50 protein-coding genes, 2 tRNA genes and 3 rRNA genes (1 of these 55 running past the window's edge) are annotated in these 57,671 nt (G+C 59.7%); 32 read left to right on the forward strand and 23 right to left on the reverse strand.

The genetic code is table 11. The features are described from left to right. From rrf to BB029_RS00085, 7 genes are all read right to left on the reverse strand, one after another. Positions 1-88: ribosomal RNA gene (rrf, locus tag BB029_RS00055) — 5S ribosomal RNA — on the reverse strand; the annotation flags it as partial. A gap of 152 nt (positions 89-240) precedes the next feature. Continuing rightward, a 23S ribosomal RNA gene (locus tag BB029_RS00060) occupies positions 241-3,132 on the reverse strand. A gap of 249 nt (positions 3,133-3,381) precedes the next feature. Then, positions 3,382-3,457: transfer RNA gene (locus tag BB029_RS00065), tRNA-Ala, on the reverse strand. A gap of 30 nt (positions 3,458-3,487) precedes the next feature. Then, positions 3,488-3,564, reverse strand: a tRNA-Ile gene (locus tag BB029_RS00070). A gap of 83 nt (positions 3,565-3,647) precedes the next feature. Continuing rightward, positions 3,648-5,184, reverse strand: a 16S ribosomal RNA gene (locus tag BB029_RS00075). Positions 5,185-5,807: 623 nt separating this feature from the next. Further along, on the reverse strand, positions 5,808-7,028 hold the full coding sequence (locus BB029_RS00080) for a CaiB/BaiF CoA-transferase family protein (RefSeq protein ID WP_065937842.1): 1,221 nt from the start codon (positions 7,026-7,028) through the stop codon (positions 5,808-5,810). Positions 7,029-7,040: 12 nt separating this feature from the next. Beyond that, the gene (locus tag BB029_RS00085; protein ID WP_065937843.1) at positions 7,041-8,222 is read right to left on the reverse strand and encodes an acyl-CoA dehydrogenase; all 1,182 of its coding nucleotides are present in this window, start codon (positions 8,220-8,222) and stop codon (positions 7,041-7,043) included. A 157-nt stretch (positions 8,223-8,379) separates the two neighbouring features. Here BB029_RS00085 and BB029_RS00090 point away from each other — a divergent pair, with 157 nt between their 5' ends. The 20 genes from BB029_RS00090 to BB029_RS00185 all read left to right on the forward strand — a co-directional run bounded on the left by BB029_RS00090 (position 8,380) and on the right by BB029_RS00185 (position 28,875). Continuing rightward, entirely contained in the window at positions 8,380-9,279 is a 900-nt protein-coding gene (locus BB029_RS00090) for a LysR family transcriptional regulator (RefSeq protein ID WP_065937844.1), read from the forward strand. Positions 9,280-9,731: 452 nt separating this feature from the next. Further along, positions 9,732-10,853, forward strand: coding sequence for a Re/Si-specific NAD(P)(+) transhydrogenase subunit alpha (locus BB029_RS00095; RefSeq protein WP_065937845.1), 1,122 nt, complete (start codon positions 9,732-9,734; stop codon positions 10,851-10,853). 15 nt (positions 10,854-10,868) lie between these two features. Further along, a complete protein-coding gene (locus BB029_RS00100; protein ID WP_003220416.1) occupies positions 10,869-11,189 on the forward strand; it encodes an NAD(P) transhydrogenase subunit alpha in 321 nt (106 codons plus the stop codon). After that, complete coding sequence (locus BB029_RS00105) at positions 11,189-12,625, forward strand: NAD(P)(+) transhydrogenase (Re/Si-specific) subunit beta (protein WP_065937846.1); 1,437 nt, start codon at positions 11,189-11,191, stop codon at positions 12,623-12,625. Before BB029_RS00100 ends, BB029_RS00105 begins: the two co-directional genes overlap by 1 nt. A gap of 179 nt (positions 12,626-12,804) precedes the next feature. After that, a complete protein-coding gene (locus BB029_RS00110) occupies positions 12,805-14,298 on the forward strand; it encodes an acetyl-CoA hydrolase/transferase family protein (protein ID WP_065937847.1) in 1,494 nt (497 codons plus the stop codon). A 318-nt stretch (positions 14,299-14,616) separates the two neighbouring features. Next, positions 14,617-14,832: a DUF1127 domain-containing protein gene (locus tag BB029_RS00115; protein WP_003187413.1), complete on the forward strand. Its 216-nt coding sequence runs from the start codon at positions 14,617-14,619 to the stop codon at positions 14,830-14,832. A 260-nt stretch (positions 14,833-15,092) separates the two neighbouring features. Then, on the forward strand, positions 15,093-15,278 hold the full coding sequence (locus BB029_RS00120; protein WP_027608005.1) for a DUF1127 domain-containing protein: 186 nt from the start codon (positions 15,093-15,095) through the stop codon (positions 15,276-15,278). 136 nt (positions 15,279-15,414) lie between these two features. After that, positions 15,415-15,735 (forward strand): DUF2388 domain-containing protein, encoded by a 321-nt coding sequence (locus BB029_RS00125; RefSeq protein ID WP_065937848.1) that lies wholly within the window; start codon positions 15,415-15,417, stop codon positions 15,733-15,735. 105 nt (positions 15,736-15,840) lie between these two features. Further along, positions 15,841-16,149, forward strand: a complete 309-nt coding sequence (locus tag BB029_RS00130; protein WP_027608007.1) for a DUF2388 domain-containing protein — start codon at positions 15,841-15,843, stop codon at positions 16,147-16,149. Between the two features lie 26 nt (positions 16,150-16,175). Then, positions 16,176-16,496, forward strand: a complete 321-nt coding sequence (locus BB029_RS00135; protein ID WP_027608008.1) for a DUF2388 domain-containing protein — start codon at positions 16,176-16,178, stop codon at positions 16,494-16,496. Beyond that, positions 16,493-18,454: a DUF4105 domain-containing protein gene (locus tag BB029_RS00140; RefSeq protein WP_065937849.1), complete on the forward strand. Its 1,962-nt coding sequence runs from the start codon at positions 16,493-16,495 to the stop codon at positions 18,452-18,454. Before BB029_RS00135 ends, BB029_RS00140 begins: the two co-directional genes overlap by 4 nt. A 312-nt stretch (positions 18,455-18,766) precedes the next feature. Next, positions 18,767-20,074, forward strand: coding sequence for a CitMHS family transporter (locus tag BB029_RS00145; RefSeq protein ID WP_003170826.1), 1,308 nt, complete (start codon positions 18,767-18,769; stop codon positions 20,072-20,074). Positions 20,075-20,142: 68 nt separating this feature from the next. Beyond that, a complete protein-coding gene (locus tag BB029_RS00150; RefSeq protein WP_027608010.1) occupies positions 20,143-20,910 on the forward strand; it encodes a TerC family protein in 768 nt (255 codons plus the stop codon). A gap of 212 nt (positions 20,911-21,122) precedes the next feature. Further along, a complete protein-coding gene (locus BB029_RS00155) occupies positions 21,123-22,781 on the forward strand; it encodes a Na/Pi cotransporter family protein (RefSeq protein ID WP_065937850.1) in 1,659 nt (552 codons plus the stop codon). A gap of 57 nt (positions 22,782-22,838) precedes the next feature. Then, entirely contained in the window at positions 22,839-24,221 is a 1,383-nt protein-coding gene (locus BB029_RS00160) for a pitrilysin family protein (protein WP_065937851.1), read from the forward strand. Between the two features lie 72 nt (positions 24,222-24,293). Next, on the forward strand, positions 24,294-25,325 hold the full coding sequence (locus BB029_RS00165) for a DUF5924 family protein (RefSeq protein WP_065937852.1): 1,032 nt from the start codon (positions 24,294-24,296) through the stop codon (positions 25,323-25,325). A gap of 53 nt (positions 25,326-25,378) precedes the next feature. Further along, entirely contained in the window at positions 25,379-26,527 is a 1,149-nt protein-coding gene (locus BB029_RS00170; protein WP_065937853.1) for an ABC transporter permease, read from the forward strand. Beyond that, positions 26,524-27,327 (forward strand): ABC transporter ATP-binding protein, encoded by an 804-nt coding sequence (locus BB029_RS00175; RefSeq protein ID WP_065937854.1) that lies wholly within the window; start codon positions 26,524-26,526, stop codon positions 27,325-27,327. The genes BB029_RS00170 and BB029_RS00175 overlap by 4 nt, the downstream gene beginning before the upstream one ends. 1 nt (position 27,328) lies before the next feature. Next, complete coding sequence (locus BB029_RS00180; RefSeq protein WP_027608016.1) at positions 27,329-28,267, forward strand: MlaD family protein; 939 nt, start codon at positions 27,329-27,331, stop codon at positions 28,265-28,267. After that, positions 28,264-28,875, forward strand: coding sequence for an ABC-type transport auxiliary lipoprotein family protein (locus BB029_RS00185; protein WP_065937855.1), 612 nt, complete (start codon positions 28,264-28,266; stop codon positions 28,873-28,875). Before BB029_RS00180 ends, BB029_RS00185 begins: the two co-directional genes overlap by 4 nt. A gap of 89 nt (positions 28,876-28,964) precedes the next feature. Here BB029_RS00185 and BB029_RS00190 read toward each other — a convergent pair whose 3' ends face one another. The 5 genes from BB029_RS00190 to BB029_RS00210 all read right to left on the reverse strand — a co-directional run bounded on the left by BB029_RS00190 (position 28,965) and on the right by BB029_RS00210 (position 33,353). Continuing rightward, positions 28,965-30,194 (reverse strand): nucleoside recognition domain-containing protein, encoded by a 1,230-nt coding sequence (locus BB029_RS00190; RefSeq protein ID WP_027608018.1) that lies wholly within the window; start codon positions 30,192-30,194, stop codon positions 28,965-28,967. Positions 30,195-30,292: 98 nt separating this feature from the next. Then, on the reverse strand, positions 30,293-31,624 hold the full coding sequence (gltP, locus tag BB029_RS00195; RefSeq protein ID WP_065937856.1) for a glutamate/aspartate:proton symporter GltP: 1,332 nt from the start codon (positions 31,622-31,624) through the stop codon (positions 30,293-30,295). Positions 31,625-32,351: 727 nt separating this feature from the next. Then, positions 32,352-32,819: an inhibitor of vertebrate lysozyme family protein gene (locus tag BB029_RS00200; protein ID WP_027608020.1), complete on the reverse strand. Its 468-nt coding sequence runs from the start codon at positions 32,817-32,819 to the stop codon at positions 32,352-32,354. A 2-nt stretch (positions 32,820-32,821) separates the two neighbouring features. Next, positions 32,822-32,986 (reverse strand): DUF1328 domain-containing protein, encoded by a 165-nt coding sequence (locus BB029_RS00205; RefSeq protein ID WP_003170804.1) that lies wholly within the window; start codon positions 32,984-32,986, stop codon positions 32,822-32,824. Positions 32,987-33,068: 82 nt separating this feature from the next. Next, entirely contained in the window at positions 33,069-33,353 is a 285-nt protein-coding gene (locus BB029_RS00210; RefSeq protein ID WP_065938050.1) for a hypothetical protein, read from the reverse strand. 378 nt (positions 33,354-33,731) lie between these two features. On the opposite strand from BB029_RS00210, the gene algB reads away from it, so the two are divergent. Beyond that, positions 33,732-35,078 (forward strand): sigma-54-dependent response regulator transcription factor AlgB, encoded by a 1,347-nt coding sequence (algB, locus tag BB029_RS00215; protein WP_065937857.1) that lies wholly within the window; start codon positions 33,732-33,734, stop codon positions 35,076-35,078. Between the two features lie 10 nt (positions 35,079-35,088). Next, positions 35,089-36,876, forward strand: coding sequence for a KinB sensor domain-containing domain (locus BB029_RS00220; RefSeq protein WP_065937858.1), 1,788 nt, complete (start codon positions 35,089-35,091; stop codon positions 36,874-36,876). Between the two features lie 7 nt (positions 36,877-36,883). On the opposite strand, the gene BB029_RS00225 is transcribed toward BB029_RS00220, so the two are convergent. The 6 genes from BB029_RS00225 to BB029_RS00250 form a co-directional block, all read right to left on the reverse strand. Then, on the reverse strand, positions 36,884-37,660 hold the full coding sequence (locus tag BB029_RS00225; protein WP_027608024.1) for an N-acetylmuramoyl-L-alanine amidase: 777 nt from the start codon (positions 37,658-37,660) through the stop codon (positions 36,884-36,886). An 87-nt stretch (positions 37,661-37,747) separates the two neighbouring features. Beyond that, positions 37,748-39,814, reverse strand: a complete 2,067-nt coding sequence (locus BB029_RS00230) for a GGDEF domain-containing protein (RefSeq protein WP_065937859.1) — start codon at positions 39,812-39,814, stop codon at positions 37,748-37,750. Beyond that, the gene (locus BB029_RS00235) at positions 39,811-40,689 is read right to left on the reverse strand and encodes an endonuclease/exonuclease/phosphatase family protein (RefSeq protein WP_065937860.1); all 879 of its coding nucleotides are present in this window, start codon (positions 40,687-40,689) and stop codon (positions 39,811-39,813) included. The genes BB029_RS00230 and BB029_RS00235 overlap by 4 nt, the downstream gene beginning before the upstream one ends. Before the next feature lie 10 nt (positions 40,690-40,699). Continuing rightward, the gene (gene dsbA, locus BB029_RS00240) at positions 40,700-41,335 is read right to left on the reverse strand and encodes a thiol:disulfide interchange protein DsbA (protein WP_065937861.1); all 636 of its coding nucleotides are present in this window, start codon (positions 41,333-41,335) and stop codon (positions 40,700-40,702) included. 168 nt (positions 41,336-41,503) lie between these two features. Next, positions 41,504-42,130 (reverse strand): cytochrome c4, encoded by a 627-nt coding sequence (locus tag BB029_RS00245; RefSeq protein WP_065937862.1) that lies wholly within the window; start codon positions 42,128-42,130, stop codon positions 41,504-41,506. A 33-nt stretch (positions 42,131-42,163) separates the two neighbouring features. Continuing rightward, positions 42,164-42,466: a cytochrome c5 family protein gene (locus BB029_RS00250; RefSeq protein WP_027608029.1), complete on the reverse strand. Its 303-nt coding sequence runs from the start codon at positions 42,464-42,466 to the stop codon at positions 42,164-42,166. A gap of 192 nt (positions 42,467-42,658) precedes the next feature. Here BB029_RS00250 and yihA point away from each other — a divergent pair, with 192 nt between their 5' ends. Beyond that, positions 42,659-43,300 carry a ribosome biogenesis GTP-binding protein YihA/YsxC gene (gene yihA / locus BB029_RS00255; protein ID WP_027608030.1) on the forward strand — a complete coding sequence of 214 codons (642 nt, stop codon included), beginning with the start codon at positions 42,659-42,661 and terminating at the stop codon, positions 43,298-43,300. 269 nt (positions 43,301-43,569) lie between these two features. On the opposite strand, the gene polA is transcribed toward yihA, so the two are convergent. Continuing rightward, entirely contained in the window at positions 43,570-46,353 is a 2,784-nt protein-coding gene (gene polA / locus BB029_RS00260) for a DNA polymerase I (protein ID WP_065937863.1), read from the reverse strand. A gap of 74 nt (positions 46,354-46,427) precedes the next feature. On the opposite strand from polA, the gene BB029_RS00265 reads away from it, so the two are divergent. Both BB029_RS00265 and BB029_RS00270 read left to right on the forward strand, forming a co-directional pair. Continuing rightward, the gene (locus tag BB029_RS00265; RefSeq protein WP_060756492.1) at positions 46,428-46,718 is read left to right on the forward strand and encodes a DUF2782 domain-containing protein; all 291 of its coding nucleotides are present in this window, start codon (positions 46,428-46,430) and stop codon (positions 46,716-46,718) included. A 56-nt stretch (positions 46,719-46,774) separates the two neighbouring features. Then, complete coding sequence (locus BB029_RS00270; protein ID WP_065937864.1) at positions 46,775-47,728, forward strand: homoserine kinase; 954 nt, start codon at positions 46,775-46,777, stop codon at positions 47,726-47,728. Positions 47,729-47,857: 129 nt separating this feature from the next. Here BB029_RS00270 and BB029_RS00275 read toward each other — a convergent pair whose 3' ends face one another. Continuing rightward, positions 47,858-48,787: a zinc ABC transporter substrate-binding protein gene (locus BB029_RS00275; RefSeq protein WP_065937865.1), complete on the reverse strand. Its 930-nt coding sequence runs from the start codon at positions 48,785-48,787 to the stop codon at positions 47,858-47,860. Between the two features lie 58 nt (positions 48,788-48,845). Between BB029_RS00275 and zur the strand changes: the two genes are divergently transcribed. Genes zur through BB029_RS00295 form a run of 4 tightly spaced genes read left to right on the forward strand, consistent with a single transcriptional unit; the run spans position 48,846 to position 51,651 of the window. Beyond that, on the forward strand, positions 48,846-49,328 hold the full coding sequence (gene zur, locus BB029_RS00280) for a zinc uptake transcriptional repressor Zur (protein ID WP_026136513.1): 483 nt from the start codon (positions 48,846-48,848) through the stop codon (positions 49,326-49,328). Further along, entirely contained in the window at positions 49,328-50,113 is a 786-nt protein-coding gene (znuC, locus tag BB029_RS00285) for a zinc ABC transporter ATP-binding protein ZnuC (RefSeq protein WP_065926855.1), read from the forward strand. Before zur ends, znuC begins: the two co-directional genes overlap by 1 nt. After that, positions 50,106-50,894 carry a zinc ABC transporter permease subunit ZnuB gene (gene znuB, locus BB029_RS00290; protein ID WP_065937866.1) on the forward strand — a complete coding sequence of 263 codons (789 nt, stop codon included), beginning with the start codon at positions 50,106-50,108 and terminating at the stop codon, positions 50,892-50,894. The genes znuC and znuB overlap by 8 nt, the downstream gene beginning before the upstream one ends. Positions 50,895-50,931: 37 nt before the next feature. Beyond that, on the forward strand, positions 50,932-51,651 hold the full coding sequence (locus BB029_RS00295; protein ID WP_065937867.1) for a PA5502 family lipoprotein: 720 nt from the start codon (positions 50,932-50,934) through the stop codon (positions 51,649-51,651). 81 nt (positions 51,652-51,732) lie between these two features. Here the strand turns inward: BB029_RS00295 and katE are convergent, their stop codons facing one another. Beyond that, positions 51,733-53,874, reverse strand: coding sequence for a catalase HPII (gene katE / locus BB029_RS00300; protein WP_065937868.1), 2,142 nt, complete (start codon positions 53,872-53,874; stop codon positions 51,733-51,735). Between the two features lie 265 nt (positions 53,875-54,139). Between katE and BB029_RS00305 the strand changes: the two genes are divergently transcribed. The 3 genes from BB029_RS00305 to BB029_RS00315 are packed head-to-tail and all read left to right on the forward strand — an operon-like array spanning position 54,140 to position 56,646. Next, positions 54,140-55,147: a methionine ABC transporter ATP-binding protein gene (locus BB029_RS00305; protein WP_027608039.1), complete on the forward strand. Its 1,008-nt coding sequence runs from the start codon at positions 54,140-54,142 to the stop codon at positions 55,145-55,147. Continuing rightward, positions 55,147-55,821, forward strand: a complete 675-nt coding sequence (locus tag BB029_RS00310; RefSeq protein WP_065926851.1) for a methionine ABC transporter permease — start codon at positions 55,147-55,149, stop codon at positions 55,819-55,821. Before BB029_RS00305 ends, BB029_RS00310 begins: the two co-directional genes overlap by 1 nt. Positions 55,822-55,872: 51 nt before the next feature. Continuing rightward, positions 55,873-56,646 carry a MetQ/NlpA family ABC transporter substrate-binding protein gene (locus tag BB029_RS00315; protein WP_065937869.1) on the forward strand — a complete coding sequence of 258 codons (774 nt, stop codon included), beginning with the start codon at positions 55,873-55,875 and terminating at the stop codon, positions 56,644-56,646. Positions 56,647-56,789: 143 nt separating this feature from the next. Here the strand turns inward: BB029_RS00315 and BB029_RS00320 are convergent, their stop codons facing one another. Next, on the reverse strand, positions 56,790-57,425 hold the full coding sequence (locus tag BB029_RS00320; protein ID WP_065937870.1) for an SCO family protein: 636 nt from the start codon (positions 57,423-57,425) through the stop codon (positions 56,790-56,792). Further along, positions 57,422-57,671: the final stretch of a heme o synthase gene (gene cyoE, locus BB029_RS00325; protein ID WP_027608043.1), read on the reverse strand. The gene runs 650 nt beyond the window's last position; 250 of the gene's 900 nt are visible here — the last part of the coding sequence; its start codon lies beyond the right edge, outside the window; it ends in the stop codon at positions 57,422-57,424. The genes BB029_RS00320 and cyoE overlap by 4 nt, the downstream gene beginning before the upstream one ends.

Genomic DNA, 57,671 nt, shown 5'->3' on the forward strand with positions numbered 1-57,671 from the left:
GAAACCCCACACTACCATCGGCGATGCATCGTTTCACTGCTGAGTTCGGGATGGGATCAGGTGGTTCCAATGCTCTATGGTCGTCAAGAAATTCGGGTACTGAGTCGTGGCCAGCGGGCCTCGCTTCAGCAAATTGGGTATGTGACAGCTGTCGGTGTTTTGTGAAATCTCGAACTTTCGGTTCATTGCGTCTTCACACACCGCAATCTGGCCTTTCGACGCAAATTGCTTGGGTGTTATATGGTCAAGCCTCACGGGCAATTAGTATTGGTTAGCTCAACGCCTCACAGCGCTTACACACCCAACCTATCAACGTCGTAGTCTTCGACGGCCCTTCAGGGGACTCAAGGTCCCAGTGAGATCTCATCTTGAGGCTAGTTTCCCGCTTAGATGCTTTCAGCGGTTATCTATTCCGAACATAGCTACCCGGCAATGCCACTGGCGTGACAACCGGAACACCAGAGGTTCGTCCACTCCGGTCCTCTCGTACTAGGAGCAGCCCCTCTCAAATCTCAAACGTCCACGGCAGATAGGGACCGAACTGTCTCACGACGTTCTAAACCCAGCTCGCGTACCACTTTAAATGGCGAACAGCCATACCCTTGGGACCGGCTTCAGCCCCAGGATGTGATGAGCCGACATCGAGGTGCCAAACACCGCCGTCGATATGAACTCTTGGGCGGTATCAGCCTGTTATCCCCGGAGTACCTTTTATCCGTTGAGCGATGGCCCTTCCATACAGAACCACCGGATCACTAAGACCTACTTTCGTACCTGCTCGACGTGTCTGTCTCGCAGTCAAGCGCGCTTTTGCCTTTATACTCTACGACCGATTTCCGACCGGTCTGAGCGCACCTTCGTACTCCTCCGTTACTCTTTAGGAGGAGACCGCCCCAGTCAAACTACCCACCATACACTGTCCTCGATCCGGATAACGGACCTGAGTTAGAACCTCAAAGTTGCCAGGGTGGTATTTCAAGGTTGGCTCCACGCAGACTGGCGTCCACGCTTCAAAGCCTCCCACCTATCCTACACAAGCAAATTCAAAGTCCAGTGCAAAGCTATAGTAAAGGTTCACGGGGTCTTTCCGTCTAGCCGCGGATACACTGCATCTTCACAGCGATTTCAATTTCACTGAGTCTCGGGTGGAGACAGCGCCGCCATCGTTACGCCATTCGTGCAGGTCGGAACTTACCCGACAAGGAATTTCGCTACCTTAGGACCGTTATAGTTACGGCCGCCGTTTACCGGGGCTTCGATCAAGAGCTTCGCGTTAGCTAACCCCATCAATTAACCTTCCGGCACCGGGCAGGCGTCACACCCTATACGTCCACTTTCGTGTTTGCAGAGTGCTGTGTTTTTAATAAACAGTCGCAGCGGCCTGGTATCTTCGACCGGCATGGGCTTACGGAGCAAGTCCTTCACCCTCACCGGCGCACCTTCTCCCGAAGTTACGGTGCCATTTTGCCTAGTTCCTTCACCCGAGTTCTCTCAAGCGCCTTGGTATTCTCTACCCAACCACCTGTGTCGGTTTGGGGTACGGTTCCTGGTTACCTGAAGCTTAGAAGCTTTTCTTGGAAGCATGGCATCAACCACTTCGTTAACTAAAAGTTAACTCGTCATCAGCTCTCGGCCTTAGAATCCCGGATTTACCTAAGATTCCAGCCTACCACCTTAAACTTGGACAACCAACGCCAAGCTGGCCTAGCCTTCTCCGTCCCTCCATCGCAATAACCAGAAGTACAGGAATATTAACCTGTTTTCCATCGACTACGCTTTTCAGCCTCGCCTTAGGGACCGACTAACCCTGCGTCGATTAACGTTGCGCAGGAAACCTTGGTCTTTCGGCGTGGGTGTTTTTCACACCCATTATCGTTACTCATGTCAGCATTCGCACTTCTGATACCTCCAGCAAGCTTCTCAACTCACCTTCACAGGCTTACAGAACGCTCCTCTACCGCATCACTTACGTGATACCCGTAGCTTCGGTGTATGGTTTGAGCCCCGTTACATCTTCCGCGCAGGCCGACTCGACTAGTGAGCTATTACGCTTTCTTTAAAGGGTGGCTGCTTCTAAGCCAACCTCCTAGCTGTCTAAGCCTTCCCACATCGTTTCCCACTTAACCATAACTTTGGGACCTTAGCTGACGGTCTGGGTTGTTTCCCTTTTCACGACGGACGTTAGCACCCGCCGTGTGTCTCCCATGCTCGGCACTTGTAGGTATTCGGAGTTTGCATCGGTTTGGTAAGTCGGGATGACCCCCTAGCCGAAACAGTGCTCTACCCCCTACAGTGATACATGAGGCGCTACCTAAATAGCTTTCGAGGAGAACCAGCTATCTCCGAGCTTGATTAGCCTTTCACTCCGATCCACAGGTCATCCGCTAACTTTTCAACGGTAGTCGGTTCGGTCCTCCAGTTAGTGTTACCCAACCTTCAACCTGCCCATGGATAGATCGCCCGGTTTCGGGTCTATTCCCAGCGACTAGACGCCCTATTAAGACTCGCTTTCGCTACGCCTCCCCTATTCGGTTAAGCTCGCCACTGAAAATAAGTCGCTGACCCATTATACAAAAGGTACGCAGTCACCCAACAAAGTGGGCTCCCACTGCTTGTACGCATACGGTTTCAGGATCTATTTCACTCCCCTCTCCGGGGTTCTTTTCGCCTTTCCCTCACGGTACTAGTTCACTATCGGTCAGTCAGTAGTATTTAGCCTTGGAGGATGGTCCCCCCATATTCAGACAAAGTTTCTCGTGCTCCGTCCTACTCGATTTCATGACTAAGAGATTTTCGCGTACAGGGCTATCACCCACTATGGCCGCACTTTCCAGAGCGTTCCGCTAATCTCAAAGCCACTTAAGGGCTAGTCCCCGTTCGCTCGCCACTACTAAGGGAATCTCGGTTGATTTCTTTTCCTCAGGGTACTTAGATGTTTCAGTTCCCCTGGTTCGCCTCTTGCACCTATGTATTCAGTACAAGATAACCATCTTATGATGGCTGGGTTCCCCCATTCAGACATCTCCGGATCAAAGTCTGTTTGCCGACTCCCCGAAGCTTTTCGCAGGCTACCACGTCTTTCATCGCCTCTGACTGCCAAGGCATCCACCGTATGCGCTTCTTCACTTGACCATATAACCCCAAGCAATCTGGTTATACTGTGAAGACGACATTCGCCGAAAATTCGATCATACTCAATTAAGAGCCACTCACAAATTTTACCTTAGCCTGATCCGTTACCAGTGAAAGTAACGTTCAGTCTATCTTTCTATCACATACCCAAATTTTTAAAGAACGATCTAATCAAAGACTAGAAATCAACATTCACCATCATACTGATGGAATGCTCATTTCTAAGCTTTCATAACGCAGAAGCAGTAGTGGTGGAGCCAAACGGGATCGAACCGTTGACCTCCTGCGTGCAAGGCAGGCGCTCTCCCAGCTGAGCTATGGCCCCGTATTTCTACAGGCGTTTCCCACACAAAATTGGTGGGTCTGGGCAGATTCGAACTGCCGACCTCACCCTTATCAGGGGTGCGCTCTAACCAACTGAGCTACAGACCCAATTTCGGGCTGCTTCTTTATCGTCTTCTTCAATGAATCAAGCAATTCGTGTGGGAACTTATGGAGCAGCTGATGTCGTCGATTAAGGAGGTGATCCAGCCGCAGGTTCCCCTACGGCTACCTTGTTACGACTTCACCCCAGTCATGAATCACACCGTGGTAACCGTCCTCCCGAAGGTTAGACTAGCTACTTCTGGTGCAACCCACTCCCATGGTGTGACGGGCGGTGTGTACAAGGCCCGGGAACGTATTCACCGCGACATTCTGATTCGCGATTACTAGCGATTCCGACTTCACGCAGTCGAGTTGCAGACTGCGATCCGGACTACGATCGGTTTTCTGGGATTAGCTCCACCTCGCGGCTTGGCAACCCTCTGTACCGACCATTGTAGCACGTGTGTAGCCCAGGCCGTAAGGGCCATGATGACTTGACGTCATCCCCACCTTCCTCCGGTTTGTCACCGGCAGTCTCCTTAGAGTGCCCACCATGACGTGCTGGTAACTAAGGACAAGGGTTGCGCTCGTTACGGGACTTAACCCAACATCTCACGACACGAGCTGACGACAGCCATGCAGCACCTGTCTCAATGTTCCCGAAGGCACCAATCCATCTCTGGAAAGTTCATTGGATGTCAAGGCCTGGTAAGGTTCTTCGCGTTGCTTCGAATTAAACCACATGCTCCACCGCTTGTGCGGGCCCCCGTCAATTCATTTGAGTTTTAACCTTGCGGCCGTACTCCCCAGGCGGTCAACTTAATGCGTTAGCTGCGCCACTAAGAGCTCAAGGCTCCCAACGGCTAGTTGACATCGTTTACGGCGTGGACTACCAGGGTATCTAATCCTGTTTGCTCCCCACGCTTTCGCACCTCAGTGTCAGTATCAGTCCAGGTGGTCGCCTTCGCCACTGGTGTTCCTTCCTATATCTACGCATTTCACCGCTACACAGGAAATTCCACCACCCTCTACCATACTCTAGTCAGTCAGTTTTGAATGCAGTTCCCAGGTTGAGCCCGGGGATTTCACATCCAACTTAACAAACCACCTACGCGCGCTTTACGCCCAGTAATTCCGATTAACGCTTGCACCCTCTGTATTACCGCGGCTGCTGGCACAGAGTTAGCCGGTGCTTATTCTGTCGGTAACGTCAAAACCATCACGTATTAGGTAATGGCCCTTCCTCCCAACTTAAAGTGCTTTACAATCCGAAGACCTTCTTCACACACGCGGCATGGCTGGATCAGGCTTTCGCCCATTGTCCAATATTCCCCACTGCTGCCTCCCGTAGGAGTCTGGACCGTGTCTCAGTTCCAGTGTGACTGATCATCCTCTCAGACCAGTTACGGATCGTCGCCTTGGTGAGCCATTACCCCACCAACTAGCTAATCCGACCTAGGCTCATCTGATAGCGCAAGGCCCGAAGGTCCCCTGCTTTCTCCCGTAGGACGTATGCGGTATTAGCGTCCGTTTCCGAACGTTATCCCCCACTACCAGGCAGATTCCTAGGCATTACTCACCCGTCCGCCGCTCTCAAGAGAAGCAAGCTTCTCTCTACCGCTCGACTTGCATGTGTTAGGCCTGCCGCCAGCGTTCAATCTGAGCCATGATCAAACTCTTCAGTTCAAACATCTTTGGGTTTTTAAGAAACCCTAAACTTGGCTCAGCAATCGTTGGTTATTCTTTGATTTCTCGCGGAGTAACTTGTGATGCTGATAATCTTGTTGACTATCAGTCTGACTCCACAAGCACCCACACGAATTGCTTGATTCAGTTGTTAAAGAGCGGTTGGTTAAGAGCTTTCGTCTCAACCGAGGCGCGCATTCTACAGCAGCCTCATTTGCTGTCAAGTGATTATTTTCAGAAGCTTTCGAAGATTTCTTCAACAACTTCAACCACTTGCGCTTGCGATCTCTCGTTAGCGGGAGGCGAATTCTACAGCGTTACACGCTGCTGTCAACACCTCTTTTTTCTCCGCTTTCGACCGAGAAGATCGAATCGTTAATAGCGTCAAACAAAACGACTCTACCAACTCCTTCTGGGCTTCGATGAGCTGAAGCAAACCGCTGCCTTATCCTGCATAACTCATTGTTTACCAAGGAGTTTTACGTTTCGACTGCGCCGGAAGTGGGGCGAATTATAGACGTCCAGAATCTGCCGTCAACCATTAATTTGGTTTTCCTATCAATCTACTGAAGTTGATTAAAAAACCACCAAAACATGCTCCTCTATATATAGAAGAGCTCCCCCTAGATGACTCCCGCTTCTTTTAAAGCCTTCACATTCGCCAAGCCCAACCCCAACACATCCTGCAGCACCTTGGCCGTATGCTGCCCCAATAGAGGAGGCGCAGTACGGTATTCCACAGGCGTCTTGGATAACCGAATCGGACTGGCCACCAGTGGCACCACCCCTGACAACGCATGTGGCAGCTGTATCGCCAACCCTCGTGCCTTCACCTGAGGATCGGCAAACACCTGGGCCAGGTCATTGATCGGCCCGCAAGGCACACCAACCCGCTCCAGTTGTGACACCCACTCAGCCGTCGTCTTGAAGACCGTAACCTGGCGAATCAATGGAATCAGCTCAGCGCGGTTGGCTACCCGAAGCTTATTAGTAGAGAACCGTGGGTCATCCGCCCACTGCGGCTGCCCAGCCACTTCGGCGAACTTGCGAAATTGCCCGTCATTACCCACGGTCAATATGAAATCGCCATCCGCCGTAGGGAAATCCTGATAAGGCACGATATTCGGATGAGCATTACCCAGCCGTTTTGGCGCCGCTCCCGTGGCCAGGTAGTTCATCGCCTGATTAGCCAGGCAGGCCACCTGCACATCAAGCAACGCCATATCGATATGCTGCCCACCACCGTCATGATCCCGATGCGCCAGCGCAGCCAGGATCGCCACCGTCGAGTAGAGCCCAGTGAGAATGTCAGTCAACGCCACCCCCACCTTCACCGGCCCGGCCCCCTCATCACCTTCCGGCCGGCCGGTAAGACTCATCAGCCCACCCAACCCCTGGATCATGAAGTCATACCCCGCGCGAGCGGCATATGGCCCCGTCTGCCCGAAGCCAGTAATCGAGCAGTAGATCAACTCCGGATTCACCGTCTTGAGCGACTCGTAGTCCAACCCATACGCCGCTAGTCCACCCACCTTGAAGTTTTCGATCAAGATGTCGGACTTGGCCGCCAGATCTCTCACAAGTTGCTGCCCCTCCGGCCGCGTAAAATCGATAGTCACCGACTCTTTGTTGCGATTAGCCGACAAGTAGTACGCCGCTTCACTCGTGTTCTCGCCATCCACGTCCTTAAGGAAGGGCGGCCCCCAGGCGCGCGTATCGTCCCCGCTACCAGGTCGCTCAACCTTGATCACCTCAGCCCCAAGGTCCGCAAGGATCTGCCCGGACCAGGGGCCTGCCAACACTCGCGATAAATCCAATACCCGCAGATGCGAAAGCGCGCCCATGCAGTTCTCCTATTAATAGAACGCCTGAAGACCGGTTTGCGCGCGCCCCAGAATCAGGGCATGCACGTCATGGGTGCCCTCATAAGTGTTAACCACCTCCAGGTTCACCAGATGACGCGCCACCCCGAACTCATCGGAGATGCCATTGCCCCCCAACATGTCCCGCGCCATACGCGCGATGTCCAAGGACTTGCCGCACGAGTTGCGCTTCATGATCGATGTGATTTCAACCGCAGCCGTTCCCTCATCCTTCATACGCCCCAGACGCAGGCAGCCTTGCAGCGCCAGGGTGATCTCGGTCTGCATATCGGCCAGCTTCTTCTGGATCAATTGAGTTGCCGCCAATGGCCGGCCGAACTGCTGACGATCCAAGGTGTACTGGCGAGCGGTGTGCCAGCAAAACTCCGCGGCCCCCAAAGCCCCCCAGGAAATGCCATAACGCGCCGAGTTAAGGCAGGTGAAAGGACCCTTCAAGCCGCGCACATCCGGGAAAATGTTCTCTTCCGGCACAAACACGTTATCCATCACGATCTCACCGGTGATGGAGGCGCGCAGGCCGACCTTGCCGTGAATCGCTGGCGCACTCAGGCCCTTCCAGCCTTTCTCCAGGACAAACCCACGAATATCCCCAGCGTCGTCCTTGGCCCACACCACAAACACGTCCGCAATCGGGCTATTGGTGATCCACATTTTTGCGCCGCTCAGGCTATAGCCGCCATCCACTTTGCGTGCACGAGTAACCATCGCGCCGGGGTCGGAACCGTGATCAGGCTCGGTCAAACCAAAGCAGCCAATCCATTCGCCCGAGGCCAATTTCGGCAAATACTTCTGCTTTTGCGCTTCGGTGCCGAACTCATTGATAGGCACCATCACCAGTGAAGACTGCACACTCATCATCGAGCGATAACCGGAGTCGACGCGCTCAACCTCACGCGCAATCAGGCCGTAGCTGACGTAGTTCAAACCACTGCCCCCGTACTGCTCAGGAATCATTGCCCCCAGCAAACCGGTCTCACCCATTTCACGGAAAATCGCCGGATCGGTCTTTTCATGGCGAAAAGCTTCAAGCACACGCGGCGCCAGCTTGTCCTGGGCGAATTGCTCAGCACTGTCGCGCACCATGCGCTCTTCTTCGGTGAGCTGTTGATCCAGCAGCAGTGGATCGATCCAGTTGAAGCTTGCCTTGCCAGCCATGAATGAGTCCTCGCAAAGAAAATCAGAAGTCGTGCATGGAGCCTAGGCCGGGCAGGCAGGGAGAGCAAACGAGGTTTTTGCATAGGCTTGTGATAATTTCTCACTTCGTAACGCCTATAAGCGGCGCAGCTGCACTTTTTGTGTGAGGACAAGGTATATGCGCAGAAAAATCCCCAGCACCACCGCCCTCGTCAGTTTTGAAGCGGCAGCCCGCCACGAGAGCTTTACCAAGGCGGCGCATGAGCTTTCCATCACCCAAGGCGCCATTTGCCGACAGATCGCCAGCCTGGAGGAGTTTTTAAGTGTCGAGCTGTTTCGGCGCTCACGGCGCGGGGTAAAGCTGACGGAGGCGGGACTTTCATACAGCCGTCGCGTGGCCACCCAGCTGGACGCCGTGGAGCGCGACACCCTGTCCGTCATGGGACAGCAAGGCGCAAACACCATTGAACTGGCCGTGGTACCCACTTTTGGTACGCAATGGTTGATCCCTCGCCTCAAGGACTTTCAACGAGAGCATCCGGAGGTGACGGTAAACCTGACTAACCGCACGCGCCCCTTCCTCTTTGCCGATACAGAATTTGACGCAGCAATCTACTTCGGCGACGCAGATTGGTCCGGCACCGAATCCCACAGGCTAATGGGAGAAAATCCTGTCCCCGTGTGCAGCCCGCGACTATTGGGCGAACTTGAGCGATTCACCCCCCAGGAGATTGCAGAACTGCCATTGCTTCAACAGACCACCCGCCCTTACGCCTGGCGCCAATGGTTCAACGCCCAGCAACTGAACGTACCCCGCGACATGACAGGCCCACGTTACGAGCTATTCTCGATGTTGTCTCAAGCCGCCATGCATGACATGGGTATTGCACTGATCCCGCCATTCCTTATCCAGCGAGAACTGGACGAGCAGCGACTGGTGATCGCAAGCCCGCAGGCACTGACCAGTTCGAAGGCTTATTACCTGATGATTCCTGACAGAAAAGTCGAATCAGCTTCACTGCACGCGTTCAGAGACTGGTTGATAGACCAATCGCAGCGCTACAGCCCCAGCACTTAAAGGACAAGCCTCACATGCTGACTTTGTAGTCAGCTAAATTTAAAGCCTACAGATGTACGTATATGTCGCATTTAAGCAGACTGTACCTGTCAGCCTGAAACAAGGCTTAAAGCCATGATTTTCGTGGCTTGTAGCGACTCCTATCAGCCAATGCCCGACTATTCACATCAACGATGGAAAAAAACACACGAACCAGCTGAAGCCCTTTAAGCACCTGTATTTAAAGAGGTTATTTCAGACCGTTGCGACAATCAGTCACAGGGTGACTTGTAGTTAATTTTTCGTCACCCGTCATAATCCCTTGAAGGCCGTAAAGTTCGCCTGCAAAATGCCGCGCCCCGCTGTCATTTCAGCGGGATCGTGCTGATCGGCCGCCCCAGCTGCGCCACTCGCGGTGCACTGGCCTTTTTACAAAAAGATCAAAAGCAAAAAGATCATGCAGGAGATTTGACGTGCACATTGGTGTTCCTCTCGAAACCCAGACCGGTGAAACGCGGGTGGCTGCCACCCCGGAAACCATCAAGAAGCTGATCGGCCAGGGCCATAAGGTCACTGTTCAAAGCGGCGCCGGCCTCAAGGCCAGCATCGTCGACAGTGCCTATGAAGCAGCAGGCGCGACCATTGGCAGTGCCGGCGATGCGTTTGGCGCCGAGCTGATTCTCAAGGTGGTCGCCCCCAGCGACAGCGAACTGGCGCTGATCAAAAGCGGCACTGTGTTGGTGGGCATGCTCAATCCGTTCAGCAACGAAACCATTGCCAAGCTGGCCGAGCAGGGCATCACTGCCTTTGCGCTGGAAGCTGCGCCACGTACCTCGCGGGCCCAGAGCCTCGACGTGCTGTCTTCCCAGGCCAACATCGCCGGCTATAAAGCCGTGTTGCTGGCCGCCCATCACTACCCGCGTTTCATGCCGATGCTGATGACCGCCGCCGGTACGGTCAAAGCCGCGCGCGTGCTGATCCTCGGCGCCGGCGTCGCGGGCCTGCAGGCGATCGCCACGGCGAAACGCCTGGGCGCCGTGATCGAAGCTTCCGACGTGCGCCCTGCGGTAAAAGAGCAGATCGAATCCCTTGGCGCCAAGTTCGTCGATGTCCCCTACGAAACCGACGAAGAACGTGAATGCGCCGTCGGTGTTGGCGGCTACGCACGCCCGATGCCCAGCAGTTGGATGCAACGCCAGGCCCAAGCCGTGCACGAGCGCGCCAAGCAGGCAGACATTGTCATCACCACCGCCCTGATCCCCGGCCGCAAGGCGCCGACGCTGCTCAGCGCCGACACCGTCGCGCAGATGAAGCCCGGCTCGGTGGTGATCGACCTCGCCGCCGCCCAGGGTGGCAACTGCCCGCTGACCGTCGCCGACCAGGTGGTGGTGGAGAACGGCGTGATCATCTGCGGCCCAACCAACCTGGCCGGTGCCGTCGCCGCCGACGCCTCAGCTTTATATGCGCGCAACCTGCTGGACTTCCTGAAGCTGGTCTTCAACAAGGAAGGGCAGTTTGAAATCAACCTCGAAGACGACATCGTCGCCGCGTGCCTCATGTGCCGCGACGGCCAAGTCATCCGCAAAAACGCCTAAGCAGGGATTCAGACGATGGAAGAGCTTATCTCCCCCGGTATCTACAACCTGATCATCTTTGTGCTGGCGATTTATGTCGGTTACCACGTGGTCTGGAACGTGACGCCCGCGCTGCACACGCCGCTGATGGCAGTGACCAACGCGATTTCCGCGATCGTGATCGTAGGCGCCATGCTGGCTGCCGCCCTCACCGTGACCCCGCTGGGCAAGACCATGGGCACCCTGGCTGTGGCCCTCGCAGCCGTAAACGTGTTCGGCGGTTTCCTGGTAACTCGCAGGATGCTGGAGATGTTCAAGAAGAAAGCCCCGAAAGCAAAAGAAGAGGCGCCGAAGTAATGAGCATGAATCTGGTGACGACGCTGTACCTGATCGCGTCGATCTGCTTTATCCAGGCCCTCAAAGGCCTGTCGCATCCCACTACGTCGCGACGCGGCAACCTGTTCGGCATGCTCGGCATGGCGCTGGCGGTACTCACGACCGTAGGCCTCATCTATAAGCTCGGCGCTGAGCTGGCCACCGCCGGTATCGGCTACGTGATCGTCGGCCTGCTGGTCGGCGGCACCGCCGGCTCGGTCATGGCCAAGCGCGTAGAAATGACCAAGATGCCCGAACTGGTCGCCTTCATGCACAGCATGATCGGCCTGGCCGCGGTGTTTATCGCGATTGCCGCCGTGGTCGAGCCGCAGTCCCTGGGCATCGTCAAACACCTGGGCGATGCGATCCCGGCGGGCAACCGCCTGGAGCTGTTCCTCGGCGCGGCCATCGGTGCGATTACCTTCTCCGGTTCGGTGATCGCGTTCGGCAAGCTGTCGGGCAAGTACAAGTTCCGCCTGTTCCAAGGCGCACCGGTACAGTTTGGCGGCCAGCACAAGATCAACCTGGTGCTCGGCCTTGCAACACTCGGCCTGGGGCTGGCGTTCATGTTCACCGGCAACCTCACCGCCTTTGCGCTGATGCTGGCATTGGCGTTCGTGCTCGGCGTGCTGATCATCATCCCAATCGGCGGCGCCGATATGCCGGTTGTTGTGTCGATGCTCAACAGCTACTCCGGCTGGGCCGCGGCGGGCATCGGCTTCTCGCTGAACAACTCGATGCTGATCATTGCCGGTTCGCTGGTGGGTTCAAGCGGTGCGATCCTGTCGTACATCATGTGCAAGGCGATGAACCGCTCCTTCTTTAATGTACTGCTCGGCGGTTTCGGCAATGCGCCGGATGCCGGTGCCGCAGCCGGCTCTAAAGAAGCACGCCCGGTAAAATCCGGCTCGGCCGACGACGCCACGTTCCTGCTGACCAACGCCGACACCGTGATCATCGTTCCAGGCTATGGCCTGGCAGTGGCACGGGCACAGCATGCCCTGAAGGAACTGACCGAGAAGCTGACCCACCGTGGCGTGACCGTGAAATACGCGATCCACCCGGTGGCCGGCCGTATGCCTGGGCATATGAACGTCCTGCTGGCCGAGGCGGAAGTGCCTTACGACCAGGTGTTCGAGATGGAGGATATCAACTCCGAATTCGGCCAGGCTGACGTGGTGCTGGTGCTGGGCGCGAACGACGTGGTCAACCCGGCCGCCAAGAACGACCCCAACTCGCCGATTGCCGGCATGCCGATCCTGGAAGCGTTCAAGGCCAAGACCATCATCGTCAACAAGCGCTCGATGGCCAGTGGTTATGCCGGGCTGGATAACGAACTGTTCTACCTGGACAAGACCATGATGGTCTTCGGTGATGCCAAGAAGGTCATCGAAGACATGGTCAAGGCCGTCGAGTAACACTGCGCCAGAGCAATACCCGAAACCCTGGCCTCCAGTAGGCTGGGGTTTTTTATTACCCCATGAAACCCGACCAAAGGCTCTAAATCGCTGCCCCGCATTCGACCATGGTAGCGGGCCGAAATTTTTTGAAATCACTACACTGCCCACCTTGCTTCCGTAGCCTGAGATAACAATTCATGTACCGTGATCGTATCCGCTTGCCTTCGTTGTTGAACAAGGTCATGAGCGCGGCAGACGCCGCCGCACTGATCGAGGACGGCATGACCGTCGGCATGAGCGGCTTCACCCGTGCCGGTGAAGCCAAGGCCGTGCCCCACGCCCTGGCCGAACGCGCCAAGACGTCCCCGCTGAAAATCACCCTGATGACCGGCGCCAGCCTGGGTAACGACCTGGATAAGCAGTTGACCGAAGCCGGCGTGCTGTCCCGCCGCATGCCGTTCCAGGTCGATAGCACGTTGCGCAAGGCGATCAACGCCGGCGAAGTGATGTTTATCGATCAGCACCTGTCGGAAACCGTCGAGCAACTGCGCAACAACCAGCTCAAGCTGCCGGACATAGCCGTCATCGAGGCCGTTGCGATCACCGAACAAGGCCATATCGTGCCCACCACGTCTGTGGGTAACTCCGCCAGCTTCGCGATTTTCGCCAAGCAAGTGATCGTCGAGATCAACCTGGCACACAACCCGAATCTGGAAGGGCTGCACGACATCTATATCCCGACCTACCGGCCAACCCGTACGCCGATCCCGCTGGTAAAGGTCGACGACCGCATCGGCAGCACCGCGATCCCGATCCCGCCGGAGAAGATCGTCGCCATCGTGATCACCAATCAGGCCGACTCAGCCTCCACCGTGACACCACCCGACAGCGACACCCAGGGCATCGCCAACCACCTGATCAACTTCCTCAAGCAGGAAGTGGACGCCGGGCGCATGACCAACAAGCTTGGTCCGCTGCAGGCCGGGATCGGCAACATTGCCAACGCAGTGATGTGCGGCCTGATCGATTCGCCGTTCGAAGACCTGACCATGTATTCGGAAGTGTTGCAGGACTCGACGTTCGACCTGATCGACGCCGGCAAACTGAGCTTTGCCTCAGGCAGCTCGATCACCCTGTCGGAGCGGCGCAATGCCGACGTGTTCGGCAACTTGGAGCACTACAAAGACAAGCTGGTGCTGCGCCCGCAGGAAATTTCCAATCACCCTGAAGTAGTGCGGCGCCTGGGCATTATCGGCATCAACACGGCGCTGGAGTTCGACATTTACGGCAACGTCAACTCCACCCACATCTGCGGCACGCGGATGATGAACGGCATCGGCGGTTCCGGCGACTTTGCGCGCAACGCGCACCTGGCGATCTTCGTCACCAAGTCGATTGCCAAGGGCGGCGCGATTTCCAGCGTGGTGCCGATGGTCAGCCATGTGGACCACACCGAGCACGACGTCGACATCCTGGTCACCGAAGTAGGCCTCGCGGACCTGCGGGGCCTGGCGCCACGGGAGCGGGCCCGGGTGATCATCGACAACTGTGTGCATCCGGCATACCGCGATGCGCTGAACACTTACTTCAACACAGCCTGCGCCATCGGTGGCCACACCCCACACATCCTGCGCGAAGCACTGAGTTGGCACATTAACCTGGAAGAAACCGGGCATATGCTCAAGGCTTGATTGATACAGATTCGAGCTGACGCAAACACAGTTTCGTCAGCTCGATGCCACACCCCTCGCTTCTTGAAAAAACTGTACTGCTGTACCGGTCATTTCCTACCGAAAATTCCCACACTCACCTCACAAAATGCTTATTTCGCACTGTTTCAGTGCAGACAGGTACAGTTGCCCCATTTCCGTACAGTACAGCACCTATAAACAGTTAACTGGCCCCTCACAATACAGGTGAACTGTATCTAGAGAGTCTTGCGCCGGAGGAGGATCATTGGCATCAGTTAAACCACTACCTAATCCCGCCACAAGCGGAAGGATGTCATCATGGAACGTACACTCAGTTCCGAACTGTTCTTCGAAGAAAAAGCTGTAAACACCCAGGCTTCCCTGCCTTTGCGCGTTCTCGCCAACCTGATGTTGTGGCAGCGCCGCATCTCCAGCCGCCATCAACTGGCTCGTCTGGATTCGCGTCTGCTGGCTGATGCCGGTATCAGCGAAGCTCAACGCTATGAAGAGCTGAGCAAGCCGTTCTGGCGTTAATTGACGCCCGCTGGCCCTGACCTACCGGGTCCACTGCCAGCACTGATTTGTCAAAACAAAGCCCGCCCCGGGAGACCGGAGGCGGGCTTTGTTGTTTTCCGGGAGAGCCTTCTTTCCGTCCAAACAGAAGCCATTCATCCAAACCAGTACAGTTCAAAAAATATAACAGTTAAGCAGTACAATTAAACATTGGTGTATCTGTAACGGTCAGAGCCACTCGCCCACCATGGCGTTCCAGGACCTCACGAAAGGCGCTCACCATGGACACCCAACCCTCTCTCTATAAACGGCTGTTACACAGGACAGCTTCCACGCTGGCCAAGTGGCTCCGCCACGCCTACGAACGCCGCCAACTGGCGCAGCTCGATCTTCGAGAACTCTCCGATGTCGGCATCAGCCCGGGAGACCGAATGGCCGAGTTGTCCAAGCCGTTCTGGCGAGACTAGGCAGTCAAGAAGCTTTCCGAACGGATAAACAGCGGCTTAATATCCATGCACAACGTGGCGAACCGTTTAGGACAGGCGTCTGATTCCCAATGGCCGCCCTGCGCCACCTTATTCGTTCACCTACAGGAGTCACCCCATGTCCCGTATTCGCCTGCTGAGTGCTGCTGCCCTGCTGGCCCTGGCCACCAACGCCAGCGCATCCAGCTTCATCGTGACCACCGACTCCATTGTCGGCGCACTGAAGGCTACTTCCGACGCCACCTCCGATGCCACTTCGTCACTGCGGGATAACAAGGTCGTGCGCGCCGCCCGTGACGACGCAGCCAGCTTCGTCGCAAGCGAAGGCGCCATTCGTGGTGTGAAGCTGGAAAGCGCCCTGGCCCAGATCCGCCAACAGGTGCCGCAACTGAACACCGCGACTGACGCACAGCTGGCCCAAGCCATCCTGGCTATTTGAATGAGTTGACACAAAGGGAGCGTCCGTCGCTCCCCGATGCCGCCGCACTGGCTCTCGCCCGGGCATTACGCTAGCCTTGGCGCTCGCTTTCAGTTGTCGAGTCCCATGGCTTTTTCATACCGCCTGCTAATAGTCCCTGTGTGTTTGTGTGCCAGCTGGTCGCCATTGGCTTCGGCCTTCGACCTGACCATCCAAGGTACCGTCGCGAGTGCGTACGCCACCAGCAAGGTGACCTCCGCGCCTTTCGACAGGAAAGTAGTCGTGGCGGCCCAGGATGATGCCGCTGCGTTTATCGCCACTGACGGCCAATGGCGGGGCGCACGGCTCGAATCCGCGCTGGATTACCTGCGCCGTACCCAACCAAAACTTAACGCCAGCGACCTTGAACTGGCGCAGGCAATTCTCGTCCAATAATCATCTTTGTATTTCGGAGTCATTCCATGCGTAGCCCGCTGATCGCCGCCACCCTTGGCCTGCTGTTGTTGGCCGACGTTGCCCAGGCACATACCCTGGTGGCCACCAGTAACATCATTGTTCGCGCCTCTGGCCGCACCATTGATTTCACTTCGGACACCACCACCTCCATCCGCGACTCCAAAGTCGTGCGCGAAGCCCACGATGACGCGGCCAGTTTCGTCGCCACCAACGGCGAGATCCGCGGCGCACAGTTGGAAGCCGCCTTCGACACCCTGCGCACCCGCCTGCCGGAAGCGCGCGATGCCAGCGACCAGACCCTCGCCGAAGCTATCCTCGCTCTGTGAGGCGCCTTGTCGCCTGGCTCCTGGCCGGGACTGTGCTGCTGTGTGCCAGTACAGCCCAGGCCAGCCTGCAACTGCGGCTCAAGACAGATGGCTTGAGCCCGGCCGAACAGCAGGCCAGCCAGGCATTGCTCGATGAGGCGATGCGCTCGCTGCCACCGCGCTTCGTCGAGCAGTTGGACCGGCGCATCGATGTCGGCTGGACCGACAAGATGCCCGAAAATGCCTATGGCCAGGCTTCGTTGGTGGCCGAGCTGGACCTCAACCGCAACCTGCTCGACAGCCTGACCGACGGCAGCGCCGCCACGCAGAAAACCAATCGCCCCCACGGCACCGTGCGACGGGAAATGCTCGCGACCGTGCTGCATGAACTGACCCACATCTATGACCGTGCGCGCCTGTGGCCCAAGGACGAACGCGCGCTGATCCAGCGTTGCAGCCGCCAGAACAACATCACCGGCCTGATCGGCCTGCCCGATCAATGCCGTGGCCAGAATGACCGGCGCTTCACCCTCAGCGATGACCCGCGCCTGCTGGACCTGGCGGGTTGGCCGCAATATGTCGGCCGTCGCGGTGAGCGCGAACAACACAACCGTCAGGTCGCGCGCAGCCCGGATATCTACGAAACCACCAGCCCGCTGGAATTCGTAGCCGTCAATATGGAGTACTTCCTCCTCGACCCAAGCTATGCCTGCCGGCGCCCCGCGCTGTTCCGCTATTACAAGGAACACTTCGGCTGGGCCCCTCCGGAACAAGACACCTGCGCCAAGACCTACGCGTTCCTCAACGCCGGCAACGATTTCGCCAAGACACCCCTGGGCCACGTCGACCCCGAGCGGGTCTACGAAATCGACTACCTGCTGGCCGAAGCCAACCAGAACCTGGTCAGCCGCTGGGGCCACAGTATGTTGCGCCTGGTGATCTGCGCGCCGGGCCGCCCCCGTGGGCCGGACTGCCGGCTCGACCTGGACCAGCACCTGGTGCTGTCCTATCGCGCCTTCGTCGGCGATGTACAGCTGTCCAGCTGGGACGGCCTGGTGGGCAAGTACCCGTCACGGCTGTTCGTGTTGCCGCTGGCCCAAGTGATTGACGAATACACCAAGACCGAACTGCGCGGCCTGGCGTCCGTGCCGCTGAAACTGTCGCGCCAGGAGATCAACGACACCGTCGAGCACGCCGCTGAAATGCATTGGAGCTATGACGGCAACTATTACTTCCTGTCCAACAATTGCGCGGTCGAAAGCCTGAAACTGCTGCGCAGCGGCAGCGCCAACCCGCAGCTGACCGGCCTGGACAACATCACGCCGAATGGCCTGCTGGAAGTGCTGCAAGCCCGCGGCCTGGCGGATACCAGCGTACTCAACGACAAACGCGAGGCCATGCGCCTGGGGTATCACTTCGACTCCTTCCGCGAACGCTACCAGGCCATGTTCGACGTGCTGCGCAAACACCTGCCGATCAAACAGACCCAGGTTGAAGACTGGCTGTCCCTCAGCGCCGAAGAGCGCCGCCAGTGGTTTGACCAGGCCGACCTGCGCACCAGCGCCGCACTGCTGCTGCTGGAACAGGCGAGCTTTCGCAAACAGCTGATGCTGGCCCAGGACGAAGTCAAGCAACGCTACCTCGGTGCACGCGAGCTGAAAAACGGCGGCATGGAGAAAGCTAACGCCACACTGCAGCAGATCCTCGCCAACAGTGGCTTCCTCAGCCGTCCGGCAGAACTGCTGGGCAGCGGTGGCTATGGCCTGCCGCAACCATCGGAAGCCAAGCGCCTGGAATCGGAAAGCGCCGAGCGCCAGAAGCAGCTGCAATCGCTCACCGGCGAGCTGGATAAAGAGGTGAGGGCGCTGCTGGATCCGTCCCGCGCGGCCGAAATTGCCGCGTGTGAAGCCAACCTCAAGCAGGTGGGTGAACACCTGCGCAAACTGCACAAAGCAGCGGGCGGCCTCGAGCTGCCCTGAAGTACACGGAATAAACACATTCCAATGTGGGAGCAAGTCCCCTCCCACATTTGAATTGTGTACACCTGAAGACCGTACATCTTCCCACCACCAACTGTTTTACCAACGAAAGCTGGCTGAAAGCTAACGCGTCTAGGATCGCCCCCAACTGCCGGCAACAGACCGGCTGTACACAACAACAATGGTGATCCCCGATGTCCGTCCGTACCCGCCTGTTCGCCCCAACTCCACCCGTACGCCTCGTGCCCTTCGTTCTGCGCTGACCCCACCCGGTTCGCCAATCCCTAGCCGCGCTACGCCTGGAGTACTCCTATGCTGACTTTCCTTGGCTTTGCCATGGTCATCACGTTCATGTTCCTGATCATGACCAAGCGCCTGTCCGCGCTGATCGCCCTGATCATCGTGCCTATCCTGTTCGCGCTGTTCGGCGGTTTCGCACCGAAGATCGGCCCGATGATGCTCGAAGGCATCACCAAGCTCGCGCCCACCGGCGTGATGCTGATGTTCGCCATCCTCTATTTTGCCCTGATGATCGACTCCGGCCTGTTCGACCCGGCCGTGCGCAAGATCCTCAAGATGGTCAAGGGCGACCCGCTGAAGGTGTCGGTCGGCACCGCCGTGCTGGCCCTGGTGGTGTCCCTCGACGGTGACGGCGCCACCACCTACATGATCTGCGTGGCCGCCATGCTGCCGCTGTACCAGCGCATCGGTATGAGCCCGCGGATCATGGCCGGCCTGATCATCCTCGCCGGTGGCGTGATGAACATGACCCCCTGGGGCGGCCCGACCGCCCGCGCCGCCAGTGCGCTGCACGTGGACCCCTCGGATATTTTCGTCCCGATGATCCCGGCGATGGCCGCCGGTGTGGTGGCGATCCTGGTGATTGCCTACATGTACGGCAAGCGCGAACGGGCGCGCCTGGGTGAACTGCACCTGCAAGGCGACGAGATCGACCACAGCGAGATCAGCGTGTCGCAATACCCGGATGCCCGCCGTCCGAAGCTGATCTGGTTCAACGGTGCCCTGACCCTGGCCCTGATGTGCACCCTGATCGCCGGCCTGTTGCCGCTGCCGGTGCTGTTCATGGTGGCATTCAGTATCGCGATGATCGTCAACTACCCGTGCCTGCAACAGCAGAAAGACCGCGTCGCCGCCCACGCCGGCAGCGTATTGGCGGTGGTAGGGTTGATCTTCGCCGCAGGGATCTTCACCGGCATCCTGTCGGGCACCGGCATGGTCGATGCCATGTCCAAGAGCCTGCTGGCCGTCATTCCGGAAGCCATGGGCCCTTACCTGGCGGTGATCACCGCACTGGTGAGCATGCCGTTCACCTTCTTCATGTCCAACGATGCGTTCTACTACGGCGTACTGCCAGTACTCGCCGAAGCCGCCAGCCACTACGGCATCACCGCGGTGGAAATGGCTCGCGCCTCGATCGTTGGCCAGCCCGTGCACTTGCTCAGCCCGCTGGTACCGTCGACCTACCTGTTGGTGGCCCTGGCCGGTATCGAATTTGGCGATCACCAACGCTTCACCTTGAAGTGGGCAGTACTGGTATGCCTGTGCATAATGTTCGCCGCATTGCTGATGGGGATTTTTCCGCTGTTCAGCACTCTATAATCGTACCGACTCACTCACCGCGCGGCGCTGCAGCTTGCGCGGTTTAACACTTGCTCAAAGGAATACACATGGAATGGCTGACCAATCCGGAAATCTGGATTGCCTTCTTCACCCTGACGGCCCTTGAGATCGTCCTGGGCATCGATAACATCATCATGATTTCGATCCTGGTCAGCCGCATGCCCAAGCATATGCAGGCACGCACCCGGATCTTCGGCCTGGCATTGGCCATGGTCACGCGAATCCTGTTGCTGCTGTCGATCACCTGGGTCATGCGCCTGACCGACGATCTGTTCGTGGTCTTCGGCCAAGGCATTTCCGGCCGCGACCTGATCCTGTTCTTCGGTGGCCTGTTCCTGCTGTGGAAAAGCTCCCAGGAGATGTACCACGCCCTGGAAGGTGAAGACGAAACCCACGACGAACCCAAGGGCGCCGGTGGCAAGTTCATCTACACCATCATCCAGATCGCGATCATCGACATCGTGTTCTCCCTGGACTCGGTGATCACCGCCGTGGGCATGGTCTCCCATGTGCCGGTCATGGTTGCCGCGATCATTGTTGCCGTATTGGTGATGATGCTGGCCGCCGGCACCATCAGCGACTTCATCGACAAGCACCCGTCGCTGAAGATGCTGGCGCTGTCGTTCCTGCTGGTGGTGGGTACCGTGCTGATCGCCGAATCCTTCGACGTGCACGTGCCAAAAGGCTACGTCTACTTCGCCATGGCATTCTCGCTGGCGGTGGAAGCGGTGAACATCAAGATGCGCACCGCCATCGCGAAAAAGAAGAAACAGCAGGACCCTGTGAAACTGCGCAAGGACATTCCGGGTCAATAAACCCGAGCCAGACAAAAAAGGGGCTTTTATAAGCCCCTTTTTTTCATGCATAAAAAGCTGATTTCATGACAGTTTTGTTTCAATCCCCACTTTAGCTATGCGATGCTGGCGCCGAGCCCATTCGCCAACTACAGCTTAACTACAAGACGTAGAACGGCACGCGGCAATTCTCATTTGCGCCAAATGGCGCACACCCACACGGGGGGCCGAGCATGCTGACCTTGCTCAATCTGCTTTCCGCCGTGACCCTGCTTATCTGGGGCACGCACATCGTCCGTACCGGCATCCTGCGGGTCTACGGTTCCAACCTGCGTCAAGTCATCGGGCAGAACATGTCCAAGCGCTGGCTGGCATTTGTCGCCGGCATCCTGGTGACCGCCATGGTGCAGAGCAGCAACGCCACGGCGATGCTGGTGACCTCCTTTGTCGGCCAGGGCCTGATGGGGCTGGTACCCGCCCTGGCGACCATGCTCGGCGCCGACGTCGGCACCGCGCTGATGGCGCGGGTGCTGACCTTCGACCTGTCCTGGCTGTCGCCGCTGCTGATCTTTCTCGGGGTGATTTTCTTCCTGTCGCGCAAACAGACGCGGGCCGGGCAGTTGGGCCGGGTCGGGATCGGCCTCGGCCTGATCATCCTCGCGCTGCAATTGATCGTCGAAGCCGCCGGGCCGATTACCCACGCCCAGGGCGTGAAAGTGCTGTTCGCCTCGCTGACCGGCGATATTTTGCTCGATGCCCTGGTCGGCGCCCTGTTCGCGATGATTTCCTACTCCAGCCTCGCCGCTGTCCTGCTGACCGCCACCCTGGCCGGCGCCGGGGTGATCGGCTTGCACGTGGCCATCGGTCTGGTGATCGGCGCCAACATCGGCAGCGGCGTGCTGGCCTTTCTCAGCACCAGCATGCAGAACGCCGCCGGTCGCCAGGTCGCCTTGGGCAGCCTGCTGTACAAACTGATCGGCCTGCTGCTGATTATCCCGGTGCTCGACCCGCTGGTGCTGTGGATGGACGGGCTGGACTACAGCGCCCAAGGCATGGTCATCACCTTCCACCTGCTCTACAACGTCAGCCGTTGCCTGATCCTGCTGCCCACTATCGGCCCAATGGCCAAGCTGTGCGCCTGGTTACTGCCGGAGCGGGACGAGGTCAACGGCAAGGCCCAACCGCGCCACCTGGACCCCACGGCCCTGACCACACCGAGCCTGGCCCTGGCCAACGCCGCGCGCGAAACCCTGCGCCTGGGTGATCTGATCGACAACATGCTCACCGCCATGCAGGAAGTGCTGCGCGGCAAACAGACAGCCATTACCCAGGAAATACGCAGCCTCAGCGACGACGTCGAGGCACTCTACAGCGCGATCAAACTCTACCTGGCGCAAATGCCCCGCGAAGACCTCAGCGAGCAAGACAGTCGGCGCTGGGCCGAAATCATCGAGCTGTCGATCAACCTGAAACTGGCCGGCGACCTGATCGAACGCATGCTGCGTAAAGTCCAGCAGCAGAAAACCTCCCAACGCCGCCAGTTTTCCGAAGTGGGCCTGGAAGAACTCACAGGCCTGCACAGCCAATTGATCGCCAACCTGCGCCTGGGCTTGTCGGTGTTCCTCAGTGCCGACCCGGAAAGCGCGCGCCAACTGCTGCGCGAAAAACGCCGCTTTCGCGCCCAGGAACGCCGCCTGGCCCACGCCCACGTCAGTCGCCTGCAACGCAAGATCGTGCAGAGCCTGGAGACCAGTTCCCTGCACCTGGAGCTGATTGCCGACATGAAACGCTTGAACTCGTTGTTTTGCAGCAGTGCTTATGTAGTCTTGGAAACGTCCGACACCGGCGCACTCTCCGCCGAAGATATTGCCGACATCACACATTCACCCTGAACGTACGATGGCCCGTGAAGTCAGTTAAAGCTGACCTCACTCGCCAGGAAGCTTGTTATGCGTCGCCTGTTGTTCGCTTGCCTGCTCATGGGTTCTGCCCACGTCTTTGCCTTTGACCGCTTGCAGGTTGAGGGCTACACCTTGCCCAACGGCCTGCAATTGCTGCTTAAACCGGGCACCGAGCGCGGCCATGTGGCGATTCGCCTGGTGGTCGGCGTCGGCCTGGACGACTTCAGTTGCGAAGACAAGGAACTGCCGCACCTCCTTGAGCACTTGCTGTTCAGCGGTATCGACGGCGGCGGCGAAGGCGAGTTGGAAGACCGCATGCAAGCCCTGGGTGGCGAGTGGAACGCCTACACCAGCAACGCCGATACGACCTTTGTGATCGAGGCACCCGCGCAAAACCAGCGCAAGGTGCTCGACCTGCTGCTGGCGATCATCACCCGCACCCAGTTGACCGACGCCAATATCAACGCGGCCAAACAGGTAGTCGAGCGCGAAGACGGCGGTCATTACTCCCACCTGCAACGCCTGCTCGACCGCCAGGACCTGGGTCACACCGCCAGCAATCAACTGGCCATCGAGCTGGGGCTCAAATGCGCCGAGCGTGCCGAGGTCGATCACCTGACCCGCGACCAGCTGGAGACGCTGCGCAAAAATTGGTACGCCCCCAACAACATGACCCTGATCATCGTCGGCGACCTCGACAAACTGCTGCCGGCCTACCTGGAGCGCACCTACGGTCAACTCGACCCGATCGAACCCAGCGAGCACCCGGCGCTGCCGCAGATCCAGCACGCCGCCGCCAGCCACCGCGACCTGATCCACGGCTGGGTGGGTGACAGTGCCAAACTGCACTGGCTGTTCCCCGAGCCGGTGCTGGACGACCAGCATGATGAAACCTACGACCTGCTCAAGGATTACCTGGACTGGGCGCTGTACCGCCAACTGCGCCTCAAGCATGGGTTGTCCTACGGCCCCTGGAGCGAGCGCGAGGTGTTGGGTGGCGTTGGCTTCTTCAGCCTGAATGCCGACCTCGAGCGGGACAACCTCCCCGAAGCCGAGCAGGTGCTGCAAGACCTCAAGGCGCAACTGCTCAAGGACGGCCTGGACCCAACGGTATTCGCGCGCCTCAAACAGGCCGCCATCGCCCGCCAGGCCTGGGCCGTGCAGGGCAACAGCGCGCTGGCCGACTATTATTGGAGCGCCTCGGGCGATTACGACAACGGCCACTTCAGCGACCCGGTCAAACGCATCAAGGCCGTGAGCCTGGAGCAGACCAGCCAGGCCATGCGCGAGTTGCTCAAGCAACCGGGTTACTGGCGCATCGAGAAACCACTGCTGAGCTACGACATGCTCAACTGGATCGGCGCCGGCGTCCTCGCGCTGATCGCCATTGCGTTGATCGGCGTGCGCCGTTATCGCAAACGGATCGCGTAATGAGGCACCGAACCCTGGCCTAAGACGTTATTCTGTCTGGGATTTTTTCCTACAAAGACTGCGAACCGCCGAATGCAAAACCTGACCCGCTTAATCACCCGCGTCCTCGAACTGATGAAGCGCTACCCAGGGGTGATTGCACTCGGCGGTTTTATCTCGGGTGTCTGCAGCTTCATCCTGGTAGATCGCCAGCAGGGCATGGCCAGTTGGATCGCGGTGATCATGCTGGTGAGCTGGCTGTGGCTGATGCTGGAAAACAGCTTTACCCAGCTGTTCACCAAAGTCTTCAAGCGCGAAATACCCGAACCCCTGCTGCGCTACGCGACCCAGATGATCCACCAGGAAAGTCTGTTCTTCGTGCTGCCGTTCTTTTTCGTCACCACCGCCTGGAACAGCGGCCAATCGGTGTTCACCGGCCTGCTCGGCGCGGCCGCGCTGGTTTCGATCATCGACCCGCTGTACTACAAATGGCTGGCGCCCAAGCGCTCGTTGTTCCTCGCGTTGCACACCCTGACCCTGTTCGCCGCGCTGCTCACTGCGCTGCCGATCATCCTGCACCTGACCACCGCCGAAAGTTACAAGCTCGCCCTCGGCGTCGCCATGGCCTTGTCGATTCCAAGCCTGGCGGTGAGCCTGCCGCTGCGCAGCCTCAAGGGCTGGGCGATGCTGCTGGGGGTAACGGCCATCATTGGCTGCGCGGGCTGGTTCCTGCGCAGTTGGGTGCCGCCGGCCACGTTGTGGATGACAGAAGTGGCGATCAGTACCCAACTGCAAGACCGCACGCCGGGTGACGACCTCAAGGAAGTCAGCGCCGCCCAACTGCGCAGCGGCGGGCTCTATGCCTACACCGCAATCAACGCGCCGCGCGGCCTGGATGAGCGGATCTACCACGTGTGGAAACTCAACGGCAAAGAGGTGGACCGCATCGCGTTGGATATCCACGGCGGGCGCAAGGAAGGCTATCGCGCCTGGACCCACAAGCAGAACTTCCCGCCCGATGCGGTCGGCCGCTGGCAGGTGAGGGTGCTGACCGAAGACGGGCAGGTCATCGGTGTGCTGCGCTTCAAAGTGACTGACGCAGCACAAACGGACAACCCAAAGTAGGCAGGATCGTGCTATTACGTAGGAATTGTGGATAGCAAACAAGCTCGGAGCTTATGACCAGTAGCACCACGGCCGGCACAGCCCACCTCGATACGTCCACCGCTCCCCCGTTACTGCGGATTACAGGGGACTGGACGCTTGCCCACTACGCAAACCTGAAGAAGCTTTCAGACAAGCTCGACGGCCAATACGACGCCGGCGCGCGCATCGACCTCAATGGTCTCGGTGCCCTGGATACCGCCGGCGCCTCGCTGCTGGTGGAGCTGCTGGGGCCTGCCCGGATCGAGCAAACCGCCGAGCAGACCGACTGTAGCCTGTCCGCCGCCGACCGCGCGCTGCTCAAGACCGTCTACCGCTCCCTCAACGATTTTTGCGTGCCGGACAAAGCGCCGGAAGAAGCCACTGGCATTCAGGTGCTGGCGCGTATCGGCGCGGCCGTGGACAAGGTCTGGCAAGACAGCAAGCAACTGCTGGGCTTTATCGGCTTGATTCTCGAAACCTTCGCCCGAGGCATTTTCCGGCCCAAGCGCTGGCGCCTGACGCCGATGGTCGCCCATCTTGAGCAGGTCGGCCTCGACGCCGCGCCCATCGTCGCGTTGCTGACCTTTCTGGTCGGTGCCGTCGTGGCGTTCCTCGGCGCTACAGTGCTCAAGAGCTTTGGCGCAACGATCTTTACCGTGGACCTGGTGGCGTTCTCTTTCCTACGGGAATTCGGCGTATTGCTCACCGCCATCCTGATTGCCGGTCGCACCGCCAGCGCCTTTACCGCGCAAATCGGCTCGATGAAGGCCAATGAAGAAATCGACGCCATCCGCACCCTGGGCCTGGACCCGATGGAGTTGCTGGTATTGCCGCGCGTGCTGGCGTTGCTGGTGGCACTGCCGATGCTGACGTTCATGGCGATGCTGGCGGGGATCGTCGGCGGTGGCGTGGTGTGCGCCGTGGCCCTGGACATCTCGCCGGCGATGTTCCTTTCGCTGCTGCAATCGGACATTGGCGTGCAGCACTTCCTGGTGGGCATGGTAAAAGCCCCGTTCTTCGCCTTCCTGATCGCCGCCATCGGCTGCCTGGAAGGCTTCAAGGTCAGCGGCAGCGCCGAATCGGTCGGCGCCCACACCACCTCCAGCGTGGTGCAATCGATCTTTGTGGTGATCGTGCTGGATGCGGTGGCCGCGTTGTTCTTCATGGAGATGGGCTGGTGAGTCGTCTGCACCGTGCGCCCACCGAGGCGGTGATTGAAGTGCGTGGCCTGTGCAATCGCTTTGGCAGCCAGCGCGTGCACGAGCATCTCGACCTGGATCTGTACAAGGGCGAAATCCTTGCGGTGGTCGGCGGCTCCGGCAGCGGTAAATCGGTGCTGCTGCGCAGCATCGTCGGCCTGCGCCGGCCCAGTGAAGGCGAAGTGCGGGTGTTCGGTAAGAACCTGCCGAGCCTGCCGGAACATGAACGCTCGCTGGTGGAACGGCGCTTTGGCGTACTGTTCCAGAAGGGCGCGCTGTTCTCCTCGCTGACGGTGACCGAGAACGTCGCGCTGCCGCTGATCGAACATGCCGGGCTCAGCCGCCGTGATGCCGAGCACCTGGCTGCGGTCAAGCTGGCCTTGGCCGGACTGCCGCTGTCGGCGGCCGACAAATACCCGGCCTCGCTGTCCGGCGGCATGATCAAGCGCGCGGCCCTGGCACGCGCCCTGGCGCTGGACCCGGACATCCTGTTCCTCGACGAACCCACCGCCGGCCTCGACCCGATTGGCGCGGCGCAATTCGACCAACTGATCCTGACCCTGCGTGATGCGCTGGGCCTGAGCGTGTTCCTGGTCACCCATGACCTGGACACGCTCTACACCATCACCGACCGTGTGGCGGTGCTGGCGCAGAAGAAGGTGCTGGTGGCCGATGCCATCGATATCGTCTCGGAAACGGACGACGCCTGGATTCACGAATATTTCCACGGCCCACGTGGCCGCGCGGCATTGGATGCCGCTCAACCGCTCAACGAGGTATGACATGGAAACCCGAGCCCATCATGTGATGATCGGTCTGTTCAGCGTGATCGTGGTGGTCGGCGCGATGCTGTTTGGCCTGTGGCTGGCCAAATCCAGCGTCGACAGCGCCTTCCAGGATTACGAAGTGATCTTCAACGAAGCGGTCAGCGGCCTGTCCCAGGGCAGCTCGGTGCAATACAGCGGGATCAAGGTGGGCGATGTCATCAGCCTGCGCCTGGATCCCAAGGATCCGCGCCGCGTTCTCGCGCGCATTCGCCTGGCCGGCCAGACGCCGATCAAGGAAGACACCCAGGCCAAACTCGCGCTGACCGGCATCACCGGCACCTCGATCATCCAACTCAGCGGCGGCACGCCGCAAAGCCCGGAGCTCAAGGGCAAGGACGGCAACCTGCCGGAAATCATCGCCTCGCCATCGCCGATCGCGCGACTACTCAATAACAGCAACGACCTGATGACCAGCATCAACCTGCTGCTGCACAACGCCAACGACATGTTCTCCGCGCAGAATGTCGAGCGCCTCAGCAACACCCTGGACCATCTGGAACAAACCACCGGCGCGATTGCCGACCAGCGCGGGGATATCAAGGTGGTGATGCAGCAATTGATGCAGGTAAGCAAGCAGGCCGGGGCCGCCCTGGAGCAAACCACGGCGCTGATGCGCAACGCCAATGGCCTGCTCAGTGATCAAGGCAAGCAGGTCTTCGGCAGCGCCGAACAGGCGATGAAATCCCTTGAACAAAGCACCGCCACCATCAATACCTTGCTGACCAACAACAAGGACTCGGTGAACAGCGGCATGCAGGGCCTCAACGAACTGGCGCCGGCCGTGCGCGAACTGCGCGAAACCCTCGGTTCACTGCGCGCCATCTCCCGCCGCCTGGAAGCCAACCCCAGCGGTTACCTGCTGGGCAGCGACAAGAACAAGGAGTTCACGCCATGAAGCGTGCTTACCAAATGATCGTCCCTGTGGCCTTGGCGCTGATCAGCGCGTGCTCGATCCTGCCCAAGGCGGATCCATCGGACGTCTACCGACTGCCTGCGGCCCAGAGCACGACCCAGGGCGCGCCAGTCAATTGGTCGCTGCGCCTGGCCAAGCCGCAGACCAGTGAGTTTCTCGACAGCTCGCGCATCGCCGTGGTGCCCAATGGCGATTTGATCAGCAGCTATGCGAACTCACGCTGGAGCGACCCGGTGCCGGTGCTGTTGCGTAATCGCCTGATGGACGGGTTCCTGCGCGATGGACGCGTGACGCTGTTGAGCACCGACGACACCAACCTGCAGGCCGACTATGAGTTGGGCGGGCAGTTGCAGGCGTTTCAGAGCGAGTACCGGGGCAGTGCGGTGGCGGTGGTGATCCGCCTCGACGCACGCCTGGTGCGTGGGAGTGATCAGCGGATTATTGCCAGCCGGCGGTTTGAAGTGCAGCAGGCGGTGACTGACACCAAAGTACCGGCGGTGGTGGCCGGGTTTGGGTTGGCGGGAGATCAGTTGAACAGGCAGGTGGTGGAGTGGGTTGTTCAGCAGGGCAATGGTGCGGGGAAACGCTGAGGGCCTCATCGGGGGCCCCCTCCCACATTTGGATCTGTGAACACATTCAGAATGTGGGAGGGGGCTTGCTCCCGATAGCTATTTAAGCCTCAGCCAAAGAACCAATAGCACACCGCAATCGCCGCCACCACACCGGCGAACTCAGCCAGCAACGCGCACCCTACGGCATGCCGCGCCCGCTGGATGCCCACCGAACCGAAGTACACCGCCAACACATAAAAGGTGGTTTCCGTACTGCCCTGAATCGTCGCCGCCACCAACGCCGGGAAGCTGTCCACGCCCTGGGTCTGCATGGTCTCGATCAACATCGCCCGGGCCGCGCTGCCGGAGAAGGGCTTGACCATTGCGGTCGGCAAGGCGTCGACAAAGCGCGTGTCCATGCCCGTCCAGGCCACCACATGGCGAATGCCTTCGAGGCCCAGGTCCAGCGCGCCGGAGGCACGCAACACGCCCACTGCACAGAGCATCGCCACCAGGTATGGCAGCAGGTTCTTCGCGACGTCGAAGCCTTCCTTGGCGCCTTCGACGAATGCTTCGTAGACCTTCACCTTGCGCAGCGCGCCGATCAGCAGGAACAGCATGATCAGGCCGAACAACGTGAGGTTGCCGAGGATTGACGACAACCCGGCCAATGCGGTGGCCGAGAGGGTCGCCAGCAGGGCCATGAACCCACCCAGTACCAATGCGCCTGGAACCAGGTAGGCCAGCACCACCGGGTCCCACAGCCGCAGGCGCTGCATCACCGCCACCGACAGCAGGCCCACCAATGTGGATGCGCTGGTGGCCAGCAGGATCGGCAGGAATACCAGGGTCGGATCGGGCGCACCTTGCTGGGCGCGATACATGAAGATCGTCACCGGCAACAGGGTCAGGGAGGATGCATTGAGCACCAGGAACAGGATCTGCGCGTTAGTCGCCGTGTTAGGGATGGGATTGAGCTCTTGCAGCGCCTTCATGGCCTTCAGGCCGATAGGTGTTGCTGCGTTATCCAGGCCCAAGCCGTTAGCGGCAAAGTTGAGGGTGATCAGGCCAATGGCCGGGTGACCGGCCGGCACCTCCGGCATCAAGCGCAGGAACAGCGGACCCAGGGCCTTGGCCAGCCATTCGACAATCCCGGCTTTTTCGGCGATGCGCAAGAAGCCCAGCCATAACGTCAGGGTGCCGAACAACAGCACCATCACTTCCACCGACAATTTGGCCATGGCAAAAATGCTTTCGACCATCGCCGCGAAAATCCCGGCGTTACCGCCCACCAGCCATTGCGCCAGTGCTGACACCATTGCCACGACAAAGAAGCCAAGCCACAGGCCATTGAGCATCAGTTGAATCCCCCGAAAGATGGGGCGAATGATAGCGGGGCTGGCAGAAACGACAAACCCCGGAATTATCCGAGGCTTGTGTCAGCGTAATCGTACGATCAGCCGCGAGTGATCTCGCCGGCCGGCAGCGCTTCCTTGCTGCGCCAGTGCGGCAGGGAGTTCCAGTAGCGCTCGCCCTTGGCGTCGTCGTACATGCCTTCCCAACGGGAGATGACCAGCACGGCCAGGGCGTTGCCGATCACGTTCAGGGCGGTGCGGGCCATGTCCATGATGCGGTCGACACCGGCGATGAACGCCAGGCCTTCCAATGGGATGCCCACGCTCCCCAGGGTGGCCAGCAGCACCACGAAGGATACGCCCGGTACACCCGCGATGCCTTTGGAGGTGACCATCAGGGTCAATACCAGCATCAGTTGCTGGCCGATCGACAAGTCGATGCCATACAACTGGGCGATAAAGATCGCCGCGATGCTCTGGTACAGGGTCGAACCGTCGAGATTGAACGAGTAGCCGGTCGGTACCACGAAGCTGCAGATGGCCTTCGGCGCGCCGTAGGCTTCCATTTTCTCGATCACGCGCGGCAGCACGGTTTCGGAACTGGCGGTGGAGTAGGCCAGCACCAACTCGTCCTTGAAGATGCGAATCAGCTTGAGGATCGAGAAGCCGAACAGGCGAGCGATCAGGCCCAGCACTGCAAAGGCGAAGAACAGGATAGCGACGTAAACCAGGATCACCAGCTTGGCCAGCGGCAGCAGGGAGGCGAAACCGAAGTTGGCCACGGTCACCGCGATCAGCGCGAATACGCCGACGGGGGCGTACTTCATGATCATGTGGGTGACTTTGAACATGCTCTCGGACACGCCCTGGAACATGGTCACCAGCGGCTCGCGCAGATCAGGCTTGAGGCTCGACAGGCCCAGGCCGAACAGCACGGAGAAGAAGATGATCGGCAGCATCTCGCCACGGGCTACAGCGGCGAAGATGTTAGACGGGATCAGGTTGAGGATGGTCTGGATGAACGCATGCTCATGCTGCACCTCGGCGGCGGTCGCCTGGTACTTGGAAATATCGACGGTACCCAAGGTACTCATGTCGATGCCTGCACCCGGGTGGAACAGGTTGGCCAGCAGCAGGCCGACCACGATGGCGATGGTGGTGACCACTTCGAAGTAAAGGATGGTTTTGACGCCGATGCGCCCGAGTTTTTTCGCGTCACCGACACCGGCAATGCCGACGATCAACGAGGAAATCACAATCGGGATCACGATCATCTTGATCAGGCGGATAAAGATATCGCCCGCTGGCTGCAACACATTGCTGATCCACCAGGCCTTTTCAGCACTGAAATGGTTGAGCACTGCGCCGATTGCGATCCCCAATACCAAACCGATGAGGATCTGCCAGGCGAGGCTTAGCTTTGCCTTCTTCATGTCATTACCCTTACTTCAAGTGAACTTAAGGCAAATGCGCCAGCTGCAACGCTCGAGAGCGAAAAAGTGTGTGCATCTGCCTCCATGGAAGGTCACCGCAGCATGGCCGAAATGGCTTACTGGCAGGCGAAAAAAGGCGCAACTATTCCCATGCAAGGGGACGACGTCTAATGCCGTAAACGCCTACCCCATGCCAAATCGGCATGACTTTTTTTCATAATAACTGTCCGAACGGTCAGTTCAAATGTGACATTTTGTCCGGTGAATATGCCGTGAACCGGCCAATTCAGGCTCGCGCAGAGATTCTGGTCGTCTTGAAGAGGTTGGCAGAAATGCCCGAGAACTCTGCGGTCGAGCGTCGGAAACGTCCTATGGCGCGGGCAAAACTTTCTCGATAGATGGTCGCCCCGACACACCCAGAAATGGTTGGTCGAAAGCAAAATCAGGATTTGCGGCTATGGGCGGCATATGAGGCGGGAATAAGAGTCACAAGCCCGCCGCAAGTTCAGCAAGCCGTGGGCTTGTGAACCTGCGTCGCAGCTTTTCGCCTGACCCGGCCCTTGCGCAGGCACTCCCTGTGCCCGTAGGTCACGCCGATCCCGATTGATCAGAGCAACCCGGCCCCCTGGTCATGCATCACCCTTGGCGGGCAATGCAGACAGAAAGAAGCGCGGGGCTTCTTTCCATGGACGCTGATTGCGCAGACGACAGACGCGTCAGACGCAACCTAGTACCAATTCGGATCTTTCTTCAGCTGCTCCATGAGCAGCTTTTGCATGCCTTCGTCCGGCTTACCGATAAACCGATAATCGGCGTGCCGGGTCGGAGACTTGTCCGCCGGCAAACCGGCCGGGACTTCCACCAACATGGCGTAGGCATCTTCCTTGTCGAGGCTGAAGGCGACGATCAGGCGCTTTTGGAGGCATGTATCCGCAGTCTCGCAGAGCGGCCCCACCAGGTACTTGTCGCCATCTTCTTCCACGGCATTCATTTGCTCGGCCGTGCCCGACAGGTTCATCACCCATTCCGGCAGGCGCTCTTCTTTCTTCACCACGCCTTGCCAGGTCTCGCGGTATTGCGGGTCCGCACTGAGCAATTCGTTGGCTCGGGATTGGCCATCATTGGCGGCCATCGCCAAGCCGCTGCCGCCCAAGAGCAGGGCGGCAGCAATGGCTTTGAGGGACAAAGTGGTCATATTCAGCCTCGGCCGCGACGACCAAAGAAGAACGAAGCTATGAACATCACCAGGAAGACGACAAAGAGAATCTTGGCGATACCCGTGGCGGTGCCCGCGATACCACCGAAGCCCAGGACTGCAGCCACAATGGCGATGATCAGAAATGTGATTGCCCAACTCAACATGGTGATTCTCCTTACGCTTCTTTAAGAGGTAACAGCGGTAGTGCCGGACGGGCGCTCGACATCAAGCGACCGACGTTCTTGCTTAAAACACCCAACGCTCTTGAGTCGGCAGCTCGCCCAGGGTGGAATCCTGGTCGGCCACACGCAATTGCGGGGCGGTTACATCGGCGCTACGGGTGCCAATGGAACTGAAATGGGTCTGGGTCGTTACCGGACGGTCGAACGATGGGGCTTGCTGCTGACTCTGCTGCCATTGCTGCAACTGCTGGCCTGCAATCAGCGTGACCATCAGGGCCAAGCTGGCAAACAGCCCTTGTTGCAAGCGCAGTGGCGATACACGCAGTTGGCTGAGGCTTTGGCGAGTCATGCTGCATTTCTCCCACATTCTGATTATTCGTTGGGATAGCTATTGCAGAGCGCATGCCAGCTTTTTTATAAAATAAAAACCAATAAAATCAAGAAGTTAAATATATGCGTTAGGTCAATCGCCCAGCATCCTGCACGATGCCCCCCACTACGCCGTGCGAAATGCACGATGGTCAGTGGTCGGATGAAGGGATAGAAAGCACAGAGGGTGGTGCCGAAGGGGAAGGCAGCATCAAAACGCTATCCGGCGGGACTTCGTAGGAAGCCGCGCAGATAGCTGCACGACATCGCCTTTTATCGATCAGAATAAACCATGCAACTTGCCCGATTATTCCGGGACTAAACACCATCATTTATATAGTTAAGGAGCGCGGGACAGATGGAATCAGCCAAGGAACTTCAAGGCCGCATTCTTTTAGTGGATGACGAGTCCGCGATCCTCCGCACCTTCCGTTATTGCCTGGAAGATGAAGGCTACACCGTCGCCACCGCCAACAGCGCCGCCCAAGCCGATGCCTTGATGCAACGCCAGGTGTTCGACCTGTGCTTCCTGGACCTGCGCCTGGGTGAAGACGATGGCCTGGTGGTATTGGCCCAGATGCGTATCCAGGCGCCGTGGATGCGCGTGGTGATCGTGACCGCCCATTCCGCCGTGGATACCGCCGTGGACGCGATCCAGGCCGGTGCCGCCGACTACCTGGTCAAGCCTTGCAGCCCTGACCAACTTCGCCTGGCCACCGCCAAACAGCTGGAAGTACGCCAACTTTCTGCGCGCCTGGAAGCATTGGAAGGCGCGGTACGCCAGCAGAAAGACGGCCTCGACTCCCACAGCCCGTCAATGATGGTTGTGCTGGAAACCGCACGCCAGGTGGCGGGCACCGATGCCAACATCCTGATCCTCGGCGAGTCCGGCACGGGTAAAGGCGAACTGGCCCGGGCCATTCACGGCTGGAGCAAGCGCGCGAAGAAATCCTGCGTGACCATCAACTGTCCGTCGCTGACGGCAGAACTGATGGAAAGCGAGCTGTTCGGCCATAGCCGTGGCGCCTTTACCGGTGCCAGTGAGAGCACGTTGGGCCGAGTCAACCAGGCGGACGGCGGTACGCTGTTTCTCGACGAGATCGGCGACTTTCCCCTCACTCTGCAACCCAAGTTACTGCGATTTATCCAGGACAAGGAGTATGAGCGCGTGGGCGACCCGGTCACCCGTCGCGCCGATGTGCGTATCCTGGCCGCCACCAACCTGAACCTGGAAGACATGGTGCGCGACGGTCGCTTCCGGGAAGACTTGCTGTATCGCCTCAACGTCATCACCTTGCACCTGCCACCGCTGCGCGAGCGCAGTGAAGACATCCTCACCCTGGCAGACCGCTTCCTGGCGCGCTTCGTCAAGGAATACGCCCGCCCGGCGCGGGGCTTCAGTGATCAGGCGCGCGAAGCACTGCTCAACTATCGCTGGCCAGGCAATATCCGCGAACTGCGCAACGTGGTGGAACGCGCCAGCATCATCTGCCCACAGGAAAAGGTCGAAATCATCCACCTCGGCATGGCCGAACAACCGACCAATAACGCCCCGCGCATTGGCGCGGCGTTGAGCCTGGACGAGCTGGAGAAAGCCCATATCGGCGCCGTATTGGCCACCAGCGATACCCTGGACCAGGCCGCCCGCACCCTCGGCATCGACGCGTCGACCCTGTACCGCAAACGCAAACAGTACAACCTGTGAGCTGCACCCTATGAAGCTCGCGATGAAACTGCGCACTCGGTTGTTCCTGAGTATCTCAGCGCTGATCACCGTCGCCTTGCTGGGTCTGATCCTGGGTCTGGTCAGCGTCATGCAAATGGCCAAGACCCAGGAGTCCCTGATTCGCAGCAACTTCGTCACGCTGGACCTGGGACTCAAGCTGCGCCAAAGCCTGGGCGACCAGCTGATCATGATGCTGGAACATCGCCCCGATCCGCAGGCATTGCAAAGCTCAAAGCAGCATTACTTCGACCTGCTGGACCAAGGCATCGCCCATGAGCAACGCGACGGCCATAGCCACGGCTTCAGCCAGGCGCGAGCCCAATACCAGGACCTGCTGGACGCCTTCGAGCAATCCCAGCAGGCGTCGCCACCACCGGGCAGCAAGGAAAAACTCACCGAAACCTTCAATGTGCTGCGCAACGGGCTGATTGCCGAACATAAGCAGGCCTTGGAAAACATCAGCACCAGCGAACACAAATCCCGCGCACGCGCCTTGCTGATCGCCGGTTTGCTGGGTTTGGTGGGCCTTGCAGTGCTGATCATCGGATTTGTCACGGCCCATGGCATCGCCCGGCGATTTGGCGGCCCGATCGAAGCGCTGGCAAAAGCAGCGGACAAGATCGGCCAGGGCGATTTTGAAGTGACGCTACCGCTCTCTTCGGCAGCGGAAATGAACCTGTTGACCCGTCGCTTCGGCCTTATGGCCGAGGCGGTGCGCCAGCATCAGGCGACTAACGTTGACGAACTGCTGGCCGGCCAGCAACGCCTGCAAGCCGTGCTCGACAGCATCGACGACGGCCTGCTGATGATCGACCGCCAAGGCCGCCTGGAGCATCTCAATCCGGTTGCACAGCGCCAATTGGGCTGGGACGAGGAACGCCTCGGCCAAGGCCTTGGCGAAGCCCTGGTGCGCCCGGAGCTGGATGAACAACTGCAACTGGTGTTGCGCGGCGGCAATCTGGAGCGCGCGCCGGAGGATCTGGAAGTCGAAGTCGAGGGCGAACTGCGTCTGCTGACCTACAGCCTCACCCCCGTCAGCCATACCCAGGGACATATCCTTGGGGCGGTGATGGTGCTGCACGACGTCACCGAACAGCGCGCCTTCGAGCGGGTACGCAGCGAATTCGTCTTGCGCGCCTCCCATGAACTGCGCACGCCGGTGACCGGCATGCATATGGCGTTCGGCCTGTTCCGTGAACGCGCGAAGTTCCCGCCGGACTCCCGTGAAGCGGACCTGCTGGATACGGTCAATGAAGAAATGCAGCGCCTGATGCAGTTGATCAACGACCTGCTCAATTTCTCGCGCTACCAGAATGGCCTGCAGAAACTCACCTTGGGCCCCTGCGACGTGACCGATCTGCTCGAACACGCCCGCGCGCGCTTTGCGGAGCCCGCCAATGCGCAACACATCGAACTGCTGGTAGAAGTGCAATCCGACCTGCCACGGCTGTATGCCGACCAGGCGCAATTGGAACGGGTGCTCGACAACCTGTTGGGCAATGCCCTGCGTCATACCGCCGACGGCGGGCAGATTCGCCTGCAAGCGCGACGTCATGGCGAGCGGGTGATTATCAGCGTCGAAGACAACGGCGAAGGTATCGCTTATGGCCAGCAAGGGCGTATCTTCGAACCCTTTGTCCAGGTTGGGCGCAAGAAGGGCGGCGCCGGCCTGGGGCTGGCGCTGTGCAAGGAGATCGTGCAATTGCACGGCGGCCGCATGGGGGTGTATTCGCGGCCGGGTCAGGGCACCCAGTTCTATATGGCGCTGCCCTTGTAGGCGCCAGCTAGCGCCGGTTCAGGGCACGCAGGATGGCAGCACTTTCGGCATCCGGCACGCCATCGAACCGGGATGGCCGGAAGCGCATCTGGAACGCCGCGATCACATGGCGCGTGGCGACATCCAACTCACCCGTCTGGGGTGTCGGGTAACCGAGGAGCGCCAATTCTTCCTGGAACCAGGTAATGCTCGGCAATTCAGCGGCGTACTGCACCTGGAAACGGGCGACGGCCTGGGCATCCGGCCACACACTCAGGCCTTCATCGGCCAGGCGCTTCCAGGGGAACAGCGGCCCCGGATCGAGCTTGCGCAGGGGTGCGATATCGCTATGGCCGATGATGTTCCTGGGATCGATGCCATTGCGCTTGCTGATGTCCTTGAGCAACACCACCAATGATTTCACTTGGGCCTCCGAGTACGGGTACCACAAGCGGCCTGTGGGGGTGTCCTTGTAGCCAGGGTTTACGATCTCGATGCCGATGGAGCTGGAGTTGAGCCAGGTACGCCCCATCCACTCGCTTTCTCCCGCATGCCAGGCACGTTGGCTCTCATCCACCAGCTTGTAGATGGTGGCGCCGGCATCGTCACCGATCAGGTAGTGAGCGCTGACCTGGCCGTGGGTCAGCAGGGCGAGGGAACGCTCAAGGTTAGTGGAGGTGTAGTGCACGACCACGAACTGCACGCGGTTGTCGTGATTCGCCGAAGGGTGGCGGGTGTCCAGGCGCGGACCACTGGCGCAGCCGGCGAGCAGAAGAAATACACAGGCGAAGTACAAGGATTTCATGGCGGAAGAGAGTACGCTGAAGACGATAATGCAACAGTGTAACGTACCGTTTGTGGCCAGCGGTCAAATTACACGATGGAACGCCTTTTACGCGGCCTGCACCTGATTACGCCCAGCCGCCTTGGCCCGATACAACGCCTCGTCGGCTCGCTTGAGCGCCAGCTCACTGCGCTCACCCGGCTGCAGTTGCGCCACGCCCATGGACACGGTAATCGTCACCGGCTCGCCCTTGAAGTGGAACGGGCAGGCCGCAATCGCAGCACGCAGTACTTCACCCACTGCCAGGGCGTCCGAGAGGGACGAGTCAGGCATCAGCAACACAAACTCCTCACCGCCAAAACGCGCGATAAAGTCATTGGGGCGCAGGCGCTTGCGCAGGACGTTGGCGATGATTTTCAGCACCTTGTCACCCGCCAGATGGCCGTAGCCATCGTTGATGCGCTTGAAGTGATCCAGGTCCAACATCGCCAGCGACAGGCTATTGCCACGCTGGTGCCAGGCATTGACCTCATGGTCCAGACGCTCGCTCCAGGCCGCACGGTTAGGCAAACCGGTGAGCGGATCGACCAGGGCCTTCTGGCGTTGCACCTCCAGGTGCTCACGGTAACCCTGGGCTTCCTGCTCCATATTGGCGACCCGCTCGGCCAGACCTTTCAGACGCGCCGCCACTTCCTGCTCGCGCTGGTCACGTTGTTGCTGGTGCTCGTCCATGGTCCCGAGCAAACCCTCCAGATGGCTTTCGAGCACCTGCTTGAGGCTGTCCAGGTCCGCGGCTTCCTGGACACTGCTTTGCAGGCCGTCGACCTGTTCGCGAATCTGCGTGTCCAACTCCCTGGCAGCGGAGCGGCTGTCGGCATGGCCGTCGCTGGCCACCTGCAGATGGCCCTGGAAGGCTTCAAGGCGTTCGTTGAGCTGTTTGAGGTAAGCCTCAAACTCGTGCTGGCCGCTGTCGGTGATCGCCAGCATCAGCACCGCCAGGTCATCGAGAATCGGCAGCAATTCGTACCAATTCAAGCCGTGGGCCAAGCGCTCACGCATGGCTTCGGCCTGGGGCCGATGGCGCTCGGGCAGGGCCAGCTCCTCAAGCAGGCCGATCAGGGTGTCTTCGATGTGCTTGGACACGGAGCTATACGATGGCTCCGGTGAATCCGGCAGGGAGTAGAGGCCATCCGATTGAAGTTCATCGGGGTCCGGTTCTTCGACGTCAAGAACCGGAGGGAACGAGAGGCTGCCGATCACCGTCTCCTGCGGCGCCTCGACAGCAACCTGCGGCGTTTCGATAAAGGCGGCGAGCGCGCTTTCAGAGGCGGGCTCTTCCACCTGCGGCTCAGGCTCCCAGGGCTCGACAGGTGCTGGAGATAGGTCGGCAGGCGCAGCTACTGCGGCCCTTTGGGCAGGCGCCTCGTACACAAACTTTTCACTGGCGACATCGGCAGCCTTGGCGGGCGCTGCGGCTTCGGGCTGCGCGGCAAGCGGCGCCTGAGGCGGCGGCGCAAAGGCCCGCAACGCTTGCGTCAACTCGTCGGACTGCTCGGGCTCCTGGGGCTCGGCGGCGGGCTTGGGGGCAACAGGGGCCGGCGGCGGACTGGGGATGGGCTCGCTGGCCGGCGCCTCGCTCGAAGCGTCCTTGGCCCCAAACAGGCGTTGCAACAAACCCGGCCCGGGACGCACGGTTTCACCGTCCGGCTCCAGGTTATTCAGCGCCTGCCCTTGCAGGCTGCTCAACTCGCTGAGCAACAAGGGAATCTCACGCGCCTGGCTGACGCGGCCATCCAACTGCTTGGCAAAGGCTTTCAGCGGACGGGCGACCTCACGGGGCAGCGGCAGCTTTTGCAACTGCGTGACCAGGGAGGTCAGTGCGGTGCTCATCTGGTCGATCCGGGTTTCGCGGCGCTGCTCCGAATCCAGTACCGCCTTCTCCAGGCGCGGCAGCAAAGCGGCGAGGGCGGCATCCATGTCGTCGGTACGCACGACGTCGCGCATTTCCTTCATGCATTGGTCAACCGCACGGTCGGTGCCTTCCGCCGCCAGTGTGCTGCGCACCAGCCCACGACGCAGCAGGTCGAGGCGAGCAGCCCAACGGCGTTCGAGCTTTTCTTGTTGCTCGATGCTTAACAGGTATTTCTCTTTCCAGCGCTGGGCGTCGTCGCTCATGCAAGGGGTCCGCGAGGGCCAGGGCTCAACGCGGGCAATGCATCAGCCGTGAGCGAACCCGGCAGACGAATCTCTACCGCGACTGGCAGGTGATCGGAGATGGGCTGCGCCAGTACCTGCACACTCTCGAGTGTGAGGCTCGGGCTGAGCAGGATATGGTCAAGACAGCGTTGCGGGCGCCAGCTGGGGAACGTGGCTTCGACTTGCGGCGCCAGTAGCCCGAGGTCACGCAACGGGGAATTCAGCAGGAGGTCGTTCGCATGGGTGTTCATGTCACCCATCAACACCTGATGCTTGTAATTGCCAATCAGGTCGCGCACGTAGGCCAACTGCAGGTTGCGCGTACGCCCCCCGAGCGCCAGGTGCATCATCACCACCACCAAGGCCTCAGGGCCTTCGCCAAAACGCACGAGAATCGCCCCGCGCCCCTTGGGGCCCGGCAATGGGTGATCTTCGATGGAGGTGGGCTTCAAACGGCTGAGCACACCATTACTGTGCTGCGCCAGGCGCCCGAGGTTGCGATTGAGCTGCTGATACCAGTAGGGGAAGGCCCCGAGGTGCGCCAGGTGTTCGACCTGATTGATATAGCCGGAACGCATGCTGCCGCCGTCGGCTTCCTGCAGGGCGACCAGGTCGAAATCATTCAAGAGGTCGCCGATCTTCTGCAGGTTACCGGCCCGGCCGTTGTGGGGCAGCAAATGCTGCCAGCCACGGGTGAGGTAGTGCCGGTACTTCTCGGTGCTGTTGCCCACCTGGATATTGAAGCTGAGCAGGCGCAGGCGGTTGTCTGCCGGCAAACCTGTGGACTCCAGGTGATGTTCGTTGACCTGCGGTTCACGCAGGCCAACCACACGTTCAGTACCCCAGCGGCGCATGAGGAGCCCCTTACTTGGCTGCGCGTTCTTTGGCGATCAACTGGTCGGCAACGTTGAGGGTCGCTTCAGGACCACCGGTGGTGCCCAGGTCGAAACGGTACTTGCCGTTGACAATCATGGTCGGTACGCCTTGCACGCCGTACTTCTGCGCCAGCTCCTTGGCCTGTTTGATCTGGCCCTGGATGGCGAAGGAGTTGAAGGTGGCCAGGAACTTGTCCTTGTCGACGCCTTGGGTAGCAACGAAGTCAGCCATTTCGTCCGGCTTGGTCAGGCGCTTGCCTTGTTTCTGGATGGCGTCGAATACCGCGTTGTGGACCTTGTGCTCCACACCCATGGCTTCCAGGGTCAGGAACAGTTGGCCGTGGGCATCCCATGGGCCGCCGAACATGGCGGGGATGCGCTTGAAGTTCACGTCCTTGGGCAGCTTCTCGACCCATGGGTTGATGACCGGCTCAAAAGCGTAGCAATGCGGGCAGCCGTACCAGAACAGCTCCACCACTTCGATCTTGCCCGGTACCGAAACCGGCACTGGGTTGGCCAATTCAACGTAGGTTTTACCGGCTTCAAGCGGCACATCGGCAGCTTGCGCGGTCATGCCGAAGAGGCTGGCAGTGACGAGAGCGGCGCTGAGGATCAGATTACGCATGCTTTACTCCTGGACAAATAAAGTCGCCTCACGCGACCTTTGTTGTGACAGGTCTACGCGGGCATGAGTTCGTTAGTGTAACGGCAGCGGCCACAAAAAAGGGCGGCCTAAGCCACCCTTTTTATGCTTGCATCGATGGATTAATCGAGCGTTAACGTTGCGTGCACCTTAGTGCAGGCCCTGGATGTAGCTGGAGACCGCCGCAATGTCTTCATCACTCAGCTTGCGAGCGATGGTGCGCATGATTGCCGCGTCGCCATCATTAACTCGCCCGGCCTCTTCCTTACGGAAATCGGTCAGCTGCTTGGCAATGTAGGTAGCGTGCTGGCCGCTCAGGTGCGGGAAGCCGGCGGCGGCTATGCCCGCGCCATTGGGCGAGTGGCAACCGGTGCAGGCAGGCAGGCCTTTATCCAGGTCACCGCCGCGGAACAGTTTCTCACCACGGGCCACCAGTTTCGGATCAGCAGCTCCCACACTGCCTTTCTGGCTGGCAAAATAAGCCGCGAGGTCTGCCAGGTCCTGGTCACTGAGGTTGGTCAGCAGGCCGGTCATTTCCAGGACCGTGCGCTTGCCATCCTTGATGTCGTGCATCTGCTTGGTCAGGTAACGCTCACCCTGGCCGGCCAATTTGGGGAAGTTCGGCGCCGGGCTGTTACCATCCGGCCCATGGCAGGCACCACATACGGCGGCTTTCGCTTGACCGGCAGTGGCATCACCTTTAAGGGGGCCCTCTGCGGCGACGGCAACACCGGTGATGCCCAAGGTCAACAGCAGACTCACGATCAGTTTGTTCATCAGCTAATCCAACTACGGCTAAGGGTTTAAGAGTTATCTACCGGGTTTACTCACCATCAACTCAATGATGGCCTGGTAATCCTCGGTACTGCAGTCCATGCACAAACCACGCGGCGGCATTGCCTTGAAACCCTGGGTCACGTGTTGCACCAGCGTGTCCATGCCCTGCGCCAGTCTTGGCGCCCAGGCTGCCTGGTCACCCCGTTTCGGGGCGTTCGGCAGTTGGCCGGCATGGCAAGCCACGCAAACTCGGTTGTACACCGCTTCCGGATCCTGTGTAGCCTGAGCGCCATACAGCGGAACCAGGGCACCGAAAGCGAGCAACCATCGGGTCATACATCGACCTGTTCAGGGTTTGAGAGCGTTTTGCGTTCTAATGCGCAATAAAGGTCTATCGCTCCCGTGAACTTCATCCTTCGCTGGGACAAAGCACACACAAAATCTGCGGCATTATATACTGGCGCTACTGAAACGGAAACGACACCGCTTGCCGCACCCTTTTTCGGCACCGCCCACATCGGAAATCTCATGCAACTCAAGAACCCCATCCTCGGCCTGTGCCAACAGTCCACCTTCATGCTCAGCGCCGCCAAAGTTGACCAATGCCCCGATGACGAAGGCTTTGAAGTCGCCTTTGCCGGTCGCTCCAACGCCGGTAAATCCAGCGCACTGAACACCCTGACCCACGCCAGCCTCGCGCGCACCTCGAAAACCCCGGGCCGCACGCAGTTACTCAACTTCTTCAAGCTAGACGATGATCGGCGTCTGGTCGACCTGCCGGGCTACGGTTATGCAAAAGTACCTATCCCGCTGAAGCTGCACTGGCAGCGTCACCTGGAGGCTTACCTGGGTGGCCGTGAGAGTTTGAAGGGGTTGATCCTGATGATGGACATCCGTCATCCAATGACCGACTTCGACCTGCTGATGCTGGATTGGGCGGTTGCCAGCGGCATGCCGATGCATATCCTGCTGACCAAGGCCGACAAGCTCACCTACGGCGCCGCCAAGAACACCCTACTTAAAGTGCAGTCCGAAATCCGCAAGGGTTGGGGTGACACAATCACCATCCAGCTGTTCTCGGCCCCCAAGCGCATGGGCCTGGAAGATGCCTATACCGTGCTGGCCGGCTGGATGGAATTGGCTGACAAAGGCGCGGAACTCGCCGAGTAACTTTTCTGCGGGCAAAAAAAACCCCGGACTTCGTATGGGGAGGGGAAGTTCGGGGTTCAAGTACCGGACCGCTAGGGCGGGGTCCGGATATCTGCCAACACTTAACACAACATAGGAGCATTGAAGGGCTTCACCACCCATTCAGTAACTCTGAGTAGCAGTTCACAGGTTAAGTTCCGGCAGGTTCAAAAAACTATTGGAAATAACTGCAGCGGATTTCCGATCTAAAGCACTGCGCCACCACGCTCGGTGGTGGCGCCGCCGCGAAATCAGTGCGCTTCGTCCCAGTTGTCGCCTACGCCAACGTCCACCACCAACGGCACATCCAACTGCGCGGCCGCACTCATGTGCTCGCGAATCTTCTCGCTGACCTCGGCCACCAGATCCTCACGCACCTCCAGCACCAGTTCATCGTGTACCTGCAGGATCACCTTGGCATCCAGGCCCGACGCGGTCAGCCAGTTATCCACAAGCACCATGGCTTTCTTGATGATATCCGCCGCCGTGCCCTGCATCGGCGCGTTGATCGCCGTGCGTTCTGCGGCCGCGCGCTCCTGGGGCTTGTTGGAGTTGATATCCGGCAAATACAGACGACGTCCGAAGAAGGTTTCCACGTAGCCTTGATCGGCAGCCTGGGCGCGGGTGCGCTCCATGTACTCGCGAACCCCTGGGTAGCGGGCGAAGTACACATCGATGTAAGCCTTTGCGGTCTTGGTATCGACACCGATGTCCTTGCCGAGCTTCTGTGCCCCCATGCCGTAGATCAGGCCAAAGTTGATCGCCTTGGCACTGCGACGCTGATTGGAGGTGACCTCAGCCAATTCGACCTTGAACACCTCGGCCGCGGTGGCGGTATGCACGTCCAGGTCGTTGCGGAACGCATTCATCAGCCCCTCGTCCTTGGACAGGTGCGCCATGATCCGCAGCTCGATCTGCGAATAGTCCGCCGCCAGCAGTTTGTAGCCCTTGGGCGCGACAAATGCCTGGCGGATGCGTCGCCCTTCGGCGGTGCGCACCGGGATGTTCTGCAGGTTCGGGTCGCTGGAAGACAGCCGCCCGGTCGCCGCCACCGCCTGATGGTAAGAGGTGTGAACACGCCCGGTCCGCGGGTTGATCTGCTCCGGCAAGCGGTCGGTGTAAGTGCTTTTCAGCTTGCTCATGCTGCGGTACTGCATCAGTACCTTGGGCAGCGGATAGTCATCTTCGGCCAGCTTGGCCAGCACTTCCTCTGCCGTGGATGCCTGGCCCTTGCCCGTCTTTTTCAGCACCGGCAGGCCGAGTTTCTCGTAGAGAATCGCGCCGAGCTGCTTGGGCGAACCCAGGTTGAACTCTTCGCCAGCGATCTCGAACGCCTGGCGCTCCAGCTCAACCATCTTGTTGCCCAACTCGATGCTCTGGACACCGAGCAACTGCGCATCCACCAGGGCGCCCTGGCGTTCGATACGCGCCAGCACCGGTACCAGGGGGATTTCGATGTCCGTCAGCACACTTGCCAGGCTCGGGATGGCGGTGAGCTGTGCGTGCAATGCCTGATGCAGGCGCAGCGTCACGTCCGCATCTTCGGCAGCATAAGGGCCAGCCTGCTCGAGCGGGATCTGGTCGAAGGTCAGCTGCTTGGCGCCTTTGCCGGCGATGTCCTGGAAACTGACGGTGTGGTAGTCCAGGTACTTCTTGGCCAGGCTGTCCATGTCATGGCGGGTCGCAGTGGAATTCAACACGTAGGATTCAAGCATGGTGTCGAACGCGATACCGCGCACGCTGATGCCATTCGCTGGGTCGCCGCCGATGGCACAGTTGGCCAGGATATTCATGTCGAACTTGGCGTGCTGGCCGACCTTGAGCTTGCTCGGGTCTTCCAATAATGGCTTCAAGGCCAGCAGCACGGTGTCGCGATCCAGCTGCTGCGGCGCACCAATGTAGGAATGGGTCAGCGGGATGTAGGCGGCTTCATGGGGCTGCACGGCGAAGGAAACCCCCACCAGTTGCGCCTGCTGAGCGTCGATCCCGGTGGTTTCGGTGTCGAAAGCGAACAACGTCGCGCCGTTGAGCTTCTTCAGCCAGGCATCGAATGTGGCTTGGTCGAGGATCGTGGTGTAGGTCGTTTCTGCAGGTGCCGCAGGCGTAGCTTCAATAACCTCTTCGGCAACAGGCGCGGCCTTGAGCTCCACTCGCTTGGCATCGCGCTGAATCTCATCGAACCAGCTCTTGAACTCCAGCAGGGTGTAAAGCTCCAGCAACTTTTCGCGATCCGGTTCAATCAGGTGCAAATCGTCCAGACCCACGTCCAGCGGCACATCGATCTTGATCGTCGCCAACTGATAGGAGAGGAATGCCATCTCCTTATGCTCTTCCAGCTTCGCCGGCAGCGTCTTGGCACCCCGGATCGGCAGGCTCGGCACAATGTCCAGCTGTTCATAAAGCTCTTTGAGGCCGCCGTTCACGCCTACCAGCAGGCCGGAAGCGGTCTTCGGACCAATGCCCGGAACGCCCGGGATGTTGTCGGACGAATCGCCCATCAACGCCAGATAGTCGATGATCTGCTCCGGAGCGACGCCAAATTTCTCCTTTACGCCCTCGATGTCCATCGAGCTACCGGTCATGGTGTTGACCAGGGTAATGTGCCCGTCGACCAACTGCGCCATGTCCTTATCTCCGGTGGAGATCACCACCGGACGGTCAGCGGCGGCACTGCTGCGGGCCAGGGTGCCGATCACGTCATCGGCCTCGACGCCTTCGACACACAGCAAAGGGAAGCCCAGGGCGATCACGCTCTGGTGCAGGGGCTCGATTTGCACGCGCATGTCATCGGGCATGCTTGGGCGGTTGGCCTTGTATTCGGCGTACATGTCATCGCGAAACGTCCCACCCTTGGCGTCGAACACTACCGCGAACGGGCTGTCCGGGTACTGCTTGCGCAGGCTTTTGAGCATGTTCAACACGCCCTTGACCGCACCGGTCGGCAGGCCTTTGGAGGTGGTCAGCGGTGGCAGCGCGTGGAACGCGCGGTACAGGTAAGACGAACCGTCCACCAGGACGAGGGGGGCTTGGCTCATGAGCAGGATCAACCTTTTCGGCGGGTCAGGCGCTAGAATAGCCGGACCAATGAAAACAAAGGGACAAGGTTATCATGCGTACATTCAATCGCCTGCTGTTGACCGGCCTGATTGCACTCGCTCCGATGGCTGCCATGGCGGCAGACAGCGCGCCTTCGGGTGATCCGGAAGTGACCATTCGCACGGAAGGCGACCGGACTATCCAGGAGTACCGTCAGAACGGTTTCCTGTATGCAATCAAGGTGACCGTAAAAGGCGCGCCTCCGTATTTCCTGGTACGCGCGGATGGAACCGACGCGAACTTCATCCGCTCTGACCAGCCGGATATGCTGATCCCGTCATGGAAGATCTTCGAATGGAAATGATTTCTTAACTTCAATTGGCGCCGCCCACTGCGGCGCCCGTACTGGCAGTTTTAACCATGTCTGTGTTCACCCCCCTGGCTCGGCCCGAGCTGGAAACCTTTCTCGCCCCCTACGGGCTCGGCCGCCTGCTTGACTTCCAGGGGATTGCCGCTGGTAGCGAAAACACCAATTTCTTTATCAGCCTGGAACAGGGCGAGTACGTCCTGACCCTGGTTGAGCGCGGCCCCGTGCAGGAAATGCCGTTCTTCATCGAACTGCTCGACGTGCTCCACGACGCCGACCTGCCGGTGCCCTACGCCCTGCGCACCACCGATGGCGTGGCCCTGCGCGAATTGGCCGGCAAACCGGCACTGCTGCAGCCGCGCCTGGCCGGCAAGCACATCAAGGACGCCAACCCACAGCATTGCGCCCAGGTCGGCGACCTGCTCGGCCATCTGCACTTGGCGACACAAGGCGAGAAGGTACTGGAGCGCAAGACCGATCGCGGTCTGGACTGGATGCTCAGCGAAGGTGCGCAGCTGATTTCGCACCTGGACGATGCGCAGCAAAGCCTGCTGCAAGCAGCATTGACTGAAATCGAAGCCCATAAGGCCCAGATCCTCGCCCTGCCGCGGGCCAACGTGCACGCCGATCTGTTCCGTGACAACGCAATGTTCGAAGGCACGCACCTGACGGGCTTGATCGACTTCTACAACGCTTGCTCCGGGCCGATGCTGTACGACGTGGCGATCGCCCTGAATGACTGGTGCTCACACGCCGATGGCGTGATTGATGGCCCGCGCGCCCGAGCGCTGCTGGGTGCCTACGCCGGCCTGCGGCCGTTCACGGCCAAGGAGGCCGAGCTATGGCCGACCATGCTGCGGGTGGCGTGCGTGCGGTTCTGGCTGTCGCGCCTGATCGCCGCTGAGTCCTTTGCCGGGCAGGATGTGTTGATCCACGATCCCGCCGAGTTCGAGCATCGGCTGGCGCAACGCCAAGACGTCACTGTCCACCTGCCGTTCGCCCTTTAACGGTTCAGGCGGGCAAAAAAATGTGGGAGGGGGCTTGCTCCCGATAGCGGTAGATCAGTCAACTTATGCACTGACTGACACTCTGCTATCGGGAGCAAGCCCCCTCCCACATTTGATCTGCGCTGCGGCTTATAACGACTCCAGGCACCCTGCCAAGTCGTTCCCCAACTTCTCCAGCACCTGCTCATAACCCTGGGCCGTGGCGGGGGTGTAGCCGCCCAGCGCATCCAATTCAGCCAACTTCACCGGCAAACCTGCCACCAAAGTTTCGGCCAAACGCGGACGCAACGGCGGCTCACTGAACACACAGGTCTTGCCCACTTCCTGCAAACGCGTACGCATCGCCGCCACATGCTGGGCGCCAGGCTGCACTTCGGCAGCAACGCTGAACACGCCAGTGTGCTTGAGCCCGTAGGCGTCTTCGAAGTAATCAAAGGCTTCGTGGAACACGAAGTAAGGTTTGTCACCGATGCTCGCCAGGCGTTTTTTCAGGCGCGCATCCAGTGCATCAAGGCGCTCGTCGAAAGCCTTGGCATTGCTCTGATAACGCGCGGCGTTCACGGGGTCGGCTGCACTGAGGTCAGCGGCCATACGCGCTGCGATCACCCGAGCGTTCACCGTGGACAGCCACAGGTGCGCATCCAGGCTCCCCGGGCGGTGATCATGGTCATGTTCGTCGGCATCGTCGGCGTGAGAATAGCTATCTTCGGCGAACCTACGCAATTTCATCCCCGGCAGGTCTTGAACCGCTACGGTCGGCGCGGTACGCCCCTTGAGCACGCGAGGCAGGAAGCCCTCCATGTCCGGCCCGATCCAATACAGCAGATCGACCGACTGCACACGCCGTACGTCGGATGGGCGCAAGGCAAAGTTATGGGGCGATGCACCCGGCGGCAGCAATACCTCCGGAACCGCCACACCGTCCTGCACGGCAGCGGCAATCAACTGCAATGGCTTGATGCTCGTGAGCACCTTGACCTCGGCCTGAGCGGCGCCAGCGAGGAACAAACTGGTGACAAATACGACAAAAACGGGAAAAAGTCGGGACACGATGACCACTCAATGACGTAGGAACGGGTAACATAATAACGTCTCTATCAAATATCTGTCGCCGCTCATGCCTAAAACACCGCTTGCCAGCCGTCCACACGACCACTCTCACTGCGTGCATACCGCGCTGTCGGAGGCCGACACCCTGTGCGCACAGAAAGGCTTGCGCCTGACCGCCCTGCGTCGCCGGGTGCTGGAACTCGTCTGGCAGAGCCACAAGCCCCTGGGTGCCTACGACATCCTGGGCGTGCTCAGCGAGCAGGACGGCCGCCGCGCCGCTCCGCCGACCGTGTACCGCGCGCTGGATTTCCTGCTGGAAAACGGCCTGGTGCACCGCATTGCCTCGCTCAACGCCTTTGTCGGCTGCAACCACCCGGAACACGCGCATCAGGGCCAGTTCCTGATCTGCCGCGAGTGCCACGCCGCCATCGAGCTTGAACAAAAGAGCATCAGCGACGCCATCATCAAGAGCTCCGCCGACGTAGGTTTCCGGGTCGAAGGGCAGACGGTCGAAGTGGTCGGCCTGTGCTCGGGCTGCCAGGGGGCTTGATGAGCAATGCGTTAATTCGCCTGGAGCAGGTCGGCGTCACGTTTGCCGGGCAAAACGTGCTAGATAACATCGCGTTGAGCGTCGAACCGGGGCAGATCGTCACCCTGATCGGCCCCAATGGCGCCGGCAAGACCACCCTGGTGCGCGCCGTACTCGGCCTGCTCAAGCCCGACACCGGCAGCGTGTGGCGCAAGCCCAGGCTGCGCGTGGGCTACATGCCGCAAAAGCTGCACGTTGATCCGACCTTGCCCTTGTCCGTACTGCGGTTTTTGCGCCTGGTGCCCGGTGTGGACCGCGCCCGCGCGCAGGCCGCCCTCAAGGAGGTCGGCGCCGAGCAGGTCATCGACAGCCCGGTGCAAAGCATCTCCGGCGGCGAAATGCAGCGTGTGCTGCTGGCCCGCGCCCTGTTGCGCGAGCCCGAGTTGCTGGTGCTGGATGAACCCGTGCAGGGCGTCGACGTCGCCGGCCAGGCCGAGCTGTACAGCCTGATTACCCGCCTGCGCGACCGCCATGGCTGCGGCGTGCTGATGGTCTCCCATGACTTGCACCTGGTGATGAGCACCACCGACCAGGTGGTATGCCTCAACCGCCACGTGTGCTGCTCCGGCCACCCGGAACAAGTCAGCAGCGACCCGGCGTTCGTCGAACTGTTCGGCAAAAACGCCCAGAGCCTGGCGATCTATCACCACCATCACGATCACGCCCATGACCTGCATGGCGCTGTCGTTGACGATCCCGCGACGCCCCACACCCACGTTCATGGAGATAGCTGCAAGCATGGCTGATTTTCTGCTTTACGCCCTGCTGGCAGGCTTGGCTCTGGCGCTGGTGGCGGGCCCGCTGGGCTCGTTCGTGGTCTGGCGGCGCATGGCGTATTTTGGCGACACCTTGTCCCACGCCGCGCTGCTGGGCGTGGCCATGGGCTTCCTGCTGGATGTGAGCCCGACCATCGCCGTGACCGTGGGCTGCCTGCTGCTGGCGGTGCTGCTGGTGACCCTGCAACAGCGCCAGCCCCTGGCCTCGGACACCCTGCTGGGCATCCTGGCGCCGAGCACGCTGTCCCTGGGCCTGGTGGTGCTGAGCTTTATGCATGAAGTGCGCATCGACCTGATGGCCTATCTGTTCGGCGACCTGCTGGCGATCAGCCCCACCGATCTTGCCTGGATTCTCGGCGGCAGCGCCTCCGTATTGGTGCTGTTGGTCACTCTGTGGCGCCCACTGCTGGCCATCACGGTGCATGAAGAACTGGCCAGGGTCGAAGGCTTGCCCGTATCCGCGTTGCGCATGGCCCTGATGCTGCTGATTGCCGTGGTGATCGCTGTCGCGATGAAGATTGTCGGCGTATTGTTGATCACATCGCTGTTGATCATTCCGGCCGCCGCCGCCCAGCGCCACGCCCGCTCGCCGGAGCAGATGGCGATCGGTGCCAGCCTGTTGGGGATGCTGGCAGTGTGCGGGGGCCTGGCGTTGTCATGGTTCAAGGACACGCCGGCCGGACCGTCGATCGTAGTCACGGCGGCCGCCCTGTTTCTGCTGAGTTTTGTCCTGCCCCGTCGAGGGGTGTAGACTTGCTCGCTTTTTGCGCAAATAGAGAGTCGCAGGAATGAAGCTGTTCACCTCCCGTTATCTGCTCCTTGCCGCGTTTTCCCTGCTGCTGGGCGCCTGTCAAAGCACACCGCCCGCCGCCCCAGAGGCCCCGGATCCGCGTGCTGCGGCCATCGCGCAGCTGGAGCAAAACCTGGCCAGCAGTGAGCTGGCCACCGCCGAAGACCAACTGGCCGCACTGCAGGCCCAGTCGCCCAATGACCCGGCGCTGGAACCCTACCAACGTCAATTGGCCGAGGCTTACCTGCAGCGCAGCCAGATCGTGCTGCAAAAAGGCGACGTAAACGCCGCCGCCACCGCCCTGAGCCGTGCCCGCGCGCTGATGCCCAAGGCGCCGGCGCTGACCGGTGGCGTCAACAGCGCGATCACCCACGCCCGTAAAGTCGAGCTGGATAAAGCCGAAGAGGCCCTCAAGGCCGCCGAAGCCAAGCCCGCGGCCAAGGTCATCGACCCGGCCGCGCCAAGCACCACCGTGGCGCTGAACCTTACTGATATTGAAGCGCTGCGCCATCAACTGGATGCGATTGCCACCGACGTGGTGAATTACCAGTGCGATGTGACGATCCAGGCGCCGCGCACCCAGGACTACCCGTGGCTGGCCACGTTGCTGGCCAAACGGGTGAAGCGCATTGATTCAGGGTATGACCTGAAGATTCACCGGCAGATTCTTAAGCATATTCCGGCGCAGGTTGTGCTGACTCCGCGCAAGGCGGAATAACGCATCGGGGGCAAGCCCCTCTCACGTTTGAATTGTGAGAGGGGCTTGCCCCCGATAGCGATCTAACAAGCAACCAATAACTTAAGCCGGAATCGCCTTAGCCTTCGGCTCACGATCCCAAACCCGATGCTGTGCAATCGCGGCAAAAAACGCCTTGAACGCTTTCGCATCCGAACCCACGATCAACCCCGCATCCGTCTCCAGCTTCAGCAGATCCAGCAGTGGCTTCACGTCACTGGCAACCGCAATCGCCTTCAGGTGTTTGTAGGCTTCCAGAACGTAATGCAATGCCACACCATCACCGCTCAGTGCTTTCACCGACTCTTTTCCGCCCGGGATAAACACGGCGTCAAACGCAATCGACGGCATGCCTTCCATCGACGCATCCACCGGCAGGCTCTTGCCATCGGCCGTCTTCACCGGCGCCGAGGTCGGCCCCAGCAACTTGGCATGGGCACCTTCTGCCGCCAGTGCTTTTTTAAGCGCATCGATTGCCGCGCCATCCACACCGTCAGCCGCAAGAATCGCGACTTTGCGCGTCTTGATATCGCCGGACAGCAGGTTCACCTGGCTCAATGCCGGCGACTCTTTCAGCGAAGACTCACGCGGCGCTACCGTGCCTTTGGTCGGCGCCGGCAGACCAAGGTTCTGCGCCACGCGCTTGGCCAGTTCCAGATCGATATTGGCCAGAATTTCGTTGACCTGACGCGCGCGGATAAACTCGCGCTCCACCTTGCCCAACTCGAAGCTGTAGGCCGCGATGATGTGCTCTTTCTCGTGGTGGCTCATGCTGTGGAAAAACAGCGCAGCCTGGGAGAAGTGGTCGCCAAACGACTCACTGCGCTCACGCACCTTATTGGCGTCTACACGCTCGTAATAAGTTTCGAAACCACCATCCTGGGCAGCCGGCGGCGTTTCTTTCGGCCAGCCGCCATCGATCGAGTTCGGCTCGTAAGCAGCACGGCCCTTGTCGATCACGGTCCGATGCTGGGCGTCGCGCTGGCCATTGTGGAAAGGTACTACCGGCCGGTTGATCGGCAGCTCATGGAAGTTCGGCCCACCGAGACGGCTGATCTGCGTATCCGTGTAGGAAAACAGACGACCTTGCAACAACGGGTCGTTGGTGAAGTCGATACCCGGCACGATGTGGCCTGGGCAAAACGCGACCTGCTCGACTTCGGCAAAGAAGTTATCCGGGTTACGGTTCAGCACCATCTTGCCCAGCGGCGTGATCGGCACCAGTTCCTCGGGGATGATCTTGGTCGGATCGAGCAGGTCAAAGTCGAACTTATGCTCGTCTTCTTCCGCAACGATCTGCACACCCAACTCCCACTCAGGGTAGTCGCCGCTTTCAATCGCCTCCCACAGGTCACGACGGTGGTAATCGGTATCTTTACCGGCAAGCTTTTGCGCTTCGTCCCACACCAGGGAGCAGGTGCCGACCTTCGGGTGCCAGTGGAACTTCACAAAGCTCGACTTACCTTCGGTATTGATCAAGCGGAAGGTGTGAATGCCAAACCCCTGCATGGCACGCAGGCTTTTTGGAATGGCGCGGTCAGACATCGCCCAGATCACCATGTGCGCCGACTCCGGCTGCAACGAAACAAAATCCCAGAACGTATCGTGAGCCGAGCCGCCGGTAGGAATTTCGTTGTGTGGCTCAGGTTTTACCGCATGCACGAAGTCGGGAAACTTGATCGCATCCTGAATGAAAAACACCGGCATGTTGTTGCCGACCAGGTCGAAGTTGCCCTCGTCGGTGAAGAACTTCACCGCGAAACCGCGCACGTCACGCACCGTATCGCCCGAGCCACGCGGGCCCTGCACGGTGGAGAAACGCACGAACACCGGGGTTTTATGCTCGGGGTTACGCAGGAAACCCGCCTTGCTCAGCGCGGAATGGTTTTCATAGGTCTGGAAATAGCCATGGGCGCCGGTGCCCCGGGCATGCACGATGCGCTCGGGGATACGCTCATGGTCAAAGTGCGTGATTTTTTCACGCATGATGAAGTCTTCCAGCAGCGAGGGGCCGCGGGCACCGACTTTCAAGGTGTTCTGGTTGTCGGAAATCTTCACGCCTTGGTTGGTACGCAGGGCCTGGCCGGTCGCATCGGAACGGAATTCCTCCAGGGCTTGCAGCTTGGCGTTGGTGTTGCCACGGTCCAGGGTGTCGGTGCCTGCAAGTTCACTCTTCGACGGGGTGGCTGGCTTCTTGGTACTCATCAGTCAAAACTCCTTATTCAAAGTGGCCAGAGCGGTCCCCGGCTCGTTTGAGCAAAACCCCAGGCACGGCACCTGGGAAATCGAGTTGCTTAAGTAGTGACTGACACGGTTTTCTGCCGTTCCTTTTTTATGACCTTTGATCGCGTTATTGCCAAATCACTGGTTGAATGCGAAATAAATGCTAAGAAACGCTATACGGACAGGCTAAAATGCGCGCCCGGCTAACCGCTGATCCCTTTTCAATGCGCCCCACAAGGTTCGCTACGTGATCGAGTTTCAAAACGTCCATAAAACCTACCGCGTCGCCGGTAAGGATATTCCCGCGCTGTACCCCACCAGCCTGCGCGTCGAAAACGGCCAGGTGTTTGGCCTTATCGGCCACTCGGGTGCAGGTAAAAGCACGCTGCTGCGCCTGATCAACCGCCTGGAAGAGCCCAGCGGCGGCCAGATCACGGTGGACGGCGAAGAAGTCACCGCCCTGGACGCCAACGGCCTGCGCCGTTTCCGCCAGCAGGTCGGGATGATCTTCCAGCACTTCAACCTGCTGGCGTCCAAGACCGTTGCCGACAACGTGGCCCTGCCACTGACCCTGGCCGGCGAATTGTCGCGCAAGGACATCGACCAACGCGTCGCCGAGCTACTCGCCCGCGTCGGCCTGTCGGACCACGCCAGGAAGTACCCGGCGCAGTTGTCCGGTGGCCAGAAGCAGCGCGTCGGCATTGCCCGCGCCCTGGCGACCAAGCCGAAAATCCTGCTGTGCGACGAGGCAACCAGCGCCCTCGACCCGCAAACCACCGCCTCGGTCCTGCAACTGCTGGCCGAGATCAATCGCGAGTTGAAACTGACCATCGTGCTGATCACCCATGAAATGGATGTGATCCGCCGCGTATGCGACCAAGTCGCCGTGATGGACGCCGGCGTGATCGTCGAGCAAGGCTCGGTGGCCGACGTGTTCCTGCACCCCAAGCACCCGACCACCAAGCGCTTCGTGCAGGAAGCCGAGCAGGTCGATGAAGGCGAGCAGCGCGATGACTTCGCCCATGTACCGGGTCGCATCGTACGGCTGACATTCCAGGGTGAAGCGACCTACGCGCCATTGCTGGGCACCGTCGCCCGCGAAACGGGAGTGGACTACAGCATCCTCGCCGGCCGCATCGACCGCATCAAAGACATCCCCTACGGGCAACTGACCCTTGCGGTCACCGGCGGTGACATGGAAGCGGCCTTTGCCCGCTTTACCGCCGCAGACGTCCACATGGAGGTGCTGCGCTGATGGACGTTTTCTTGAGTTTCTTCGCCAATATCGACTGGTCCGAAATCTGGCTCGCCACCGGCGACACCATGATCATGCTGTTCGGTTCGCTGTTCTTCACCGTGGTATTGGGCCTGCCTTTGGGCGTGCTGTTGTTCCTGACCAGCCCACGCCAGCTGTTCGAGCAAAAAGGCCTGTACGCACTGCTGTCGCTGGTCGTGAACATCCTGCGCTCGCTGCCGTTCATTATCCTGCTGATCGTGATGATCCCGTTCACTGTGCTGATCACCGGTACCTCCCTGGGCGTAGCGGGCGCGATCCCGCCGCTGGTCGTAGGAGCCACGCCATTCTTCGCCCGCCTGGTGGAAACCGCCTTGCGTGAAGTGGACCGCGGCATCATCGAGGCCACCCAGTCCATGGGCGCCAGCACCCGTCAGATCATCATCAACGCGCTGCTGCCCGAGGCACGCCCCGGCATCTTCGCGGCGATAACGGTGACGGCGATTACCCTGGTGTCCTACACGGCCATGGCCGGTGTCGTCGGTGCCGGCGGCCTGGGTGACCTGGCGATCCGTTTCGGTTACCAGCGCTTCCAGACCGATGTGATGGTGGTCACCGTGGTAATGCTGTTGATCCTGGTGCAAATTCTGCAAACCGTCGGCGACAAGCTGGTGGTGCACTTTTCTCGAAAATAACGGCCATTGCCGGTCAAAAGCCGGCACATGCCCGAACAAGGAGCTTGTTGGATGAAAAAACTACTGGTTGCTTTCGCCGCCGTTGCCGCGTTTTCCGCCCATGCCGCCGAGACCCTGAAAGTCGCTGCCTCGCCGGTGCCCCACGCGGAAATCCTGGAATTCGTGAAGCCTGCCCTCGCCAAAGAAGGCGTGGATCTGCAAGTCAAAGTCTTCACCGATTACGTACAGCCCAACGTCCAGGTAGCGGAAAAGCGCCTGGACGCGAACTTCTTCCAGCACCAGCCATACCTGGATGAATTCAACAAAGCCAAAGGCACTCACCTGGTGAGCGTCGGCGCTGTGCACTTGGAGCCTCTGGGCGCTTACTCCAGCAAGTACAAAAAACTGGAAGACCTGCCTGACGGCGCCAACGTGGTGATCCCGAACGACGCCACCAACGGTGGCCGCGCGCTGTTGCTGCTGGCTAAAGCCGGTTTGATCAAATTGAAGGACTCGACCAACATCCTGTCGACCATCAAGGACATCACCGCAAACCCGAAAAACCTGAAATTCCGCGAACTGGAAGCCGCCACCCTGCCGCGCGTGCTGACCCAGGTCGACCTGGCGCTGATCAACACCAACTATGCGCTGGAAGCCAAGCTGGACCCGTCCAAGGACGCCCTGGTGATCGAAGGCAATGACTCGCCTTACGTGAACATCCTCGTGAGCCGCGAAGACAACCAGGATTCGGACGCGATGAAGAAGCTGATTGCAGCCCTGCACACCCCTGAGGTGAAGCAATTCATCCAAGAGAAGTACAAAGGCGCGATCCTGCCGGCGTTCTGATCAGACTCGGTCTCCAACACGCTGGAGATCAAAAAATGTGGGAGGGGGCTTGCCCCCGATTGCGGAGTATCAGTCGCTGCATGAGCTGACTGATCTGCCGCCATCGGGGCAAGCCCCCTCCCACATGTGTTGTGCATTGCCTGTTACTTGCGCTGCAACAGCCCCGGCAGTTGCGCCACCAGCTTCTGGTTGTTCAACGGCGCACGGATAAAGCCGCGCTGGGTACCATCCGGACCGATCAGCGCGAGGTTGCCGCTGTGGTCGACGGTGTAGTTGGGCTTGCTGGTGTCTGCCGGGATGAACGGGATGCTCACGGCATTCGAGACCTTCTGCACATCCTCCACGTTCGCGCCGGTGAGGCCTTGAAATTGTGGGTCGAAGTAGCCCAAGTACTGCTTGAGCTGGGTCGGGGTGTCGCGGTTCGGGTCGACGCTGACCAGGATTACCTGCAACTTATCCACAGCCTCCTTAGGCAACTCGCTCTTGATCTGGCGCAGTTGGGCGAGGGTGGTCGGGCAGATGTCGGGGCAGAAGGTGTAGCCGAAGAACAGCAGGCTCCACTTGCCTTTCAACTCGTTGACCAGCACCGGCTGGCCTTCCTGGTTGGTCATGCTCACCGGCGGCAGCTGGCGGCTTTGCGGCAGCAGGATGATACCGGCATCAATCAATGCCGTAGGGTCGCCCTGGCCCTTGCCCGAGAGCACTTTGTTAACGGTCAGGCCCATGATCAACGCGACGATGGCCACCAGGATAAAGACGGTTTTTTGAGTTCGAGTCATAGGTTCAACAGTAAGTAGTGGTCTACGAGCAGGGCGATAAACAGCAGGAACAGGTACCAGATAGAGTACTTGAAGGTGTTGATCGCCGCGTGCGGCTGAGCGCCACGGTACAGCACCCAAGCCCATTGCAGAAAGCGTCCGCCCAAAACCAGCGCACAGGCCAGGTAGAGCGGGCCGCTCATGTGGATCACATAGGGCATCAGGCTCACCGCCAACAGGGCGAAGGTATAGAGCAGGATATGCACC

Origin of the sequence: Pseudomonas sp. S3E12, from assembly GCF_001702295.1 — a bacterium.
Taxonomy (GTDB): domain Bacteria; phylum Pseudomonadota; class Gammaproteobacteria; order Pseudomonadales; family Pseudomonadaceae; genus Aquipseudomonas; species Aquipseudomonas marginalis.

What these genes read in the sequence shown, in the direction of transcription:
- BB029_RS00080 (WP_065937842.1), bottom strand. Translation starts at nt 7,028, where the DNA reads ATGGGCGCGCTTTCGCATCTGCGGGTATTGGATTTATCGCGAGTGTTG.
- BB029_RS00085 (WP_065937843.1), bottom strand. Translation starts at nt 8,222, where the DNA reads ATGGCTGGCAAGGCAAGCTTCAACTGGATCGATCCACTGCTGCTGGAT.
- BB029_RS00090 (WP_065937844.1), top strand. Translation starts at nt 8,380, where the DNA reads ATGCGCAGAAAAATCCCCAGCACCACCGCCCTCGTCAGTTTTGAAGCG.
- BB029_RS00100 (WP_003220416.1), top strand. Translation starts at nt 10,869, where the DNA reads ATGGAAGAGCTTATCTCCCCCGGTATCTACAACCTGATCATCTTTGTG.
- BB029_RS00105 (WP_065937846.1), top strand. Translation starts at nt 11,189, where the DNA reads ATGAGCATGAATCTGGTGACGACGCTGTACCTGATCGCGTCGATCTGC.
- BB029_RS00110 (WP_065937847.1), top strand. Translation starts at nt 12,805, where the DNA reads ATGTACCGTGATCGTATCCGCTTGCCTTCGTTGTTGAACAAGGTCATG.
- BB029_RS00115 (WP_003187413.1), top strand. Translation starts at nt 14,617, where the DNA reads ATGGAACGTACACTCAGTTCCGAACTGTTCTTCGAAGAAAAAGCTGTA.
- BB029_RS00120 (WP_027608005.1), top strand. Translation starts at nt 15,093, where the DNA reads ATGGACACCCAACCCTCTCTCTATAAACGGCTGTTACACAGGACAGCT.
- BB029_RS00125 (WP_065937848.1), top strand. Translation starts at nt 15,415, where the DNA reads ATGTCCCGTATTCGCCTGCTGAGTGCTGCTGCCCTGCTGGCCCTGGCC.
- BB029_RS00130 (WP_027608007.1), top strand. Translation starts at nt 15,841, where the DNA reads ATGGCTTTTTCATACCGCCTGCTAATAGTCCCTGTGTGTTTGTGTGCC.
- BB029_RS00135 (WP_027608008.1), top strand. Translation starts at nt 16,176, where the DNA reads ATGCGTAGCCCGCTGATCGCCGCCACCCTTGGCCTGCTGTTGTTGGCC.
- BB029_RS00145 (WP_003170826.1), top strand. Translation starts at nt 18,767, where the DNA reads ATGCTGACTTTCCTTGGCTTTGCCATGGTCATCACGTTCATGTTCCTG.
- BB029_RS00150 (WP_027608010.1), top strand. Translation starts at nt 20,143, where the DNA reads ATGGAATGGCTGACCAATCCGGAAATCTGGATTGCCTTCTTCACCCTG.
- BB029_RS00155 (WP_065937850.1), top strand. Translation starts at nt 21,123, where the DNA reads ATGCTGACCTTGCTCAATCTGCTTTCCGCCGTGACCCTGCTTATCTGG.
- BB029_RS00160 (WP_065937851.1), top strand. Translation starts at nt 22,839, where the DNA reads ATGCGTCGCCTGTTGTTCGCTTGCCTGCTCATGGGTTCTGCCCACGTC.
- BB029_RS00165 (WP_065937852.1), top strand. Translation starts at nt 24,294, where the DNA reads ATGCAAAACCTGACCCGCTTAATCACCCGCGTCCTCGAACTGATGAAG.
- BB029_RS00170 (WP_065937853.1), top strand. Translation starts at nt 25,379, where the DNA reads ATGACCAGTAGCACCACGGCCGGCACAGCCCACCTCGATACGTCCACC.
- BB029_RS00180 (WP_027608016.1), top strand. Translation starts at nt 27,329, where the DNA reads ATGGAAACCCGAGCCCATCATGTGATGATCGGTCTGTTCAGCGTGATC.
- BB029_RS00185 (WP_065937855.1), top strand. Translation starts at nt 28,264, where the DNA reads ATGAAGCGTGCTTACCAAATGATCGTCCCTGTGGCCTTGGCGCTGATC.
- BB029_RS00190 (WP_027608018.1), bottom strand. Translation starts at nt 30,194, where the DNA reads ATGCTCAATGGCCTGTGGCTTGGCTTCTTTGTCGTGGCAATGGTGTCA.
- gltP (WP_065937856.1), bottom strand. Translation starts at nt 31,624, where the DNA reads ATGAAGAAGGCAAAGCTAAGCCTCGCCTGGCAGATCCTCATCGGTTTG.
- BB029_RS00200 (WP_027608020.1), bottom strand. Translation starts at nt 32,819, where the DNA reads ATGACCACTTTGTCCCTCAAAGCCATTGCTGCCGCCCTGCTCTTGGGC.
- BB029_RS00205 (WP_003170804.1), bottom strand. Translation starts at nt 32,986, where the DNA reads ATGTTGAGTTGGGCAATCACATTTCTGATCATCGCCATTGTGGCTGCA.
- BB029_RS00210 (WP_065938050.1), bottom strand. Translation starts at nt 33,353, where the DNA reads ATGACTCGCCAAAGCCTCAGCCAACTGCGTGTATCGCCACTGCGCTTG.
- algB (WP_065937857.1), top strand. Translation starts at nt 33,732, where the DNA reads ATGGAATCAGCCAAGGAACTTCAAGGCCGCATTCTTTTAGTGGATGAC.
- BB029_RS00220 (WP_065937858.1), top strand. Translation starts at nt 35,089, where the DNA reads ATGAAGCTCGCGATGAAACTGCGCACTCGGTTGTTCCTGAGTATCTCA.
- BB029_RS00225 (WP_027608024.1), bottom strand. Translation starts at nt 37,660, where the DNA reads ATGAAATCCTTGTACTTCGCCTGTGTATTTCTTCTGCTCGCCGGCTGC.
- BB029_RS00230 (WP_065937859.1), bottom strand. Translation starts at nt 39,814, where the DNA reads ATGAGCGACGACGCCCAGCGCTGGAAAGAGAAATACCTGTTAAGCATC.
- BB029_RS00235 (WP_065937860.1), bottom strand. Translation starts at nt 40,689, where the DNA reads ATGCGCCGCTGGGGTACTGAACGTGTGGTTGGCCTGCGTGAACCGCAG.
- dsbA (WP_065937861.1), bottom strand. Translation starts at nt 41,335, where the DNA reads ATGCGTAATCTGATCCTCAGCGCCGCTCTCGTCACTGCCAGCCTCTTC.
- BB029_RS00245 (WP_065937862.1), bottom strand. Translation starts at nt 42,130, where the DNA reads ATGAACAAACTGATCGTGAGTCTGCTGTTGACCTTGGGCATCACCGGT.
- BB029_RS00250 (WP_027608029.1), bottom strand. Translation starts at nt 42,466, where the DNA reads ATGACCCGATGGTTGCTCGCTTTCGGTGCCCTGGTTCCGCTGTATGGC.
- yihA (WP_027608030.1), top strand. Translation starts at nt 42,659, where the DNA reads ATGCAACTCAAGAACCCCATCCTCGGCCTGTGCCAACAGTCCACCTTC.
- polA (WP_065937863.1), bottom strand. Translation starts at nt 46,353, where the DNA reads ATGAGCCAAGCCCCCCTCGTCCTGGTGGACGGTTCGTCTTACCTGTAC.
- BB029_RS00265 (WP_060756492.1), top strand. Translation starts at nt 46,428, where the DNA reads ATGCGTACATTCAATCGCCTGCTGTTGACCGGCCTGATTGCACTCGCT.
- BB029_RS00270 (WP_065937864.1), top strand. Translation starts at nt 46,775, where the DNA reads ATGTCTGTGTTCACCCCCCTGGCTCGGCCCGAGCTGGAAACCTTTCTC.
- zur (WP_026136513.1), top strand. Translation starts at nt 48,846, where the DNA reads ATGCCTAAAACACCGCTTGCCAGCCGTCCACACGACCACTCTCACTGC.
- znuC (WP_065926855.1), top strand. Translation starts at nt 49,328, where the DNA reads ATGAGCAATGCGTTAATTCGCCTGGAGCAGGTCGGCGTCACGTTTGCC.
- znuB (WP_065937866.1), top strand. Translation starts at nt 50,106, where the DNA reads ATGGCTGATTTTCTGCTTTACGCCCTGCTGGCAGGCTTGGCTCTGGCG.
- BB029_RS00295 (WP_065937867.1), top strand. Translation starts at nt 50,932, where the DNA reads ATGAAGCTGTTCACCTCCCGTTATCTGCTCCTTGCCGCGTTTTCCCTG.
- katE (WP_065937868.1), bottom strand. Translation starts at nt 53,874, where the DNA reads ATGAGTACCAAGAAGCCAGCCACCCCGTCGAAGAGTGAACTTGCAGGC.
- BB029_RS00310 (WP_065926851.1), top strand. Translation starts at nt 55,147, where the DNA reads ATGGACGTTTTCTTGAGTTTCTTCGCCAATATCGACTGGTCCGAAATC.
- BB029_RS00315 (WP_065937869.1), top strand. Translation starts at nt 55,873, where the DNA reads ATGAAAAAACTACTGGTTGCTTTCGCCGCCGTTGCCGCGTTTTCCGCC.
- BB029_RS00320 (WP_065937870.1), bottom strand. Translation starts at nt 57,425, where the DNA reads ATGACTCGAACTCAAAAAACCGTCTTTATCCTGGTGGCCATCGTCGCG.